General features: G+C 71.1%; 52 protein-coding genes. 17 read left to right on the top strand and 35 right to left on the bottom strand.

The genetic code is table 11. The annotated features are described in order from the left end of the window. Positions 1-39 precede the first annotated feature (39 nt). Entirely contained in the window at positions 40-1,467 is a 1,428-nt protein-coding gene (locus QC283_RS35080; protein WP_279565816.1) for a hypothetical protein, read from the bottom strand. A gap of 317 nt (positions 1,468-1,784) precedes the next feature. Between QC283_RS35080 and QC283_RS35075 the strand changes: the two genes are divergently transcribed. Continuing rightward, positions 1,785-3,611, top strand: a complete 1,827-nt coding sequence (locus QC283_RS35075; protein ID WP_279565815.1) for an endonuclease/exonuclease/phosphatase family protein — start codon at positions 1,785-1,787, stop codon at positions 3,609-3,611. A gap of 22 nt (positions 3,612-3,633) precedes the next feature. Here the strand turns inward: QC283_RS35075 and QC283_RS35070 are convergent, their stop codons facing one another. The 3 genes from QC283_RS35070 to QC283_RS35060 all read right to left on the bottom strand — a co-directional run bounded on the left by QC283_RS35070 (position 3,634) and on the right by QC283_RS35060 (position 5,458). Next, positions 3,634-4,353, bottom strand: a complete 720-nt coding sequence (locus QC283_RS35070) for an antibiotic biosynthesis monooxygenase family protein (protein WP_279565841.1) — start codon at positions 4,351-4,353, stop codon at positions 3,634-3,636. A gap of 185 nt (positions 4,354-4,538) precedes the next feature. After that, complete coding sequence (locus QC283_RS35065) at positions 4,539-5,042, bottom strand: DUF3618 domain-containing protein (protein WP_279565814.1); 504 nt, start codon at positions 5,040-5,042, stop codon at positions 4,539-4,541. Continuing rightward, complete coding sequence (locus QC283_RS35060) at positions 5,039-5,458, bottom strand: phage holin family protein (RefSeq protein WP_279565813.1); 420 nt, start codon at positions 5,456-5,458, stop codon at positions 5,039-5,041. The genes QC283_RS35065 and QC283_RS35060 overlap by 4 nt, the downstream gene beginning before the upstream one ends. Positions 5,459-5,624: 166 nt before the next feature. Between QC283_RS35060 and dapA the strand changes: the two genes are divergently transcribed. Then, entirely contained in the window at positions 5,625-6,560 is a 936-nt protein-coding gene (gene dapA / locus QC283_RS35055; RefSeq protein WP_279565812.1) for a 4-hydroxy-tetrahydrodipicolinate synthase, read from the top strand. Here the strand turns inward: dapA and QC283_RS35050 are convergent. From QC283_RS35050 to QC283_RS34995, 12 genes are all read right to left on the bottom strand, one after another. Further along, positions 6,545-6,775, bottom strand: coding sequence for a hypothetical protein (locus QC283_RS35050; protein WP_279565811.1), 231 nt, complete (start codon positions 6,773-6,775; stop codon positions 6,545-6,547). The genes dapA and QC283_RS35050 overlap by 16 nt on opposite strands. A 278-nt stretch (positions 6,776-7,053) precedes the next feature. Next, a complete protein-coding gene (dapD, locus tag QC283_RS35045) occupies positions 7,054-8,043 on the bottom strand; it encodes a 2,3,4,5-tetrahydropyridine-2,6-dicarboxylate N-succinyltransferase (protein WP_279565810.1) in 990 nt (329 codons plus the stop codon). Between the two features lie 133 nt (positions 8,044-8,176). Then, a complete protein-coding gene (locus tag QC283_RS35040) occupies positions 8,177-8,713 on the bottom strand; it encodes a TetR/AcrR family transcriptional regulator (RefSeq protein ID WP_279565809.1) in 537 nt (178 codons plus the stop codon). Then, entirely contained in the window at positions 8,713-9,033 is a 321-nt protein-coding gene (locus tag QC283_RS35035) for a DMT family transporter (protein ID WP_279565808.1), read from the bottom strand. Before QC283_RS35035 ends, QC283_RS35040 begins: the two co-directional genes overlap by 1 nt. A 103-nt stretch (positions 9,034-9,136) precedes the next feature. Beyond that, positions 9,137-9,469 (bottom strand): metal-sulfur cluster assembly factor, encoded by a 333-nt coding sequence (locus QC283_RS35030; RefSeq protein ID WP_055416328.1) that lies wholly within the window; start codon positions 9,467-9,469, stop codon positions 9,137-9,139. Continuing rightward, positions 9,466-9,936: a Fe-S cluster assembly sulfur transfer protein SufU gene (sufU, locus tag QC283_RS35025; protein WP_279565807.1), complete on the bottom strand. Its 471-nt coding sequence runs from the start codon at positions 9,934-9,936 to the stop codon at positions 9,466-9,468. The genes QC283_RS35030 and sufU overlap by 4 nt, the downstream gene beginning before the upstream one ends. Positions 9,937-9,953: 17 nt before the next feature. After that, positions 9,954-11,225, bottom strand: coding sequence for a cysteine desulfurase (locus QC283_RS35020; RefSeq protein WP_279565806.1), 1,272 nt, complete (start codon positions 11,223-11,225; stop codon positions 9,954-9,956). Next, complete coding sequence (gene sufC / locus QC283_RS35015; protein WP_279565805.1) at positions 11,222-11,986, bottom strand: Fe-S cluster assembly ATPase SufC; 765 nt, start codon at positions 11,984-11,986, stop codon at positions 11,222-11,224. The genes QC283_RS35020 and sufC overlap by 4 nt, the downstream gene beginning before the upstream one ends. 7 nt (positions 11,987-11,993) lie before the next feature. Continuing rightward, positions 11,994-12,311, bottom strand: coding sequence for a non-heme iron oxygenase ferredoxin subunit (locus QC283_RS35010; protein ID WP_279565804.1), 318 nt, complete (start codon positions 12,309-12,311; stop codon positions 11,994-11,996). Continuing rightward, complete coding sequence (gene sufD, locus QC283_RS35005; RefSeq protein WP_279565803.1) at positions 12,308-13,492, bottom strand: Fe-S cluster assembly protein SufD; 1,185 nt, start codon at positions 13,490-13,492, stop codon at positions 12,308-12,310. Before sufD ends, QC283_RS35010 begins: the two co-directional genes overlap by 4 nt. Before the next feature lie 59 nt (positions 13,493-13,551). Beyond that, positions 13,552-14,973, bottom strand: coding sequence for a Fe-S cluster assembly protein SufB (gene sufB / locus QC283_RS35000; protein ID WP_003976894.1), 1,422 nt, complete (start codon positions 14,971-14,973; stop codon positions 13,552-13,554). Beyond that, positions 14,970-15,728: a helix-turn-helix transcriptional regulator gene (locus QC283_RS34995; RefSeq protein WP_279565802.1), complete on the bottom strand. Its 759-nt coding sequence runs from the start codon at positions 15,726-15,728 to the stop codon at positions 14,970-14,972. Before QC283_RS34995 ends, sufB begins: the two co-directional genes overlap by 4 nt. A gap of 160 nt (positions 15,729-15,888) precedes the next feature. On the opposite strand from QC283_RS34995, the gene QC283_RS34990 reads away from it, so the two are divergent. The 4 genes from QC283_RS34990 to QC283_RS34975 all read left to right on the top strand — a co-directional run bounded on the left by QC283_RS34990 (position 15,889) and on the right by QC283_RS34975 (position 19,778). After that, the gene (locus tag QC283_RS34990) at positions 15,889-16,677 is read left to right on the top strand and encodes an aminoglycoside N(3)-acetyltransferase (protein WP_279565801.1); all 789 of its coding nucleotides are present in this window, start codon (positions 15,889-15,891) and stop codon (positions 16,675-16,677) included. A gap of 329 nt (positions 16,678-17,006) precedes the next feature. Then, a complete protein-coding gene (locus QC283_RS34985; protein ID WP_279565800.1) occupies positions 17,007-17,930 on the top strand; it encodes an ABC transporter ATP-binding protein in 924 nt (307 codons plus the stop codon). After that, positions 17,927-18,700, top strand: coding sequence for an ABC transporter permease (locus QC283_RS34980; protein WP_383531338.1), 774 nt, complete (start codon positions 17,927-17,929; stop codon positions 18,698-18,700). The genes QC283_RS34985 and QC283_RS34980 overlap by 4 nt, the downstream gene beginning before the upstream one ends. Positions 18,701-18,755: 55 nt before the next feature. Beyond that, complete coding sequence (locus QC283_RS34975; RefSeq protein WP_279565799.1) at positions 18,756-19,778, top strand: COX15/CtaA family protein; 1,023 nt, start codon at positions 18,756-18,758, stop codon at positions 19,776-19,778. Here the strand turns inward: QC283_RS34975 and QC283_RS34970 are convergent. The 4 genes from QC283_RS34970 to QC283_RS34955 all read right to left on the bottom strand — a co-directional run bounded on the left by QC283_RS34970 (position 19,733) and on the right by QC283_RS34955 (position 23,040). After that, positions 19,733-20,470, bottom strand: coding sequence for a nucleotidyltransferase (locus QC283_RS34970; RefSeq protein WP_279565798.1), 738 nt, complete (start codon positions 20,468-20,470; stop codon positions 19,733-19,735). The genes QC283_RS34975 and QC283_RS34970 overlap by 46 nt on opposite strands. 18 nt (positions 20,471-20,488) lie before the next feature. Beyond that, positions 20,489-21,595, bottom strand: a complete 1,107-nt coding sequence (locus QC283_RS34965; protein ID WP_279565797.1) for an amidohydrolase family protein — start codon at positions 21,593-21,595, stop codon at positions 20,489-20,491. Positions 21,596-21,661: 66 nt separating this feature from the next. Beyond that, positions 21,662-22,015 (bottom strand): hypothetical protein, encoded by a 354-nt coding sequence (locus QC283_RS34960; RefSeq protein WP_279565796.1) that lies wholly within the window; start codon positions 22,013-22,015, stop codon positions 21,662-21,664. A gap of 56 nt (positions 22,016-22,071) precedes the next feature. Beyond that, complete coding sequence (locus tag QC283_RS34955) at positions 22,072-23,040, bottom strand: heme o synthase (protein WP_383531849.1); 969 nt, start codon at positions 23,038-23,040, stop codon at positions 22,072-22,074. A 361-nt stretch (positions 23,041-23,401) separates the two neighbouring features. Between QC283_RS34955 and tkt the strand changes: the two genes are divergently transcribed. The 5 genes from tkt to pgl are packed head-to-tail and all read left to right on the top strand — an operon-like array spanning position 23,402 to position 30,013. Continuing rightward, the gene (tkt, locus tag QC283_RS34950; RefSeq protein ID WP_279565795.1) at positions 23,402-25,489 is read left to right on the top strand and encodes a transketolase; all 2,088 of its coding nucleotides are present in this window, start codon (positions 23,402-23,404) and stop codon (positions 25,487-25,489) included. A 34-nt stretch (positions 25,490-25,523) separates the two neighbouring features. After that, positions 25,524-26,642 (top strand): transaldolase, encoded by a 1,119-nt coding sequence (gene tal / locus QC283_RS34945; RefSeq protein ID WP_279565794.1) that lies wholly within the window; start codon positions 25,524-25,526, stop codon positions 26,640-26,642. 4 nt (positions 26,643-26,646) lie between these two features. Further along, positions 26,647-28,170: a glucose-6-phosphate dehydrogenase gene (zwf, locus tag QC283_RS34940; protein ID WP_279565793.1), complete on the top strand. Its 1,524-nt coding sequence runs from the start codon at positions 26,647-26,649 to the stop codon at positions 28,168-28,170. After that, positions 28,167-29,234 carry a glucose-6-phosphate dehydrogenase assembly protein OpcA gene (gene opcA / locus QC283_RS34935; RefSeq protein ID WP_279565792.1) on the top strand — a complete coding sequence of 356 codons (1,068 nt, stop codon included), beginning with the start codon at positions 28,167-28,169 and terminating at the stop codon, positions 29,232-29,234. The genes zwf and opcA overlap by 4 nt, the downstream gene beginning before the upstream one ends. Continuing rightward, on the top strand, positions 29,231-30,013 hold the full coding sequence (pgl, locus tag QC283_RS34930) for a 6-phosphogluconolactonase (RefSeq protein WP_279565791.1): 783 nt from the start codon (positions 29,231-29,233) through the stop codon (positions 30,011-30,013). Before opcA ends, pgl begins: the two co-directional genes overlap by 4 nt. Before the next feature lie 72 nt (positions 30,014-30,085). Here the strand turns inward: pgl and pgi are convergent, their stop codons facing one another. The 11 genes from pgi to uvrC all read right to left on the bottom strand — a co-directional run bounded on the left by pgi (position 30,086) and on the right by uvrC (position 44,547). Continuing rightward, positions 30,086-31,738 carry a glucose-6-phosphate isomerase gene (gene pgi, locus QC283_RS34925; protein ID WP_279565790.1) on the bottom strand — a complete coding sequence of 551 codons (1,653 nt, stop codon included), beginning with the start codon at positions 31,736-31,738 and terminating at the stop codon, positions 30,086-30,088. A 102-nt stretch (positions 31,739-31,840) separates the two neighbouring features. Continuing rightward, entirely contained in the window at positions 31,841-32,176 is a 336-nt protein-coding gene (locus QC283_RS34920) for an RNA polymerase-binding protein RbpA (RefSeq protein ID WP_279565789.1), read from the bottom strand. 199 nt (positions 32,177-32,375) lie between these two features. Then, positions 32,376-32,606 (bottom strand): preprotein translocase subunit SecG, encoded by a 231-nt coding sequence (secG, locus tag QC283_RS34915; RefSeq protein WP_055416354.1) that lies wholly within the window; start codon positions 32,604-32,606, stop codon positions 32,376-32,378. 132 nt (positions 32,607-32,738) lie between these two features. Beyond that, positions 32,739-33,515 carry a triose-phosphate isomerase gene (gene tpiA / locus QC283_RS34910; RefSeq protein ID WP_279565788.1) on the bottom strand — a complete coding sequence of 259 codons (777 nt, stop codon included), beginning with the start codon at positions 33,513-33,515 and terminating at the stop codon, positions 32,739-32,741. Positions 33,516-33,520: 5 nt separating this feature from the next. Further along, positions 33,521-34,732 carry a phosphoglycerate kinase gene (locus tag QC283_RS34905; RefSeq protein WP_279565787.1) on the bottom strand — a complete coding sequence of 404 codons (1,212 nt, stop codon included), beginning with the start codon at positions 34,730-34,732 and terminating at the stop codon, positions 33,521-33,523. A gap of 142 nt (positions 34,733-34,874) precedes the next feature. Continuing rightward, positions 34,875-35,882: a type I glyceraldehyde-3-phosphate dehydrogenase gene (gene gap, locus QC283_RS34900; protein ID WP_279565786.1), complete on the bottom strand. Its 1,008-nt coding sequence runs from the start codon at positions 35,880-35,882 to the stop codon at positions 34,875-34,877. A 227-nt stretch (positions 35,883-36,109) separates the two neighbouring features. Then, positions 36,110-39,064 carry a M14 family metallopeptidase gene (locus QC283_RS34895; RefSeq protein WP_279565785.1) on the bottom strand — a complete coding sequence of 985 codons (2,955 nt, stop codon included), beginning with the start codon at positions 39,062-39,064 and terminating at the stop codon, positions 36,110-36,112. Positions 39,065-39,345: 281 nt separating this feature from the next. Continuing rightward, positions 39,346-40,335 (bottom strand): DNA-binding protein WhiA, encoded by a 990-nt coding sequence (whiA, locus tag QC283_RS34890; protein WP_279565784.1) that lies wholly within the window; start codon positions 40,333-40,335, stop codon positions 39,346-39,348. Continuing rightward, complete coding sequence (locus tag QC283_RS34885) at positions 40,326-41,417, bottom strand: gluconeogenesis factor YvcK family protein (protein ID WP_279565783.1); 1,092 nt, start codon at positions 41,415-41,417, stop codon at positions 40,326-40,328. The genes whiA and QC283_RS34885 overlap by 10 nt, the downstream gene beginning before the upstream one ends. Further along, positions 41,414-42,457 carry an RNase adapter RapZ gene (gene rapZ / locus QC283_RS34880; protein WP_279565782.1) on the bottom strand — a complete coding sequence of 348 codons (1,044 nt, stop codon included), beginning with the start codon at positions 42,455-42,457 and terminating at the stop codon, positions 41,414-41,416. The genes QC283_RS34885 and rapZ overlap by 4 nt, the downstream gene beginning before the upstream one ends. Further along, a complete protein-coding gene (uvrC, locus tag QC283_RS34875; protein WP_279565781.1) occupies positions 42,454-44,547 on the bottom strand; it encodes an excinuclease ABC subunit UvrC in 2,094 nt (697 codons plus the stop codon). The genes rapZ and uvrC overlap by 4 nt, the downstream gene beginning before the upstream one ends. 443 nt (positions 44,548-44,990) lie before the next feature. On the opposite strand from uvrC, the gene QC283_RS34870 reads away from it, so the two are divergent. Beyond that, complete coding sequence (locus QC283_RS34870; RefSeq protein ID WP_279565780.1) at positions 44,991-45,941, top strand: hypothetical protein; 951 nt, start codon at positions 44,991-44,993, stop codon at positions 45,939-45,941. 93 nt (positions 45,942-46,034) lie between these two features. Here the strand turns inward: QC283_RS34870 and QC283_RS34865 are convergent, their stop codons facing one another. Then, positions 46,035-46,460 (bottom strand): Rieske (2Fe-2S) protein, encoded by a 426-nt coding sequence (locus tag QC283_RS34865; RefSeq protein WP_279565779.1) that lies wholly within the window; start codon positions 46,458-46,460, stop codon positions 46,035-46,037. Positions 46,461-46,686: 226 nt separating this feature from the next. Here QC283_RS34865 and QC283_RS34860 point away from each other — a divergent pair, with 226 nt between their 5' ends. Next, on the top strand, positions 46,687-47,751 hold the full coding sequence (locus QC283_RS34860) for a LacI family DNA-binding transcriptional regulator (protein ID WP_279565778.1): 1,065 nt from the start codon (positions 46,687-46,689) through the stop codon (positions 47,749-47,751). After that, entirely contained in the window at positions 47,748-48,656 is a 909-nt protein-coding gene (locus QC283_RS34855) for a carbohydrate kinase family protein (protein WP_279565777.1), read from the top strand. Before QC283_RS34860 ends, QC283_RS34855 begins: the two co-directional genes overlap by 4 nt. 131 nt (positions 48,657-48,787) lie before the next feature. Here QC283_RS34855 and uvrA read toward each other — a convergent pair whose 3' ends face one another. Further along, a complete protein-coding gene (gene uvrA / locus QC283_RS34850; RefSeq protein WP_279565776.1) occupies positions 48,788-51,817 on the bottom strand; it encodes an excinuclease ABC subunit UvrA in 3,030 nt (1,009 codons plus the stop codon). A 223-nt stretch (positions 51,818-52,040) separates the two neighbouring features. Here uvrA and QC283_RS34845 point away from each other — a divergent pair, with 223 nt between their 5' ends. Beyond that, a complete protein-coding gene (locus QC283_RS34845) occupies positions 52,041-52,727 on the top strand; it encodes a maleylpyruvate isomerase family mycothiol-dependent enzyme (protein ID WP_279565775.1) in 687 nt (228 codons plus the stop codon). Between the two features lie 48 nt (positions 52,728-52,775). Continuing rightward, a complete protein-coding gene (locus QC283_RS34840; RefSeq protein ID WP_279565774.1) occupies positions 52,776-53,432 on the top strand; it encodes an MBL fold metallo-hydrolase in 657 nt (218 codons plus the stop codon). Positions 53,433-53,550: 118 nt separating this feature from the next. Here the strand turns inward: QC283_RS34840 and aroQ are convergent, their stop codons facing one another. Next, positions 53,551-54,024, bottom strand: a complete 474-nt coding sequence (gene aroQ, locus QC283_RS34835) for a type II 3-dehydroquinate dehydratase (protein ID WP_279565773.1) — start codon at positions 54,022-54,024, stop codon at positions 53,551-53,553. Between the two features lie 104 nt (positions 54,025-54,128). Between aroQ and QC283_RS34830 the strand changes: the two genes are divergently transcribed. After that, entirely contained in the window at positions 54,129-55,175 is a 1,047-nt protein-coding gene (locus QC283_RS34830; protein WP_279565772.1) for a S66 family peptidase, read from the top strand. A gap of 14 nt (positions 55,176-55,189) precedes the next feature. Here QC283_RS34830 and QC283_RS34825 read toward each other — a convergent pair whose 3' ends face one another. Further along, positions 55,190-56,290 carry a calcium:proton antiporter gene (locus QC283_RS34825; RefSeq protein ID WP_279565771.1) on the bottom strand — a complete coding sequence of 367 codons (1,101 nt, stop codon included), beginning with the start codon at positions 56,288-56,290 and terminating at the stop codon, positions 55,190-55,192. Positions 56,291-56,370: the final 80 nt, after the last annotated feature.

Below are 56,370 nucleotides of genomic sequence, written 5' to 3'. Positions count from 1 at the left end.
CCGCCGGCGTCCGCGCCGTCGGTCCCGCCGCGCCCGGCGTCAGCCGCTCTGCTGCGACCGCGCCTTGAAGGCCGCCTTGCGCGCCTCCTTGGCGATCTTCTTGTCGGGGTGCAGCCGCCCCATCGCCTCCAGGACGTCCGGCGTGGCCGGGTGGTCGATCCGCCACACCGTGTCGAAGAACCCGCTGTGCTGCCGGGCCAGGCCTTCCACCAGGGCGCGCAGTTCCTCGGAGTTGCCCTCGGCCGCGAGTTGTGCGGCCACCGTGTCGATGGTCAGCCAGAAGACCATCTCCTGCGGCGGGGCCGGCACGTCCCGGGCGCCGTGCTCGGTCAGCCAGACCCGGGCCAGGCCGCCCAGCTCGCCGTCGTCGAGGACCTCCCGCAGCGCGGGCTCCGCCTCGGTGCCGACCAGGGACAGCGCCTGCTGGCAGCGCAGCCGGCGCAGGGGCGCGCCGGCGTCCGAGCCGCGCGCCGCCGCCAGCAGTTCGCGGGCCGCGGTGAGGGGGCCCCGGCCGGCCAGCCACAGCTCGGTCTCGGCGTGGGCGGCGGCCGGCGGGAAGGGGGCCGTGCCGTCGAGCAGGACGTCGGCGCCCTTGTCGGCGAGGTCGCCGACGGCGGGGGCCTCGAAACCGGCTTCCAGCAGCCGGGCGCGCAGTCCGTACAGGCCGAGCGGGGTGAGCCGCACCATGCCGTAGCGGGCGACGTCGGCCTCGTCGACGGGGGCCGCGGGCTCCTCGTCCGCGTCGGCCATCAGGGCCTCGTCGACCGGCTGGTACTCGACGAGGCCGATGGGTTCCAGCAGCCGGAACTGGTCGTCCAGCCGCATCATCGCGTCGGAGACCTGCTCCAGCACGTCGTTGGTGGGCTCGCCCATGTCGCTGGGCACGATCACGGACGCGGCCAGCGCGGGCAGCGGCACCGAGGCGTCGCCGGGGTGGTCCTCGCCGACGGTGAGCAGGTAGAGGTTGCCGAGCACGCCGTCGAGGAGTTCCGCCTCGGCCTCCGGGTCCCAGTCGAGGGACGACAGGTCGACCTCGCCGCCCTCGGCCATGGCGTCGACCAGGTCGTCGAGGTCGGGCACGCTCGCGTCGGCGAGCACCGCCTCCAGGGCGGTGAGCCACAGTCCGAGCACGTCCTGCGGGGAGCCGCCGGTGAGCGTGGCGAGGTCCTCGCCCGTCGCGACGGTGCCCGCCTCCTCGTCGGTGATCTCGACGAGCCCGGTGTCCACGGCGATCCGCCACGCCTCGCTCGCGTACGCCGCGGCGTCGTCCCCGCTCAGCCCGAGCTCCTCGGCCGCCGACGGCAACTGCTCCTCGACGAGCCCGCCCCCGGCGTCGACGCGGGTGTCCGGACCGGCCCAGCGGGCCAGCCGGGCGGCCCGGGAGAGCACCGGCGCCGACAGCGCGTCGCGGGCCAGTTCCGCTTCGGGGCGCAGTCGTGCGGGCGGCAGGGTGGAGCTGTCTGACATCGGCTGTTTCTCCTCGCGCGCCTTGACCGCCGTACGGCCATCCGGACGCCGTACGGCTCAACAGCTCAGCCTAGACGGGTTTCCACCCATGCCGCCCGGTTCATCTCCCCGACGGGTGGAGTACATGGCCGAAACCTTGACAACTGAGGTGACCAAGCAGGAGATTGACGCGCGTAGAAAGCGGGGGACAAGTGTTCACCCAGGTCCGCGTACGGCCTGCGGCCCCTCGCCTTCCACCCTCGTCCCGTCGCGCCCACCCTCGCCCCACCCGCATCACCCTCGTCCCGGCGCTCTGTCACGTCCCCGGAGGGATCACGTTGGCCAGCAAGTCCTCCGCGCGCCTCGCCGCGCTCACCGTCGCCGCCGTCTGCTCGGCGTCCACGGTCGTCCTCACCTCGCCCGCGCACGCCGACTCCGTGCGCGTCCACGACATCCAGGGCAGCACCCGGCTGTCGCCGTACGCCGGCAAGCAGGTCGCCGACGTGGCCGGAATCGTCACCGGCGTGCGCGGCTACGGCTCCTCCAGGGGCTTCTGGATCCAGGATCCGCGTCCGGACGCCGACCCGGCCACCAGCGAGGGCGTCTTCGTCTTCACCGGCTCCACCCCGAAGGGCGTCGCCGTCGGTGACGCGGTCACCGTCTCCGGCACGGTCTCGGAGTACGTCCCGGGCGGCACGTCCTCCGGGAACCAGTCGCTGACCGAGATCACCCGCCCGACCTTCACGGTCGTCTCCAGCGGCAACGAGGTCCCGGCCGCGACGACCGTCTCCGCCCGTTCGGTGCCGCGCGCGTACGCCCCCGAGGGTGACGAGGCCGCGAGCGGCTCGGTCGACGGCCTGACGCTGCGGCCCTCGAAGTACGCCCTGGACCACTACGAGTCCCTGGAGGGCATGAACGTCCGCGTCTCCGACGCCCGCGTCGTCGGCGCCACCGACCCGTACACCGAGCTGTGGGTCACGGTGAAGCCCTGGGAGAACGCCAACCGCCGCGGCGGCACGGTGTACGGCTCCTACGACTCCCAGAACACCGGCCGGCTGCAGATCCAGTCGCTGGGCAAGCCGGCCGACTTCCCCGACGCCCACGTGGGCGACACCCTCGCCGGGGCCACCGCGGGCCCCCTGGACTACAACCAGTACGGCGGCTACACGCTGGTGGCGAGCGAGATCGGCACCCTGGAGAGCGGGGTCCTGGAGCGTGAGACGACGCGCCGGCAGAGCAGCCGCGAGCTGGCGGTGGCGACGTACAACGTCGAGAACCTCGACCCGTCCGACGACACCTTCGCCGCGCACGCCGAAACGATTGTGCACAACCTCAACGCGCCCGACATCGTGTCCCTGGAGGAGATCCAGGACAACAACGGCGCCACGGACGACGGCACGGTGGCCGCCGACGCGACGGTCGGCAAGCTGATCGACGCGATCGTCGCGGCCGGCGGCCCGCGCTACGACTGGCGCGGCATCGACCCGGCCGACGGCGAGGACGGCGGCCAGCCCGGCGGCAACATCCGCCAGGCGTTCCTGTTCAACCCGGAGCGGGTCTCCTTCACCGACCGCGGGGCCGGTGACGCGACCACCGCGACCGGGGTGACGAAGGTGCGCGGCAAGGCGGCGCTCACCCACTCCCCCGGCCGCGTGGACCCGGCGAACCCCGCCTGGGAGGACAGCCGCAAGCCGCTGGCCGGCGAGTTCGTCTTCCGCGGCCGGACGGTCGTGGTCATCGCCAACCACTTCAACTCCAAGGGCGGCGACCAGGGGCTGACGGCGCGCTACCAGCCGCCGTCACGCGGTTCGGAGACGCAGCGCCACCTCCAGGCGCGGTCGGTGAACACCTTCGTCAAGGAGGTCCTCGCCACCCAGAAGAACGCCGACGTCATCGCTCTCGGCGATATCAACGACTTCGAGTTCTCGAAGACCACCCGCGTCCTGGAGGACGACGGCGCCCTGTGGTCGGCGGTCAAGTCGTTGCCGCGGAGCGAGCGTTATTCGTACGTCTACCAGGGCAACAGCCAGGTCCTCGACCAGATCCTGGTCAGCCCGTCGATCCGGTGGGGCGGGCGCCTGTCGTACGACAGCGTGCACGTCAACGCCGAGTTCCACGACCAGATCAGCGACCACGACCCGCAGGTGCTGCGGTTCCGTCCGTAACCGGCGCTCGGTGGGAGCGGGTTCAGCGGGGCACGAGGCCGAGGGCGTGGTCGTAGCGGCTGACCCCGCCGCCGCTGGTCATGCCCGGCCAGTTCTGCACCCGCTTCCACAGGTCCGATCCCGAACCGACGCCGTCGCCCGGTGCGGCGAGGGCGTCGATGTGGGCCTGGGCGCTCTCCCACTCGGCGTAGTTGAGGACGCGGGTGCCGTCGGTGCTGAGGTGGAAGTGGGCGGAGATGCCGCCGGGGTGCTGCTCCGGCTCGCTCGCCAGGGCCTCGAGGACGGCGTCGACCCAGGCGCGCTGCCGCTCGGGGTCGGGTCCCTCGAACTCGACGTCGACGATCACGACGCACCCCGGCACGCGCGCCGACCCGTCGTTGTCGCGGGTGGCGCTGCGGTAGCGCCGGTACCTGTCGAGCCGCACCCGCTCGATGCCGGGTACGGCGGTGTCGATCTCGTCGACGCGCTCCTGCCGGTGCGTCTTGACGAAGGACTCGTACGCCTGCTCGCTCGCCCACTGCGAGTGGTGCAGCAGGGTGCTGCCGTCGTGGCCGGTGTAGACGTGGTAGCCGAGCAGGTCGTCGGCGGGCCAGGGGCGGCGCTCCCAGGTACGGGCGATGGCGTCGACGGTCTGCCGTTGCCGCTCGGGGGTGCCCACCCGCCAGGTGCTGAAGAAGGGGGCCTGGACGTCCGGGCGGACGAGTTCGGGGTGTGCGTCGGTACGGCGGGTGCGGCGGGTCATGCCGGCCTCCAGTGGTCGGTGGTCGTCGGGTGCGCGCTGGGTGCGCCCCGGGTGCACGCACCACCCTCCGACCTCGACCAAGGTTGAGGTCAAGTGCCTACCGGAAGGTGTTCCGGTACCGGTACGACGTACGTGACGAGGGGTCCCGCCCGGGACCCCTCGTCACCCATGCCGCGTCCGCGGCTTCAGCAGTACCCGTGAGGGTGGCGGCGGCGCAGCACGCCCACCGCGACCACGGCGCCCGCCGCCGCTGTGGCGATCAGCACCGCACGCGGGTGCCCGCGCGCCGCCCGGACCGCGCCGCGCGCCCGTCCCGGCCCGCGCCGCTCCATGGCTGACCCGGCCCCGCCCGCCTCGTCGTGCCCGGCACGGCCGGTCCTGCCCGCCTTGTCCTGCACGGTGTGCCCGGCCCTGCTCGCCTTGTCCTGCACGGTGTGCCCGGCCTGTGCGGCGGAACTGCGCAACTGCACGGTCATGGCGCCGGCCTTGTCCCGGAGATCGGCGGCGCGGGCCTTGGCGCGGCCCTTCACATCCGCCTTCCCGGCCAGCTCCTCCACGGTGTCGCCGAGCTGGCCGCGGGTCTGTTCGATCTGCTGCCGCAGCTCGTCGGGCCCCTTGGCCCCGCCGGCCGGCTGTGCGGTGGAGCCGGTGCCGGTCCTCGCACCGTCCCCGCTCGTCACGTCGGTCATCGATGCGCCCTTTCCCTGATCTGGTCCACGTCGGCCCTGACGCTGCCGAGGGTCTCCTCGGGTTTCGGGGGCACGGCGCGGCGGAGCTGGGCGCGGCCCATCACGGCCAGTACGCCCGCGATCACGAAGAGCGCCGCCGTCACGATGAGCGCCGCGGCCCAGACGGGCAGCACCAGTGAAAGCGCGGCGGTGGCCGTGCCGGCCAGGGCGAACAGACCGACGTACGCGATGGCTCCGGCGGCGCCGAGCATCCCGGCGCCGCGCCCGGCGCGCTTGCCCTTCTCGGCCAGCTCCATCTTGGCGAGGGTCACTTCCTGGCGCACGAGCCGGGAGAGCTGTTCGGTGGCCTGACCGACCAGTTCACCCACGGAGTGCTGCTCGTCGCGCACCGGCCTGGTGTGCATGGTCCCGGTCACGTTCCGCCTCCTCTCGGTTCGGAGCGCTCCGGGTACCCCCGGCCGACCGGCGCTATCCCTGTCCTCGCCCGGCGCTCGTCCACCCACCCACCCGAAAGCAATCCTTACCGATACTTCGTAGCAGAATTAAGTGGAGCTACACGGTCTGTCTGCCGACACTACTTCCATGACGACAGACGACCACCGCCCCTCCCCTCCGCCCTTCGGCCGCGCCCTGTGCGCCATGGTCACGCCGTTCACCGAGGCCGGCGCGCTCGATCTCGACGGTGCGCAGCGGCTCGCCGACCGGCTGGTGTCGGGCGGCTGTGACGGTCTGGTGCTGTCCGGCACCACGGGCGAGTCGCCGACCACCACGGACGCCGAGAAGGCGGCGCTGGTCACGGCGGTGCGGGAGGCGGTCGGGGACCGGGCGTCACTCGTCGCCGGGGTGGGCACCGCCGACACCCGGCACACGGTGGAGCTGGCGCTGGCCGCGGAGAAGGCGGGCGCGGACGGGCTGCTGGTGGTCGCGCCGTACTACAGCAGGCCCCCGCAGGACGCCCTGGAGGCGCACTTCCTGGAGATCGCGGACGCCTGCGGGCTGCCACTGGCCCTCTACGACATCCCGGGCCGCACCGGCACCCGCATCGAACCCGACACACTCGTCCGCCTCGCCGGGCACCCGCGGATCGTCGCCGTCAAGGACTGCTCCTACGACCTCCTGGGCACCCAGAAGGTGCTGTCCCGCACCGGCCTCGCGTACTACGCGGGCTGCGACGAGCAGGTCCTCGCCCTGTACGCGATCGGCGCGGCGGGGTACGTCAGCACGGTCGCGAACGTCGTGCCGGACCTGTTCCGCGCGGTCCTCGACGCGTTCGACGCGGGCGACACCGGACGGGCCGCCCTGCTCCAGCGCGGCGCCGTCCCGCTCATTGAGCTGATGATGGCTGCGGGCCTGCCCGGCACGGTCACCGCGAAGGCCCTCCTGGGCGCGCTCGGCCTGCCCGCCGGGCCGGTCCGCGCGCCGCTGCGGGGCGCGGACCGGGAGACGACCGACGCGCTGCTGGCGGCGTACGGGCGACTGGTGCGACTGGTCGCCGACGCGGGTCAGTCCCAGGCGTAACCGTCGCCGAACAGCAGGGTGTGCTCCAGTACGTCCTCCGCCGGGTCGTCGATCTGCCCCACGTGGACGTTGAGGAGACCGACCCGGGGGCCGTTGTGCGAATCGGTGGTGGTCTCGTCGGCGTGCGCGGTCCCCGCCGGGGCCCAGCACACCAGCACCGCGGCGCCCGCCCCGGCCAGCCAACGCGCCACGGTCCTCGCCCGCTCGTTCGTCATACCAGGCCCCTCGTTTCGTCGGATCGGCGTCTGATCGGACTCTGCGTCCACCCGTTCATCCGCAAAGACCACCGGCAGGTCACGGGGAGTCATCCGTACGTGCGGGGGGCGCGCGAGGCATGCGCCTCTCTTGCTCTGACGCGACACACCCCTGCGCCCCGGGCCACCGCGATGAGCACCGGACGCGGTACCGGGCCCGGAAACGGTGAGCGCCCTCCGCGGGCGGCCGGTTTCGGCGGCGGCCGGGGCGAGGAGGGCGCTCAGCGGGGCCGCGACGGTCAGTTGTGGCTGTGCAGGACCTCGTTCAGGCCGCCCCACACCGCGTTGTTCGGGCGGGCCTCGACCGTGCCCGTGACCGAGTTGCGGCGGAAGAGGATGTTGGAGGCGCCGGAGAGTTCGCGGGCCTTGACGATCTGGCCGTCGGGCATCGTCACGCGGGTGCCGGCGGTGACGTAGAGGCCGGCCTCGACCACGCACTCGTCGCCGAGCGCGATGCCCACGCCCGCCTCGGCGCCGACCAGGCAGCGCTCGCCGATGGTGATGCGCACGTTGCCGCCGCCGGAGAGGGTGCCCATGGTGGAGGCGCCGCCGCCGATGTCGGAACCGTCGCCGACGACGACGCCCGCGGAGATGCGGCCCTCGACCATCGACGTGCCGAGCGTGCCCGCGTTGAAGTTGACGAAGCCCTCGTGCATGACGGTGGTGCCCTCGGCCAGGTGCGCGCCGAGGCGGACGCGGTCGGCGTCGGCGAGGCGGACACCCTTGGGGGCGACGTAGTCCGTCATGCGCGGGAACTTGTCGATCGAGGTCACCTGGAGGTGCAGGCCCTCGGCGCGGGCGGCCAGGCGGACCTTCTCGACGTCGTCGACGGCGACCGGGCCGAGCGAGGTCCAGGCGACGTTGGCGAGGTGGGCGAAGATACCGTCCAGGTTCTGGCCGTGCGGCTCGACCAGGCGGTGGGAGAGCAGGTGCAGGCGCAGGTAGACGTCGTGCGTGTCGACCGGCTTCTCGTCCAGCGAGGCGATGACCGTGCGGACCGCGACCACCTCGACACCGCGCCGGGCGTCCGGACCGACCGCCGCGGTCGCGCCGCCGCCGAGGAGTTCGGCGGCCTGTTCGGCGGTGAGGCGCTCGGTGCCGGACGGGCCCGGCTCCGCGACGAGTTCGGGGGCGGGGAACCAGGTGTCGAGAACGGTGCCGTCGGCGGCGATCGTGGCGAGCCCGGCGGCCACGGCGCCGGTGGTGCGGGGTGCAGTCGTGTCGGTCATGAGGGCAACCTAACCGGCCGGGGGCGTCGGGTGCGAACCGGTCGGCGGGGGATCTCACGTGCCGGTATCCCGGCGCGGCGCCACCCCGCGCCCGCGCCGGGGACCGGTCCGGAGCGGACCGGCAGAGCCTGCTTCAGGCGATCACCCGCGCCAGTACCTCCCGCGCGTACGCCTCGTCGTACGGCCTCCCCGTCAGCAGCACCTGGAGGCAGATCCCGTCCATCAGGGCGACCAGTGCCCGCGCCGTCACCGGGTCCGTGCGGGACGCCAGTGAGCCTGCCACGCCCTCGGCCCACTCCGCGGCGACCGGACGCAGGGCGGGGCGGCGCAGGGCGGCCAGGTACAGCTCGTACTCCAGCTCGACACCCGTGCGGTCGCCGCCCAGCCACTCGCCGAGGACGCGGGCGAGTTCGGCGGGCAGGTCGGCGTCCGGGTCCGACAGTGCCGGGTGGCCGGCGACCACCTTGGCGAAGCCCTCGTTCGCCTGGCGCAGGGCGGCGACCAGGAGTTCGTCCAGCGTCGCGAAGTGGTACGTCGTCGAGCCGAGGGGAACGTCCGCCTCGGCGGCGACGGTGCGGTGGCTGAGACCGGCGATGCCCTTGCGCCCGACGACCCGGATCGCCGCGTCGATGATGCGCCGGCGCCGCTCGGGGTCGTAGCGCCGGGACATCAGTGCGCGCCGCCCAGGTTCAGTACGACCACGCCGATGATGATCAGCGCGATACCGGCGGCCTTGGTCACGGTCATCCCCTCGCCCATGAACGCCACCCCGATCGCGGCGATGGCGGCGGTGCCCACGCCGGCCCAGATGGCGTACGCGGTGCCGACGGCGAGGGTTTTGAGGGTCTGGGCGAGCAGCGTGAAGGAGAGCACGTAGGCGAGTGCCGTCAGCAGCGAGGGGATCAGCCTGCTGAAGCCCTCGCTGTACTTCATGGCGGTGGTCCCGGCGACCTCGGCGGCGATGGCTCCGGCCAGGAGCAGATATCCCATGTGTACGAGCGTACACATAGGAGGCGGGCGGGCACACGGAAACGGCGACGCCCGGTGGGCGTCGCCGTTTCGTGAAGCGGTGCGGGTGCCTCTCAGAGGCCTCTCAGACGTTGAACCCGAGCGCGCGCAGCTGCTCGCGGCCGTCGTCCGTGATCTTGTCCGGGCCCCACGGCGGCATCCAGACCCAGTTGATGCGCAGCTCGTTGACGATGCCGTCCGTGGCGGACTTGGCCTGGTCCTCGATCACGTCCGTCAGCGGACAGGCCGCCGACGTCAGGGTCATGTCGATGGTCGCGATGTTCGCGTCGTCGATGTGGACGCCGTAGATCAGGCCCAGGTTGACGACGTCGATGCCCAGCTCGGGGTCGACGACGTCCAGCAGGGCCTCGCGGACCTCCTCCTCGGAGGCCGGCTTCATTTCCACGGTCTCACTCATGCCGTCGTCTCCTTCTCGGCGTCGGCGCCGTCCAGTGCCTGGGCCGTCGCGTCCTTCCAGGCCATCCAGCTCAGCAGGGCGCACTTGACCCGGGCCGGGTACTTCGAGACCCCGGCGAACGCGACCGCGTCCTCCAGGACCTCCTCCATCGCGTCGTCGGGCTCGATCCTGCCCTTGGACTGCATCAGCTCCAGGAAGGTCTCCTGGATCTGCCGCGCCCGGGCGAGGTCCTTGCCGACCAGCAGGTCGTTCAGCACGGAGGCGCTCGCCTGGCTGATGGAGCAGCCCTGGCCCTCGTAACTGACGTCGCTGATCGTCGTGCCGTCGTACTTCACGCGCAACGTGATCTCGTCGCCGCACGTCGGGTTGACGTGGTGCACCTCGGCGTCGCCGTCCCTCAGACCACGCCCGTGCGGGTTCTTGTAGTGGTCCAGGATGACTTCCTGGTACATGGAGTCCAGCTTCATGCTCTTCGCTCGTCCCGTCAGCCGAAGAAGTTCCGTACGTGCTCCAGGCCGTCGACCAGTGCGTCGATCTCGGCCGGCGTGGAGTACAGATAGAACGACGCTCGCGTGGTCGCAGGAATTCCGTAGCGGAGGCAGACGGGGCGGGCGCAGTGGTGGCCGACCCGGACCGCGATGCCCTGCTCGTCGAGGACCTGGCCCACGTCGTGCGGGTGGATGTCGCCGAGCGCGAAGCTGATCGCCGCGCCACGGTCCTCGGCCGTCGTCGGACCGATGATGCGCAGGTCCGGGACGTCCAGCAGCCGCTTCACCGCGTACTCGGTCAGCGCCTGCTCGTGGGCGTGGATCTTGTCCATGCCGATCGAGTTGAGGTAGTCGATCGCCGCGCCCAGGCCCACCGCCTGCGCGATCGGGGGCGTGCCCGCCTCGAACTTGTGGGGGGCCGGGGCGTACGTGGAGGAGTGCATCGAGACGGTCTCGATCATCTCGCCGCCGCCGAGGAAGGGCGGGAGGTCCTCCAGCAGTTCCTGGCGGCCCCACAGGACGCCGATGCCCGTCGGACCGCACATCTTGTGGCCGGTGAAGGCCACGAAGTCGGCCTGGAGGGCCTGTACGTCCATCGGCATGTGCGGCGCGGCCTGGGAGGCGTCGATGCACACGAGCGCGCCGACCTCCTGGGCACGGCGCACTATCGCCTCGACCGGGTTCTGGGTGCCCAGGATGTTGGAGACCAGCACGAAGGAGACGATCTTCGTCTTCTCCGTGATGACCTCGTCGATGTTGGACAGGTCCAGGCGGCCGTCGTCCGTGAGGCCGAACCAGCGGAGCTTCGCGCCGGTGCGCTGCGCCAGCAGCTGCCACGGCACGATGTTGGAGTGGTGCTCCATCTCCGTGATGACGATCTCGGTCTCGTGGTCCACACGGTAGGGCTCGTCGGCCCAGCCCAGCATGTTGGCCACGAGGTTGAGGGACTCCGAGGCGTTCTTGGTGAAGATCACCTCGTCGCGGGAGGGCGCGTTGATGAACTCCGCGACCTTGTCCCGCGCGCCCTCGTACAGTGCCGTGGCCTCCTCGGCGAGGACGTGCACGCCACGGTGGACGTTGGCGTTGTGCTGCTCGTAGTACTCCGTGAGCACGTCGATGACCTGGCGGGGGGTCTGCGAGGTCGCGGCGTTGTCGAGGTAGACGAGCTTCTGTCCGTCATGGACCTCACGGTCCAGGATGGGGAAGTCCTTGCGGATCGCCTCACCCAGAAGACTGGGCGCGGTGAGGAGGCCCGGCAGCTGTGTCACTCGGATGCGCCGCCCTTCGTGTATGCCTCGTAGCCCTCGGCCTCCAGCTTGTCGGCCAGCTCGGCGCCGCCCGACTCGGCGATGCGGCCGTTGGCGAAGACGTGGACGTGGTCGGGCTTGATGTAGCGCAGGATGCGCGTGTAGTGGGTGATCAGCAGGGTGCCGACCTCGCCCGACTCGTGGACGCGGTTGACGCCCTCGGAGACGACGCGCAGGGCGTCAACGTCGAGGCCGGAGTCGGTCTCGTCGAGGATCGCGATCTTCGGCTTGAGCAGCTCCAGCTGGAGGATCTCGTGGCGCTTCTTCTCACCGCCGGAGAAGCCCTCGTTGACGTTGCGCTCGGCGAAGGCGGGGTCCATGTTGAGGCGCTGCATGGCCTCCTTGACCTCCTTCACCCAGGTGCGCAGCTTGGGGGCCTCGCCGCGGACGGCGGTGGCGGAGGTGCGCAGGAAGTTGGAGACCGAGACGCCGGGGACCTCGACCGGGTACTGCATGGCCAGGAAGAGGCCGGCGCGGGCGCGCTCGTCGACGGACATCTCCAGGACGTCCTCGCCGTCGAGGGTGACGGTGCCGCCGGTGATCGTGTACTTGGGGTGACCCGCGAGGGAGTAGGCGAGGGTCGACTTGCCGGAGCCGTTCGGGCCCATGATGGCGTGTGTCTCGCCCTGCTTCACGGTGAGGTCGACGCCCTTGAGGATCTCCTTCGTGGCGTTGTCGGCCTCGACGGTGACGTGCAGGTCTCGGATTTCAAGCGTTGCCATGGGTGCCTCAGGACTCCTGGGTGAGGGAGACGAGTACGTCGTCCCCTTCGATCTTTACGGGATATACGGGGACGGGGCGCGTCGCCGGAAGACTGTCGGGCTTGCCCGAGCGGAGGTCGAAGCGCGAGCCGTGCAGCCAGCACTCGATGTGGCAGTCGTCGACCTCGCCCTCGGCGAGGGAGACGTTCGCGTGCGAGCAGATGTCGTGGATCGCGAACAGCTCGCCCTCGGTGCGCACGACGGAGATCGGCGTGCCGTCGAGTTCCACCCGCTTGGGGGTGTCCTCCTCCAGCTCGCCCGCTCCACAGACGCGTACGAAGGTCATGCGACCGACGCCTCCAGCTCCTCGTCGATCTTGGCGAGCAGGCGCTCCTCGATGTCCGGGACACCGATCTGCTGGACGAGTTCGGCGAAGAAGCCGCGGACCACCAGGCGGCGGGCGTCGATCTCGGGGATGCCGCGCGCCATCAGGTAGAAGAGCTGCTCGTCGTCGAAGCGGCCGGTGGCGGAGGCGTGGCCGGCGCCGACGATCTCGCCGGTCTCGATCTCCAGGTTCGGCACCGAGTCGACCCGGGCGCCGTCCGTGAGGACGAGGTTGCGGTTCATCTCGTAGGTGTCGGTGCCCTCGGCCGCGGCCTCGATGAGCACGTCGCCGATCCAGACCGCGTGCGCGTCCTCGCCCTGCAGCGCGCCCTTGTAGACGACGTTGGACTTGCAGTGCGGGACGTTGTGGTCGACCAGGAGGCGGTGCTCCTGGTGCTGGCCGGCGTCGGTGAAGTACAGGCCGAACAGCTCGGCCTCGCCGCCGGGACCGGCGTAGGCGACGCGCGGGTGCAGCCGGACCAGGTCGCCGCCGAAGGTGACCACGAACGACTTGAAGGTGGCGTCGCGGCCGATCAGCGCGTTGTGCTGGCCGACGTGCACCGCCTTGTCGTCCCAGTCCTGGACGGAGACGACGGTCAGCTTGGCACCGTCCCCCAGGACGTAGTCGACGCCTGCGGCGAGCACCGCGTCACCGGTGTGGTCGATGACGACCACGGCCTCGGCGAAGGCGCCCAGCTCGACGACCTGGTGGGCGTAGGCGGTGCCGCCCTCGCCGTGCACGGCGATGCGGATCGGCTCGGTGAGGACCGTCTCCTTGGGGACGGTGATCACGCCGGCCTTCTCGAACGACGAGTAGGCCTGGGCCGCGATCCGGTCCACCGGGGTGCCCGCCCTGCCGATGCGCGCGTCGTCGCGGCCGACGGTCTCGACGACGACGCCCTCGGGGGCGTCGATGTCGACCTTGACGCCGTCGCCGGTGGCGGCCGCGGTGCCGTCGTGCAGCCCGCGCAGCCGCTCCAGCGGCGTGAACCGCCACTCCTCCTCACGGCCGTGGGGGACCGGGAAGTCCGCCACGTCGAAGGAGGCGGGCGCGCTCATGCGCGTGGCGACGGTCGACTCGGCGGCCACCGCGATCTGGCCCGCGGTGGTGGACCCCACGGGGATGTTCTGAGCCTCAGCCATGGCTGTCGGTCTGCTCTCTTCCTACGTCAGAAATCTGGCGACTGCTTCGGGGGCGGGTCTTAACCGACCGCGCCCTCCATCTGCAGCTCGATCAGCCGGTTGAGCTCGAGGGCGTACTCCATCGGCAGCTCCTTGGCGATCGGCTCGACGAAGCCGCGCACGATCATCGCCATCGCCTCGAACTCGCTCAGACCGCGGCTCATCAGGTAGAAGAGCTGGTCCTCGGAGACCTTGGAGACGGTCGCCTCGTGGCCCATGGACACGTCGTCCTCGCGGACGTCCACGTAGGGGTACGTGTCGGAGCGGGAGATGGTGTCGACGAGCAGCGCGTCGCACAGCACGTTCGACTTGGAGCCGTGGGCGCCCTCGCCGATCTCGACGAGACCGCGGTAGGAGGTGCGGCCGCCGCCGCGCGCCACGGACTTCGAGACGATGTTGGAGGACGTGTTCGGCGCCATGTGGACCATCTTGGAGCCGGCGTCCTGGTGCTGGCCCTCGCCCGCGAAGGCGATGGACAGGGTCTCGCCCTTGGCGTGCTCGCCCATCAGGTAGACGGCCGGGTACTTCATCGTCACCTTGGAGCCGATGTTGCCGTCGATCCACTCCATGGTCGCGCCCTCGTACGCCACGGCGCGCTTGGTGACCAGGTTGTAGACGTTGTTCGACCAGTTCTGGATGGTCGTGTAGCGGCAGCGGGCGTTCTTCTTGACGATGATCTCGACCACGGCGGAGTGCAGCGAGTCCGACTTGTAGATCGGGGCGGTGCAGCCCTCGACGTAGTGCACGTAGGCACCCTCGTCGACGATGATCAGGGTCCGCTCGAACTGGCCCATGTTCTCCGTGTTGATACGGAAGTAGGCCTGGAGCGGGATCTCGACGTGCACGCCCTTCGGCACGTAGATGAAGGAGCCGCCGGACCACACCGCGCTGTTCAGCGAGGCGAACTTGTTGTCGCCGACGGGGATGACGGTCCCGAAGTACTCCTTGAAGAGCTCCGGGTGCTCCTTCAGGGCCGTGTCGGTGTCCAGGAAGATGACGCCCTGCTCCTCCAGGTCCTCGCGGATCTGGTGGTAGACGACCTCGGACTCGTACTGGGCGGCGACACCGGCGACGAGGCGCTGCTTCTCCGCCTCGGGGATGCCGAGCTTGTCGTACGTGTTCTTGATGTCCTCGGGCAGGTCCTCCCAGGACTCCGCCTGCTTCTCCGTGGAGCGCACGAAGTACTTGATGTTGTCGAAGTCGATGCCCGACAGGTCCGAGCCCCAGTTCGGCATGGGCTTCTTCTCGAAGAGGCGCAGGCCCTTGAGACGGAGCTTGGTCATCCACTCCGGCTCGTTCTTCTTCGCGGAGATGTCGCGGACGACGTCCTCGTTGATGCCGCGCTTGGCAGAGGCGCCGGCCGTGTCGGAGTCGGCCCAGCCGTACTCGTACTTGCCCAGGCCCTCGAGCTCGGGGTGAGCAGTCTCCGTGGGGAGAGTCATGCGGGGTTCCTCCCGGCCGTGCTTGCAGATGCGTTAGCGGTGTTCTTGGTCGCTCGCGCCGTGGGCGGCGCGTGCGAAGTCTTCGGAATGAACGTGGTGCAGACCCCGTCGCCGTGCGCGATGGTCGCGAGCCGCTGTACATGAGTACCGAGCAGCTCGGCGAAAAATTCCGTCTCCGCCTCGCACAGCTGCGGAAACTGCTCCGCGACGTGGGCGACCGGGCAGTGGTGCTGGCACAGCTGCTCGCCCTGCTGGGGGTGGGGTGCGCTCCGCGCGGTAGCAGCGTACCCGTCCGCGCTCAGGGCCTTGGCCAGGGCTTCCGTGCGCTTCTCGGGCGGGACGGACTCGACCGCCTTGCGGTACGCGCCCGCCTGAGCGGCGATCCGGGCACGGGCGAAGGCGGCGATCGCCTGCTCCCCGCCCTCCTGGCGGCCGATCCAGCCCAGGGCGTCCGCGGCCAGCTTGTCGTACGACTGGTCGAAGGCGTCCCGGCCGCAGTCGGTGAGCGCGAAGACCTTGGCGGGCCGTCCGCGCGTGCGCGTGCCGTAGACCCGCTGCTCACGGGCTTCGACCACGTCGTCGGCGACCAGTGCGTCGAGATGGCGCCGGACGGCGGCCTGGGTGAGGCCCAGGCGTCCGGCGAGCTCGGCGACGGTCGACGGCCCGTGGTCCAGGATGGAGCGCGCGACACGGTTGCGGGTGGACCGCTCACCGGTCGCGAGTTCCTCCTGCGGAGCCTCGCCAACGTTTTTCACAACGCCATTGTTGCGTAATTCATCCGGGGTCGGCAAGCCGCGTCCGGATCTTCGTGCGGTGCCCTGCGTCACTTAGGCATACCTAATCTGACCTGCGGAAACGATCTTTGATCGATCAATGCGGTGGCATCGCGGACGGGCCTGCGGGACACTCCCGGTCATGCCCACACCCCCTCCCACCGGCCCACTCGTCACCCGCGGCACCATCGCCGCGGGACTGCGCGAGCTGGGTGTGCGGACCGACGACACCCTCCTCGTGCACTCCTCGCTCAGCAGCCTCGGCTGGGTCTGCGGAGGTCCCGTCGCGGTCGTCCAGGGGCTGCTCGACGCACTCGGCCCGGACGGCACCCTGGTGGTCCCCACCCAGACCGGCGACCTCTCGGACCCGGCCCTGTGGCAGAGCCCGCCGGTGCCCGAGGAGTGGTGGCACACCGTCCGCACCGCGATGCCGGCCTACGACCCGCTGATCACGCCCTCGCGCGGGGTCGGGGTACTCCCCGAGACGGTGCGCACCTGGCCGGGCGCCCTGCGCAGCGCGCACCCGCAGACGTCCTTCGCGGCCCTCGGCCCCCGCGCCGCCGAGGTGGTCGCCGGCCACGCGACCGACTGCCGCCTGGGCGAGCGCAGCCCGCTGGCGACCCTGGAGCGGCTGCACGCCCGGGTACTGCTGCTCGGCACGGGCTTCGAGGCCTGCACGGCCTTCCACCTCGCCGAGTACCGGATTCCGTCCCCGCTGGTGGAGGTGGGGCGGCCGGGACCGGTCGGCTGGGAGCGCGTCACCGAGGTGTCGATCACCTCGGACCGGTTCGACGAGCTGGGGCACGACTTCGAGAGGGACCGGCCCGTCGTGCGGGGGCGGGTCGGCGCGGCCGTCTCGCGGCTCTTCCCGCTGGCGGACGCGGTCGCCTACGCGCAACGCTGGCTGCCGCTGCACCGTCCCCGCGAGTAGCGGGACGGGCGGCCGGGGCGACGTGCCCGGCCGCGTGACCGCCCGCACCGCTCACCGGCGCGGGCGGGCGGCGGCCCCCCGCCTGGGCCCCGAGCCCCCCGCGAGCGGCGGCTCACGGGGCCCTGAGCGCCGTACGTCGGCCCCGCACGGGCCCCCTAAGCGCCGTACGCGGCCGTACGCCTGCCCCCGCACGGGCCCCCTGGGCGCCGTACGCCGACCCGATGCGGGGCATCCGCCGGCTCCCACGAGCGCCCCGTGCTCCACCCCTGCGGAGGAGATCCCGCACCCGCGCGCTTGAGCCGCCGTCCGCGTACCTAGACTCGTGACCCATGCGAAGCGAGCCCGTGGTCCAGGTCCAGGCCCTGGTGAAGCGGTACGGCACGAAGACCGCGGTGGACGGCCTCGACCTGGTGGCCCGGGCGGGTGTCACCGCCGTACTCGGCCCCAACGGGGCGGGCAAGACGACCACGGTCGAGACCTGCGAGGGCTACCGGAAGCCGGACTCCGGCACAGTGCGCGTGCTGGGCCTCGACCCGGTGGGGCAGGGCTCCGAGCTGCGGCCCCGGATCGGCGTGATGCTCCAGTCCGGCGGCGTCTACTCCGGCGCCCGCGCGGACGAGATGCTGCGCCACGTCGCGAAGCTGCACGCCCACCCGCTCGACGTCGACGCGCTGATCGAACGGCTCGGGCTCGGCTCGTGCGGCCGGACGACGTACCGCAGGCTCTCCGGCGGGCAGCAGCAGCGGCTCGCCCTCGCGATGGCCGTGGTCGGCCGCCCGGAGCTGGTGTTCCTGGACGAGCCGACCGCCGGCCTCGACCCGCAGGCCCGCCGCGCCACCTGGGACCTCGTACGGGACCTGCGCGGTGACGGCGTCTCGGTGATCCTCACCACCCACCACATGGACGAGGCCGAGCAGCTGGCCGACGACGTCGCCGTCATCGACGCCGGCCGGGTCATCGCGCAGGGCTCGCCCGAGGAGCTGTGCCGCGGCGGCGCCGAGAACACCCTGCGGTTCTCCGGCCGGCCCGGACTGGACGTCGTGTCCCTGCTCAAGGCGCTTCCCGCGGACTCGTCGGCCGCCGAGCTGACGCCGGGCAGCTACCGCGTCAACGGCAAGATCGACCCGCAGCTGCTGGCCACGGTGACCTCCTGGTGCGCCCAGCACGGGGTGATGCCGGACCGCATCTCGGTGGAGCGGCACACCCTGGAGGACGTCTTCCTGGAGCTGACCGGCAAGGAGCTGCGCTCGTGACCACCACCACCGGCACCTACACGCCGAAGCCCGGTGCCGCGCCGCTCGGCCGCATGATCGCGGCCCAGGCCGTGCTCGAGACGAAGATGCTGCTGCGCAACGGCGAGCAGCTGCTGCTGACGGTGATCATCCCGACGCTGCTGCTGGTCCTGTTCGGTTCCGTGGACATCATCGACACCGGTGCCGAGGAGGCCGTGGACTTCCTCGCGCCCGGCATCCTGGCGCTCGCCGTGATGTCGACGGCGTTCACCGGGCAGGCCATCGGCACCGGCTTCGAGCGCCGGTACGGGGTGCTCAAGCGGCTGGCCGCCTCGCCGCTGCCGCGCTGGGCCCTGATGACCGCGAAGACGGTGTCCGTCCTGGTCACCGAGGTACTCCAGATCATCCTGCTGACGGTGATCGCCTTCGCGCTGGGCTGGTCGCCGCACGGCAGCCCGTTCGCCGTGCTGCTGCTCCTGGTCCTCGGTACGGCCGCCTTCTCCGGGCTCGGACTGCTCATGGCGGGCACGCTGAAGGCGGAGGCCACGCTGGCCGCCGCCAACCTGGTCTTCCTGCTGCTCCTCGTGGGCGGCGGGGTGATCGTGCCGCTGGACAAGTTCCCGGACGCGGCGCAGAGCGTGCTGGGGCTGCTGCCGATCTCCGCCCTGTCGGACGGGCTGCGGGACGTCCTCCAGCACGGGGCCCAGATGCCCTGGGGCGACCTGGGGATCCTCGCCGTCTGGGCCGTCGTGGGACTGGCGGCGGCCGGGAAGTTCTTCCGCTGGGAGTAGGAGCACGCACCACTGACCGGACCCTCGTGAAAGCGTGCACAAGCGGGCGCCTACGATGGACGGCGTGCCAAACGTGACCCGCGCCGACGCCGCAGCCGCCGTGCGCAATCCGCTCGCCTTCATCGCCGCGCGCTGGACCCCGGATCCCCGGACGGTCCGGCGGGCGGCCCTCGCCGCGCTCGTCATGGCGGTGGCCATCGTCGTCACCGGCGGTGCCGTGCGCCTGACCGGATCGGGCCTCGGCTGTCCGACCTGGCCCAAGTGCACCGACGACTCGCTGACCAACACCAGCGAGATGGGCATCCACGGCGTCATCGAGTTCGGCAACCGTCTGCTGACCTACGTGCTGTGCGCCGCGGTCGGCTGGGCGATCATCGCCGCACGGTCGCAGAAGCCGTACCGGCGTGGCCTGACGCGGCTGGGCTGGCTGCAGTTCTGGATCGTGATGGGCAACGCCGTCCTCGGCGGCATCGTGGTCCTGGTCGGCCTCAACCCGTACACCGTCGCGGCCCACTTCCTGCTGTCGACCGCGCTGATCGCGGTCGCTACCGTGATGTGGCAGCGCACCCGGGAGGGCGACGCGGCACCGCGCCCCCTGGTCGGCAAGGCGGTCCAGCAGCTGGTGTGGGCGATGATCGGCGTCTCCGTGCTGCTGATCGCGGTCGGCACGGTGGTCACCGGGGCCGGACCGCACGCGGGTGACTCCAGCGACGTGCCGCGGATGCCGCTCGACTGGGAGACGGTGAGCAAGGTGCACGCCGTCCTGGCGTGGGTCGTGGTGACGCTGACGTTCGCCCTGTGGTTCGTCCTGAAGGCGGTCGACGCGCCCAAGGGCCCGCTGGCCCGCACCCGCGACCTGTTCCTGGTGCTGCTCGCCCAGGGCGCCATCGGCTACGTGCAGTACTTCACCGACCTGCCCGAGGTCCTGGTCGGCCTGCACATGTTCGGCTCGTGCGTGATGTGGATCGCGGCGCTGAGGGTGCTGCTGGCGCTGCGTGAGCGGCCCGAGGAGACGGTGCCCGAGGTGCCGGTTCAGGAGTACGAGGCGACCAGCGCGTCGATGGCCGGCCCCAGGTAGCTCCGGGTCAGCTCGCCGCGGCGGACGGTCCAGTCGGCGGCGGGCGGCACGGGGTTCCCGTAGCGGCGTCGCTCGATGTCCCCGACGACCTCGCCGGGCGCTCCCAGGCCGCGGAGTTCCGCGAGTGCCTGCCGCTTGGAGATCAGGTCGCCGTCCCGCAGCGTGACGGTGGCGCGGGCGAAGGTGAGCAGGCCCAGGTCGACCCAGACGTCCTGCCGCCACAGCTCGCCCCGCCGCACGGCCGGCCGCCAGAAGTCCCGCTGGTCCCGGACGACGAACCCGGCCAGTTCGGTGTCGGACACGCGCGGCAGCACCGGCCCCGGTGACTCCCCGTGCAGGACACGCCCGAAGGTGTGCAGCTCGCGCCGGGTGACCGGGGTGACCGGTCGTTTGAACAGCTGCCCGTGCGCCCAGGTCAGATGGCGCCGTGCGGGGTCCGCGACGGAGTCGGGCGACAGATAGGTGCAGTGCAGCTGTCCCGCGAGCGGCTCGGCGCGCAGTCGGGCGTGGAGCAGTCCCAGCCGCCAGGCCGTGCGGGCGGTGACCGGGCGGCCTGGCACCGCGATCAGGTCGAGGTCGCTCCGGCCTTCCTGGTAGTCGCCGCCGGCCAGTGAGCCGTGGGCCCAGACGGCGACGGGGGCGAGGGGTCCGAGTCCCTGGAGGAAGCGATCGAGCAGCGTGTCGGTCGGCATCCGGTCAGTGTCCGCGATTCAGTCCAGGCCGTACACCCTCACCGCGTTTCCCGACGCGATCATCCCCGCCACCCGCCGCGCGTCCGCCGGTGCCCACGCCTCCTCGGCCACCCAGGTGCCCAGCACCCGTCCCAGGGCCTCGCGGAAGAGGCGGGCGGCGACCACGTGCAGTTCGGGCAGGCCCTGGGCGCCGCTGGAGAACAGGACCTTGCCGAAGGGCGCCAGCTCCAGGATCTCCGCGAGGACCGTCGCGGCCCGGGCGCCGGTGCGTACCAGGGCGGCGCCCGAGTCGGCGTAGACGTGCGGGAAGACTCCGGCGAGGTGGGCGGCGTGGCGGTGGTACGGGTAGCCGTGCAGCAGGACCAGGTCGGTGCCGAGGCCGGCGGTGGCCCGTACGAAGTCCGTCAGCAGGACCGGGTCGGTGCGGTCGATGCGCAGGCCCGGCTCGCCGAGGCCCGCGTGCAGCTGGAGCGGCCGGCCCGAGGCGACGGCGCTCCACAGCAGGTGCCGCAGCAGGACCGGGTCGCTCAGCTCGCCGCCGACCTCGCGCCCGGTCAGCCAGCGGGCGGCGGCGCCCCGCACCTCGCCGGGGCCGGGCGGTTCGGGAGCGAGCGCCAGACCGTGCCGTACGCCGGCCACCGAGGTGAAGGCGACCGCGTTCGCGGCGGCGCCGTGCACCGCCTCGGCGAGGTTGGCGAGGAAGGAGTCGACGGTGCCGGAGGTGTCGGCGACCTGCTCGGCCAGTAGTTCCAGGCGGACGATCTCGTGGGCGTCGGCGTCCGCGGCGGTGGCCATCTCCGCGGGTCCGGTGAGGTCGCCGGGCAGGCCGGCGTCGACCAGGTAGGTGGTGATGCCGCTGCCGCGCAGCAGCCTGCGGTCGGCCTCCAGGACGCCGAGTTCGCGGCGCCGGGCCAGGTAGCGGGCGGGCGTGCAGTGCGGTTCCAGGCCGAGCAGGGGCGGGCACCAGCGGCGTACCGCGAAGCCGGTCTGGGTGTCGAAGAGGGTAGTGCCCGCCGCGGGCGGCCCCTCGGTGCGGGCCAGCCGGGCCTCGAAGGTGCCGAGGCCCAGCTCCGTTCTCAGGACGCCGTGGCAGTACTGGTCCACCAGGGACGGCGTTTCGATCATCCGGGCTCCCCCTGCTGGGACCGTGCGCCTTGCGGCTTCCTACGGTCCTAACGGGTGAACCCGGTCTCAGGTGTTGCTCGGCCCGCCGACCTGGATGCCCGCCATGCGCGACCACTCGTAGGGGCCGGTCTCCACCTTGGCCGCGAACTCGCCGTCGAAGTCGTCGTGGACGGTGATCCCGGACTTCTCCACGGCCTTCCGGGCGGCCTCGGGGGAGCGCGCGACCAGGTCGCCCCAGGCGCCGTCCTCACCGACGAGCACGATCCGGGCGCCGCGTTCACCGAGGTAGGCCACCTGGGCCTCGGCGCCGCCGTGCGCCTTGGAGAAGGCGTCGATCCGCCCGGCCATCCGGGTCAGCCGGTACTCGGCCCACCGCTCGGCCCACCCGGCCTTCGTGTCAACCTGCTGCGTGTCTGCCATGACCAGGATGCTACCGACGGGTAGATCGGACGGCGACGGGCGGGAACCGCGAGTACTCAGCGCAGGAAGGGGTCCACCGCGATCGCCAGGAACAGCACCGACACATAGGTGATCGACCAGTGGAAGAGCCGCATCTCCTTGAGCTTGCCGCCCGTCACCTCGGCCTTGGCGCGGTTCTGCAGCCCGTGCGCCTCCCACAGCCACATGCCGCCGGCCGCCAGGGCGACCGCCGTGTAGAACCAGCCGGTGTAGCCCAGCGGCTGCAGCAGCAGCGACACGGCGACCATGACCCAGCTGTAGATGACGATCTGGCGGGCGACGACCTTGTTGGAGGCGATGACCGGGAGCATCGGCACGCCGACGCGCGCGTAGTCCTCCTTGACCTTCATGGACAGCGGCCAGTAGTGCGGCGGCGTCCAGAAGAACATCACCCCGAACAGGATGACCGGCGCCCAGGACATCGAGTTGGTCACGGCCGACCAGCCGATGAGCACCGGCAGACAGCCGGCGATTCCGCCCCAGACGATGTTCTGCGAGGTACGGCGCTTGAGGATCATCGTGTAGACGACGACATAGAAGAGGAGAGCGCCGAGCGAGAGCCAGGCCGACAGCCAGTTGACGGTGAGGCCGAACAGCAGCGTCGAGACGACGGCCAGGGTGATGCCGAAGACCAGGCATTCGGCCGGACTGACCATTCCGGTCACCAGCGGGCGCTGCGAGGTCCGGTCCATCAGCGCGTCGATGTCGCGGTCGATGTACATGTTCAGCGCGTTGGCGCCGCCGGCGGACAGGTAACCGCCGACGCAGGTCAGCAGCACCAGCCTCAGATCCGGAACACCTTGCTCGGCGAGGAACATCACCGGAACGGTGGTGATCAGCAGAAGCTCGATGATCCGCGGCTTGGTCAACGCCACGAACGCCTTGACACGGGCCCCGAACGGCCGGTGACTCGGGCTCTGGTTCGTCCCGATAACCCCCGCAGGACGGGATTCAACGGCCGTCACGCACACCCCTGACAGAGACATCCCAGCAAGCCCGACCGCGTGAAGTGGCGGTAAAGGCTCGCGCGTACCACGCCACTTTAGACGTTGCCCGTACTTCGGCCTTCGTGGGGGTGGGGTCGTGTTGAGAGGGGTGCTCCGACGTGCGTTCGGGGAGTCGATTGAGCGGTCAGATGAGCGGCTCCGTATTCACTTGCCGAATGCGGTTTCGCCCAGTCGAGAGGCGGATCCACGAGAGTCCCGGCAGTCTTGTTTCCAGCGGAAAAACGCACGTACTTACGGGGGTAGGCTCGGCCATGGCCGGCCGACTCACGGACGCGCCGGCAGCCGGTGGGCGCAGCACGCGCACCGGCATCCGACATGTGGAGAGGAGCCCTGACTCAGGGTGAGCACCAAGCCGACCACCACAGACCTCGAGTGGACCGAACTGGACCAGCGGGCCGTGGACACCGCCCGCGTCCTGGCCGCCGATGCCGTACAGAAGGTTGGCAACGGCCATCCGGGTACGGCGATGAGCCTGGCGCCCGCCGCCTACACCCTCTTCCAGAAGGTGATGCGGCACGACCCCGCCGACGCGAACTGGGTCGGACGCGACCGTTTCGTGCTGTCCGCCGGCCATTCGTCGCTGACCCTCTACACCCAGCTCTACCTGGCCGGCTTCGGCCTGGAGCTGGCGGACCTCGAGTCCTTCCGCACGTGGGGCTCCAAGACCCCCGGCCACCCGGAGTACGGCCACACCACGGGTGTGGAGACGACGACCGGCCCGCTCGGCCAGGGTGTCGCCAACGCGGTGGGCATGGCGATGGCCGCCCGCTACGAGCGCGGCCTGTTCGACCCGGAGGCCGCCGAGGGCACCTCCCCGTTCGACCACTTCGTCTACTGCGTCGCCGGTGACGGCTGCCTTCAGGAGGGCATCTCCGCCGAGGCCTCCTCCCTCGCGGGCCACCAGAAGCTCGGCAACCTGGTCCTGCTGTGGGACGACAACCACATCTCGATCGAGGGCGACACCGAGACCGCCGTCTCCGAGGACACCTGCAAGCGGTACGAGGCGTACGGCTGGCACGTCCAGCGCGTCGCCCCGAAGCCGGACGGCGACCTGGACCCGAACGCGCTCTACGACGCGATCGAGGCGGCGAAGAAGGTCACCGACCGGCCGTCCTTCATCGCCATGCGCTCGATCATCGCCTGGCCCGCCCCGAACGCCCAGAACACCGAGGCCGCGCACGGCTCGGCGCTCGGCGACGACGAGGTCGCGGCGACCAAGCGGGTCCTGGGCTTCGACCCGGAGAAGACCTTCGAGGTCTCCGACGAGGTCATCGGCCACACCCGCAAGGCGCTGGAGAAGGGCCGGGCGGCCCGCGCCGTGTGGGAGAAGACCTTCCAGCAGTGGCGGGACAACCACCCCGACCGCGCCGCCGAGTACGAGCGGGTCGCCAAGGGCGAGCTCCCCAAGGGCTGGGAGGAGAAGATCCCGGTCTTCGAGACGGGCAAGGGTGTCGCCACCCGTGCCGCGTCCGGCAAGGTCCTCCAGGCGCTCGGCGCGGTCGTTCCCGAGCTGTGGGGCGGCTCGGCCGACCTGGCCGGCTCGAACAACACGACGATCGACAAGACGTCGTCCTTCCTCCCGGCGGACAACCCGCTGCCCGAGGCGGACCCGTACGGCCGCACGATTCACTTCGGCATCCGCGAGCACGCGATGGCCGCCGAGATGAACGGCATCGCGCTGCACGGCAACACCCGCATCTACGGCGGAACGTTCCTGGTCTTCTCGGACTACATGCGCAACGCCGTCCGTCTGTCGGCGCTCATGCACCTGCCGGTGACGTACGTGTGGACGCACGACTCCATCGGTCTGGGCGAGGACGGCCCGACCCACCAGCCCGTCGAGCACCTCGCCTCGCTGCGCGCCATCCCGGGCCTGAACGTGGTCCGCCCGGCCGACGCCAACGAGACCGCGATCGCCTGGCGCGAGATCCTCAAGCGCTGGACGAAGGAGTTCGGCAAGGGCCAGCCGCACGGTCTGGCGCTCACCCGTCAGGGTGTGCCGACGTACGAGGCCAACGAGGACGCGGCCAAGGGCGGCTACGTCCTGTTCGACGCCGAGGGCGGCGACGCCGAGGTCGTCCTGATCGCCACCGGCTCCGAGGTGCACGTCGCCGTCGAGGCGCGCGAGCGGCTCCAGGCCGACGGCGTGCCGACGCGCGTGGTGTCCATGCCGTGCGTCGAGTGGTTCGAGCAGCAGGACCAGGGGTACCGGGACAGCGTCCTGCCCCCGTCCGTGAGGGCCCGTGTCGCGGTGGAGGCCGGGATCGGTCTCACCTGGCACAAGTACGTCGGGGACGCCGGCCGCATCGTTTCCCTGGAGCACTTCGGTGCTTCGGCGGACGGCAAGGTGCTCTTCCGCGAGTTCGGCTTCACCGCCGAGAACGTGACCGCCGCTGCCCGGGAATCGCTGACCGCAGCTCAGCGCTGACGCTCGTATACGACACGTAGGAGATGCATTTTCCATGACAGACGCACTCAAGCGCCTCTCCGATGAAGGCGTCGCGATCTGGCTGGACGACCTGTCGCGCAAGCGCATCACGTCCGGCAACCTCGCCGAGCTGATCGACCAGCAGCACGTCGTGGGCGTCACCACCAACCCGTCGATCTTCCAGAAGGCGATCTCCCAGGGCGACGGCTACGACCAGCAGCTCTCCGACCTCGCCTTCCGCAAGGTCACGGTCGAAGAGGCCATCCGCATGATCACCACGGCGGACGTCCGCGACGCCGCCGACATCCTGCGCCCCGTCTTCGACGCCACCGGCGGCAAGGACGGCCGGGTCTCCATCGAGGTCGACCCGCGCCTCGCGCACAACACCAAGGCGACGGTCGCCGAGGCCAAGCAGCTGGCCTGGCTGGTGGACCGGCCCAACACGCTGATCAAGATCCCGGCGACCGAGGCCGGTATCCCGGCGATCGCCGAGACCATCGGCCTGGGCATCAGCGTCAACGTCACGCTGATCTTCTCGCTGGAGCGCTACCGCCTGGTCATGGACGCCTTCCTCACCGGCCTGGAGAAGGCCAAGGAGCGCGGCCTGGACCTCTCGCAGATCCACTCGGTGGCGTCCTTCTTCGTGTCCCGCGTGGACACCGAGATCGACAAGCGGATCGACGCGCTCGGCACCGACGAGGCCAAGGCGCTGCGCGGCAAGGCCGCCGTCGCCAACGCCCGGCTCGCCTACCAGGCGTACGAGGAGATCTTCTCCTCCGACCGCTGGAACGCCCTGGAGAGGGCCGGCGCCAACAAGCAGCGTCCGCTGTGGGCGTCCACCGGTGTGAAGGACAAGGCGTACAGCGACACGATGTACGTCACCGACCTGGTCGCGCCGAACACGGTCAACACCATGCCGGAGGCGACGCTGTTCGCCACCGAGGACCACGGCGAGATCACCGGCGACACGGTCGCCGGCACCTACGAGCAGGCCCGCGCCGACCTCGACGCGGTCGAGAAGCTCGGGATCGGCTACGACGAGGTGGTCCGGCTGCTGGAGAAGGAGGGCGTCGACAAGTTCGAGGACTCCTGGACCGACCTGCTGAAGTCGACCGAGGCGGAGCTGAAGCGCCTCGCCCCCTCGGAGGGCTAAAACATTGTCAAGCAGCAACCCGCTGCGTGACCCCGCAGACCGACGGCTCCCGCGTATCGCGGGGCCGTCGGGTCTGGTCATTTTCGGCGTCACCGGTGACCTCTCCCGCAAGAAGCTCATGCCCGCCGTGTACGACCTCGCCAACCGGGGTCTGCTGCCGCCGGGCTTCTCTCTTGTCGGCTTCGCCCGCCGCGACTGGGAGCACGAGGACTTCGCCCAGGTCGTGCACGACGCCGTCAAGGAACACTCCCGTACGCCGTTCCGCGAGGAGGTCTGGCAGCAGCTCATCCAGGGGATGCGCTTCGTCCAGGGCACCTTCGACGACGACGACGCCTTCGAGCGGCTGCGCGGCACCATCGAGGAGCTGGACAAGGCGCAGGGCACGGGCGGCAACTTCGCCTTCTACCTCTCGGTGCCGCCGAAGTCCTTCCCCGTGGTCATCCAGCAGCTGAAGAAGCACGGCCTCGCCGACCAGTCGAGCGGCTCCTGGCGCCGTGCGGTGATCGAGAAGCCGTTCGGCCACGACCTGAGGTCGGCCGAGGAACTGAACGCGATCGTCCACGAGGTCTTCGCCCCGGACCAGGTCTTCCGCATCGACCACTACCTGGGCAAGGAGACCGTCCAGAACATCCTGGCGCTGCGCTTCGCCAACACGATGTTCGAGCCGATCTGGAACCGGTCCTACGTGGACCACATACAGGTGACGATGGCCGAGGACATCGGCATCGGCGGCCGGGCCGGCTACTACGACGGCATCGGCGCCGCCCGTGACGTCATCCAGAACCACCTGCTCCAGCTGCTCGCGCTGACCGCCATGGAGGAGCCCGCCTCCTTCGACGCCGACGCGCTGGCCGCCGAGAAGACCAAGGTGCTCGGCGCGGTCCGCCTTCCCAAGGACCTGGGCCGGGACACCGTGCGCGGCCAGTACGCGGCTGGGTGGCAGGGCGGCGCGAAGGCCGTCGGCTACCTCGAAGAGGACGGCATCGACCCGAAGTCGAAGACCGACACCTACGCCGCGATCAAGGTGGGCATCGACAACCGCCGCTGGGCGGGTGTCCCCTTCTACCTGCGCACCGGCAAGCGCCTCGGCCGCCGGGTCACCGAGATCGCGGTCGTCTTCCAGCGGGCCCCGCACTCCCCCTTCGACTCCACGGCCACCGAGGAACTCGGTTCGAACGCGATCGTCATCCGCGTCCAGCCCGACGAGGGCGTCACCGTCCGCTTCGGCTCCAAGGTGCCGGGGACGTCGATGGAGATCCGGGACGTGTCCATGGACTTCGCGTACGGCGAGTCCTTCACGGAGTCGAGCCCCGAGGCGTACGAGCGCCTCATCCTGGACGTGCTGCTCGGCGACGCCAACCTCTTCCCGCGCACCGAGGAGGTCGAGCTGTCCTGGAAGATCCTCGACCCGATCGAGCAGTACTGGGACGAGCACGGCACGCCGGCCCAGTACCCGGCCGGCACCTGGGGACCCGTCGAGGCGGACCACATGCTCGAGCGAGACGGACGGAGCTGGCGCCGGCCATGAAGACAGACCTCACGGACACCACGGCCAGCAAGATCAACAAGGCGCTGGTGCTGGGGCGCCGGGCCATCGGCACCCCGGCCATCGGCATGGTGCTCACCCTGGTCATCGTCACCGACGAGGAGAACGCCTACGACGCGCTGAAGGCCGCGAGCGACGCCGCGCACGAGCACCCCTCGCGCACGCTCGTCGTCATCAAGCGCGTCTCGCGCTCGCCCCGGGACCGTACGAAGTCCCGGCTGGACGCCGAGGTGCGCCTCGGGGCCGACGCGGGCACCGGCGAGACGATCGTGCTGCGGCTGTACGGCGACGTCGTCGACCACGCCCAGTCGGTGGTCCTGCCGCTGCTGCTGCCGGACGCTCCGGTGGTGGTGTGGTGGCCGGTGAACGCGCCGCTGGACCCCGCCGGGGACCCGCTGGGCGCGCTGGCCCAGCGCAGGGTCACCGACACCTACGCCTGCGAGGAGCCGGTACGGGAGCTGGCCGCCCGCGCCGACGCCTACACGCCGGGCGACACCGACCTGTCCTGGACCCGCATCACGCCGTGGCGCTCGATGCTGGCCGCGGCCCTGGACCAGGTGGATTGCGAAGTGCAGGCCGTCGAGGTCGAGGGCGAGGAGTACAACCCGAGCTGCGAGCTGCTCGCGATGTGGCTCGCGGACCGGCTGGGCGTCCCGGTGCAGCGCACGGCGTCGAGCGGTCCGGGTCTGACGGCGGTCCGGATGGAGACCGACTGCGGTCCGGTCGTCCTGGACCGGGCCGACGGCTCGCTGGCGAACCTGTCCATCCAGGGCCAGCCGGCCCGCGCGGTGGCGCTCAAGCGCCGCGAGACGGCCGAACTGATCGCGGAGGAGCTGCGGCGCCTCGACCCGGACGACACGTACGCCTCGGCGCTGCGGTACGGGGTGAACCGGCTGAACGCGCCGGACGCCCCGAACGCCCCGGTCAAAGGGGGCTCCGGTGGCGAGGCCGTCGCGGTCCCGGCTCCCGTCGAAACGGCTGCGAAGGCTCCCGCGAAGGACGCGGCGCGGGAGAAGACACCGGTGAAGAAGGCGGCGGCGAAGTGAGCACTCCCCAGCTGGTCGTGCACCGCGACAAGGAGCTGATGGCCGAGGCCGCGGCGGCCCGGCTGATCACGAAGATCGTGGACGCGCAGGCCTCCCGGGGCAGCGCGTCCGTGGTCCTGACCGGTGGCCGCAACGGCAACGGCCTGCTCGCGGCGCTCGCCGGGTCCCCGGCCCGGGACGCGATCGACTGGGCCCGTCTGGACCTGTGGTGGGGCGACGAGCGCTTCCTGCCCGAGGGCGACCCGGAGCGCAACGTCACCCAGGCGCGCGAGGCGCTGCTCGACTCGGTGCCGCTGGCCCCGAAGCGGGTGCACGCGATGCCGGCGTCGGACGGTCCTGACGGCTCGGACGTGGAGGCGGCGGCCGCCGCGTACGCGCGGGAGCTGGCCGAGGCGTCCGTTCCCGAGAATCACGCCGCGGTGCCGTCCTTCGACGTCCTGCTGCTGGGCGTCGGCCCGGACACGCACGTGGCGTCGCTCTTCCCGGAGCTGCCCGCGGTCCGCGAGACGGACCGTACGGTGGTCGGCGTCCGCGGGGCGCCCAAGCCGCCGCCGACCCGGGTGACGCTCACCCTCCCGGCGATCCGCGCCGCCCGCGAGGTGTGGCTCCTGGCGGCCGGCGAGGACAAGGCGGAGGCGGCGGCCATCGCGCTGTCGGGCGCGGGCGAGATCCAGGCCCCGGCGGCGGGGGCCCAGGGCCGCGCCCGGACCCTGTGGCTGCTGGACTCGGCGGCGGCCTCGCAGCTGCCGCGCTCGCTGTATCCGTCGGCGTCGGCCTGATCGGTCCGTGAGACGGGAGAGGGGCGGGGTGGTGGGGGCTTGTCGCCCCTGCCGCCCCGCCCCTCTCGTCGCTCACTCCCGCCCGCGCAGCTCCCGGTAGGCGGCGACGAGCGCACGCGTGGAGGCGTCCAGGCCGGGGACCTCGGCGCCGTCGGTGAGGGCGGGTTCGACGCGCTTGGCGAGGACCTTGCCGAGTTCGACACCCCACTGGTCGAAGGAGTCGATGTTCCACACCGCGCCCTGGACGAACACCTTGTGCTCGTAGAGGGCGACGAGCTGCCCGAGCACCGACGGCGTCAGCTCGCGGGCCAGGATCGTGGTCGTCGGGTGGTTGCCCTTGAACGTCTTGTGCGGGACCAGCTCCTCCGGGACTCCCTCGGCGCGCACCTCGTCCGGCGTCTTGCCGAAGGCCAGCGCCTGGGTCTGCGCGAAGAAGTTGGCCATCAGCAGGTCGTGCTGGGCCTTCAGCTCGTCGCTCAGCTCGGCCACCGGCTGGGCGAAGCCGATGAAGTCCGCCGGGACGAGCTTGGTGCCCTGGTGGATCAGCTGGTAATACGCGTGCTGCCCGTTGGTGCCGGGCGTGCCCCACACCACGGGGCCGGTCTGCCAGTCGACCTCGCGCCCGTCCCGGTCGACGTACTTGCCGTTGGACTCCATGTCGAGCTGCTGGAGGTACGCGGTGAACCTCGACAGGTAGTGCGAGTACGGCAGCACCGCGTGCGACTGGGCGCCCAGGAAGTTGCCGTACCAGATGCCCAACAGGCCCATCAGCAGCGGGACGTTGGACTCGGCGGGGGCGGTGCGGAAGTGTTCGTCGACAAGGTGGAAGCCGTCCAGCATCTCCCGGAAGCGGTCCGGGCCGATGGCGATCATCAGGGACAGGCCGATCGCCGAGTCGTACGAGTAGCGACCGCCGACCCAGTCCCAGAACTCGAACATGTTGGCGGTGTCGATGCCGAAGGCGGCGACCTTCTCGGCGTTCGTCGACAGGGCGACGAAGTGTTTGGCGACGGCCTTCTCGTCACCGAGTGCGTCCAGCAGCCAGGTCCGGGCGGAGGTGGCGTTGGTGACCGTCTCGATGGTGGTGAAGGTCTTGGAGGCGATGACGAACAGCGTCTCGGCCGGGTCCAGGTCGCGGGTGGCCTCGTGCAGGTCGGCGCCGTCGACGTTGGAGACGAAACGGACCGTCAGCTCGCGGTCGGTGAAGGCGCGCAGCGCCTCGTAGGCCATGGCGGGGCCCAGGTCGGAGCCGCCGATGCCGATGTTGACGACGTTCCTGATGCGCTTGCCCGTGTGGCCCTGCCACTGTCCGGAGCGGACGCGCTCGGCGAAGCCGGCCATCTTGTCGAGCACCGCGTGCACCTTGGGCACGACGTTCTCGCCATCGACCTCGATCACCGCGTCCCGCGGGGCGCGCAGCGCGGTGTGCAGCACCGCCCGGTCCTCGGTGGTGTTGATCTTCTCGCCGCGGAACATGGCGTCGCGCAGTCCGAAGACGTCGGTGGCGGCGGCCAGTTCACGCAGCAGGCGCAGGGTTTCGTCGGTGACGAGGTGCTTGGAGTGGTCGACGTACAGGTCTCCCACCCGGAGCGTGCAGCCGGTGCCGCGACCGGGGTCGGCGGCGAACAGCTCACGCAGCCGCACCTCGCCCAGCTCCTCGCGGTGCTTGGCCAGCGCGGCCCATTCGGGCATCTGGTTGAGCCTCGTACGGCCGTCTTCGTTCATGTCGGACTTCAGCCTTCTTCCTTAGGTGTCCCAGCTGTCCCGGCTGTTCCAACCTAATTGATCAGCGCTGAAGAAGACCGAAGCGGCCTGGAGGAGGCCGAACTAGATCTCGCCCCGCAGTTTGGCGAGCGCCTCGGCGAGGATCGCCTCGCCGTCCGCGTCGCTGCGACGCTCGCGCACGTACGCGAGGTGGGTCTTGTAGGGCTCGGTGCGCGGCGGGTCCGGTGGATTGTCCCGGTCCTGCCCGGCGGGAAAGCCGCAGCGCGTGCAGTCCCAGGTGTCCGGGACCTGTGCGTCGCTCGCGAAGCTCGGCTGCGTCTCGTGTCCGTTGGAGCACCAGAAGGAGATGCGCAGACGCGGCGCGGACTCGCCACGCTCGGCCTCGCCCATCGGCCCCGCCCCGACCCGGCTTCCCCGGATCGCGTTGCCACTTGCCACGGTCGTAACTCCCTGCGTGATGGTGCCGCAAAGCGAGTCGGCGTTCGCTTCGCTGCGAGCGCCTCAGTCTACGTAAGGCCCAACGCGCGTCCAGTGGTTGGAGTTACAAGCTCCACTGCTCAGACGCAAGCCCCATGATAGGCGGCGCCGTGGGGCGCGTACCGAACATGGGGCTTTACGTGCTGAAGTGCGGGGTGTGTCAGTTGTTCGCCTTCATCAGAAGGCCGAGCACCATGATGCACGCGAACCAGAGCAGACCGACCACGACCGTGATCCGGTCGAGGTTGCGCTCGGCGACCGAGGAGCCGCCGACGGACGACTGCATGCCGCCACCGAACATGTCGGAGAGGCCGCCGCCCTTCCCCTTGTGCATCAGCACCAGCAGCATCAGCAACAGGCTGAAGACGATCAGGGCGATCGAGAACCCCATAACCACGGCTGGACCAACTTCCTCGGCTTCGGATGAACGACGGGGGCACGGTGACAGCAGGCCACCATGCCCCCGCAAGGGTACGACGTATCGCCGCTACCGCATACTCACCGGTCGATGTGACCGGCGGTTCTACTGGTCGCGGAAGCGGACGATCTTGACGAACTCGTCCGAGTCCAGCGAGGCACCGCCGACCAGCGCGCCGTCGATGTCGGCCTGCGACATGATCTCGGCGACGTTGCCGGACTTGACCGAGCCGCCGTACTGGATGCGGACCTTGTCGGCCAGCTCCTGCGAGTACAGGTCGGCGAGCTTGCCGCGGATCGCCGCGCAGACCTCCTGGGCGTCCTCGGCGCCGCAGACCTTGCCGGTGCCGATGGCCCACACGGGCTCGTAGGCGATCACGACGGTCTCGGCCTGCTCGGCGGGGACGTCCTTCAGGCCGCCCTCGACCTGGGCGAGGGTGTGGGCGACGTGGTTGCCCGCCTCACGGACGTCCAGCTCCTCGCCGACGCACAGGATCGGGGTCAGGCCGTGCTTGTAGGCGGCCTTGACCTTGGCGTTCACCAGCTCGTCGGTCTCGGCGTGGTACTGCCGGCGCTCGGAGTGGCCGACCGCGACGTAGGCGCAGCGCAGCTTGGCCAGCATCGGGCCGGAGATCTCGCCGGTGTAGGCACCGCCGTCGTGGGCGGAGATGTCCTGGGAGCCGTACTTGATCTTGAGCTTGTCGTGCTCGACCAGGGTCTGCACCGAGCGCAGGTCGGTGAAGGGGACGAGGACGGCGACCTCGACGGCGTCGTAGTCCTTGTCCGCCAGGGCGAAGGCGAGCTTCTGGACTTGGGCGATGGCCTCGAGGTGGTTGAGGTTCATCTTCCAGTTGCCCGCCATCAGCGGCGTGCGGGTGGTCATTGAGGTCAGTCCTCCAGTGCGGCGAGGCCGGGGAGCGTCTTGCCCTCGAGGTATTCGAGGGAGGCGCCGCCGCCGGTCGAGATGTGGCCGAATGCGTTCTCGTCGAAGCCGAGGGTGCGGACGGCCGCGGCGGAGTCGCCACCACCGACCACGGTGAAGCCGTCGGTGTCGACGAGGGCCTGGGCGACCGCCTTGGTGCCCTCGGCGTAGTCGGGGTGCTCGAAGACGCCCATGGGGCCGTTCCAGAAGACGGTGGCGGCGTCGGCGAGCTTCGATGCGTACAGCTTGCGGGTCTCGGGACCGATGTCCAGACCCTCCTGGTCGGCCGGGATGGCGTCCGCGGCGACGGTGGCGGGGTTGGCCGGGGCCTTGGTCTTCAGGTCCGGGAACTCGGACGCGACCAGGACGTCGACGGGAAGGACCAGCTCGACGCCGTTCTTCTCCGCGCGCTCCATGTACTCCTTGACGGTCGGGACCTGGTCCTCCTGGAGGAGGGAGATGCCGACCTCGTGGCCCTGGGCCTTGAGGAAGGTGTACGCCATGCCGCCGCCGATGAGGAGCCGGTCGGCCTTGCCGAGCAGCTGGTCGATGACGGCGAGCTTGTCGGAGACCTTGGCGCCGCCGAGGGCGACGACGTAGGGGCGCTTGACGTCGTCGGTGAGCTTCCTCAGGACGCCGACCTCGGTGGCGATGAGGTAGCCGGCGTAGTGCGGAAGCCTCTTCGGCAGGTCGAAGACCGAGGCGTGCTTGCGATGCACGGCGCCGAAGCCGTCGCCGACGTAGACGTCCGCGAGGCCGGCCAGCTTGTCGGCGAAGGCGGCGCGCTCGGTGTCGTCCTTGCTGGTCTCACCCGCGTTGAAGCGCAGGTTCTCGATGACCGCGACCCGGCCGTCGGCGAGGCCGGCGACCGTGGACTCGGCGGCGGTGCCGACCGTGTCCTCGGCGAAGGCGACGTCGGCGCCGAGCAGTTCACCGAGCCGGGCGGCGGCCGGGGCGAGGGAGAAGACCGGGTCCGGGGCGCCCTTGGGGCGGCCCAGGTGCGAGGCGACGATCACGCGCGCGCCCGCGTCGGCCAGGGCCTTGACGGTGGGCACCACGGCGCGGATGCGGCCGTCGTCGGTGATGGTGGTGCCGTCCAGCGGCACGTTCAGGTCGGCGCGGACGAAGACGCGCTTGCCCGCGACGCCTTCGGAGAGCAGTTCGTCGATCGTCTTCATACGGAGAGCTCCTGGGTTCTCGTGATCGCTCGTGATCCTACGAGGGCTGGTCGCCGCGGACGCGACGCAGGGCTCGGGCAGCGCGGCCTTGCGCTGCCCGAGCCCTGCCACCGCATCGCGGTGCCTGCTGAGTCCGAGTCGATCAGAGCTGGTTGCCGATGAAGACCGTGAGGTCGACGAGGCGGTTGGAGTAGCCCCACTCGTTGTCGTACCAGCCGATGACCTTCACGCTCTTGCCGTCCTGGACCATGGTCAGGGACGAGTCGAAGGTGCAGGACGCCGGGGCGTTGACGATGTCCGAGGAGACGATCGCGTCCTCGGTGTACTCCAGGATGCCCTTGAGCTCGCCCTCGGCGGCCTTCTGGAAGGCGGCGTTGACCTCTTCCTTGGTGACCTCGCGGCTGAGCTCCAGGACGAGGTCGGTGACCGAGCCGGTCGGGACCGGGACACGCATGGCCATGCCGTCCAGCTTGCCCTTGAGCTGCGGGAGGACCAGCGCGGTGGCCTTGGCGGCACCCGTGGTGGTCGGGATGATGTTCTCCGCGGCGGCACGGGCGCGGCGCAGGTCCTTGTGCGGGAAGTCCAGGATGCGCTGGTCGTTCGTGTACGCGTGCACCGTCGTCATCAGGCCCTTGACGATGCCGAAGTTCTCGTCGAGGACCTTGGCCATCGGCGCCACGCAGTTGGTGGTGCAGGAGGCGTTGGAGATGACGTGGTGGTTCGCCGGGTCGTACGAGTCCTGGTTGACGCCCATCACGATGGTGACGTCCTCGTCCTTGGCCGGAGCCGAGATGAGGACCTTCTTCGCGCCACCGGCGATGTGCTTCTCGGCGTCGGCCTTCTTCGTGAAGATGCCGGTCGACTCGATGACGATGTCGACACCCAGCTCGCCCCACGGGATGTCCGCGGGGTTGCGCTCGGCGAGGACCTTGACGGTCTTGTCACCGACGGTGATGGTGTCCTCGGTGTGCGAGACCTCCTGCTTGAGGCGGCCGAGGATGGTGTCGTACTTCAGCAGATGTGCGGTGGTCGCGGTGTCACCCAGGTCGTTGACAGCCACGATCTCGATGTCTGCACCCTGCTCCAGCAGCGCGCGGAAGTAGTTACGACCGATGCGGCCAAAGCCGTTGATGCCTACGCGGATCGTCACGAACCGATCTCCTCGTTGGTACGCCGGCCCGATGTGCCGGCGAGCTGTATTTGGGATGTCCCCGACCACCTCCGACCCTACCTCTCCGAGGCGTCGGGGGTGACATCGAGACGCCCCATACCCGGCAGGGCGGTCCGTACCCGCCAGTAGGGGTACGGACCGCCCTGGGCCACGGGGACCGGTCACCCGATTTCGCTACACCGTGTCAGTCCCCGGCAGGCCCGGATTCACTCGTCCAGGGCACGCAGCGCCTGCCGGAGCAGAGCCGCCCGGGCGGCCGGTTCGGTCAGGTGCTCCAGGCCGAAGCCCAGCAGGACCGTGTCGTCCGTGGTGACGGCGCCGTACGTCTGGAAGAGGGTCCCGGTGCGGGTCCAGTCCTTCAGCACGGCGGGGCTGCCCGCGGGCGGCCCGGAGACCTGCCAGGCGCCGAGCGCGGTCTCGAAGCCCTCGGTCCCGGTCGCCGTACCGCCGACGACGAGTGACGCCTCGTCGGCGAGGACGCCGCGTCCGCCGCTGCCGGGGTCGGTGACGTAGGCGATCGAGACCTCGACGGACTTCCCGGCGTAGGCGCTCAGGTCGAACTCGGCCTGCCGCCAGCCCCCGGAGGAGCCGGTGAGGCTGTTCCACCGCCCGGTCGTGCCGGTCGCGGCGCAGCCGTCGTCGGACAGGGTCAGGTAGTGCTCCAGCCAGGGGTGCTCGCCCAGGTAGAACCCGGCCGCGCACTCCGCCGGTACGGCCGTGCCGGTGGCGCCGCCCGTCTCGGGGAGCGTGGTCCAGTCGTCGGCGCCGGTGGTGTGCGCCTCGACCAGGGCGTGGTCGTAGCCGCTCTCGGTGTCCCACAGCAGCTGGGTGCGGAGCGTGGGCCGGTCGGCGGCGCTGACGCCGGTGAGGTCGATGGTGCGGGTGAGCCGCTTGTACGCGTCGTCGGTGTGGACGGCGGCGGCCATCCACTCCCCCGCGTACGGACCGTACGGGTTGACCGCCCCCGGGAACTTCCCGGCGCCCTCGCTCGCGAACTGCGGGTAGGTCTCGGCGGGCAGCTCGTCCGAGGTCACGCTGTAGGTGCCGGCGGCGTCCAGCGGGTTGCCGGGGGCGTCGCCGAGCGTGCCGGCGGTCCCGGCGAGCTTGCCGGAGCCGGTGAATCCGGTGGCCCCGGGGGTCGACGTACGGGTGTAGGCGCCCAGGTAGTACTGGCTGAAGTCGTCGGACATGTTGCCGCCGCCGAGGTCGACGCTGCCGCCGGCCCGCTCGCCCGCCTCGATCAGCCTGCCGCCCTCGTTGAGGAAGGCGCGCAGCTGGAGCTGGGTGGCGTTGCCGGGCACCGCGGCGCCGGTGTGGTGGACGACCGTGTGGAAGTGGCCGAGGACGCCGAGCGCGTCGGGCGCGCCCTGCGTGGCGACGTCCCAGACGGCCGCCCGGTGGCCGTTGGCCTTGAGGGCGTCCACGTACGTCTGTGCCTGCGTGGCCTCGGCGCCCTCCTCGGCGACGACGAGGACGTCCGCGCGGGGCCGCTCGGCGATCGTGTAGGTGAAGTGCTCGCTCTCGGTCCGCCTGCCCTGCTTCGTCTCGCCGCTGAACCAGACCTCGACCCGGTCACCGCGGTCGCCGTCCTTGACCTTGGCGCGGTACTCGTCGAAGTAGAGGTTGTCCTCGCCGCCGTACGTCTCACCGCCGCGCCAGGGCCGCAGCTTCATGTCGTGGACGCGTCCGCCGTTGACGCGGTACTTCAGCTCCTTGTCGCGCACGGACTTGCGTACGACTACGGAGACCTCCTGGTCGGCGCCGCGCGAGTAGGAGGTGGTGAAGGGGGCCGGGGTGAAGTCGGCGGCCTCCAGGCCGACCGCGGAGGACGGCCGGTCGGGGTGGGCGGCGCTCTCGGCGACGGAGAGCGCGAAGGGGATGTTCTTGGCGAACTCCCGCTGGATCAGTTTCTCGTCGTCGGGGAAGTTGAAGCCCGACTGGCAGTCGCCCGCGTTCCACTCGTCGCCGGGATCCTGCTCGGAGATGGTCTGGCAGGTCGACATCTCCGGGGTGAACATCGCCATGCCGTTGACGTTGGCCGCGTGGCCGTCCGCCTCGCCGTTGGTGGTGTACAGCTCCGAGGAGACCTGCGGGTGGTAGCCGGGGATCGCGGAATTCTCGGGCGTGCCGGCGAGCGCCTCGTAGAGGACGTCGTCCGGGGTGTCCGTGGCCACCTGCCAGCCGACCCCGTAGAGGAGCAGTTCGGCGGCGGAGTGGTAGTTGATGCCGTACGTGAAGCCGATCCGCTTCTGGAAGGCGTCCAGGGCCTTGGTCTCGGGCTCGGAGTTCGGGCCGTCACCGCGGTAGGTCTGGCTGGTGGGGTTGGGGGACGAGCCCTCGTCGTCGTAACCCCACTTGTACGCGAAGTTGCGGTTGAGGTCGACGCCGTCGCCGGTGCTGATGGTGCCGTCGCCGTTGACGTCGCGCAGGTTCTTGCGCCACAGGCGGTTGTCGGTGTCCTCGAACGTGTAGTCGTAGCCGTCGGGGTTGGCCGACAGGAGGAACCACAGTTCGGTGGAGTCGACCAGCTTCTTGATCCGCCGGTCCTCGTCGTACTTGTCCAGGTAGTGGTGCATCAGCCGCCGGGTCATCTCCGGGGTGATCCACTCGCGCGCGTGCTGGTTGGACATGTAGAGGACGGAGGGCTTGGAGCCGTCCTTCGACTTCTTCGCGTTCTTGGTGAGCTTGAGCGCGAGGATGTCCTGGCCGTTCACCGTCTTGCCGATGGAGACGACCTTGGTGAGGCGGGGGTTCTCCTGCGCGGTGCGGAGGATCTCCTCCCTGAGGCCGCCGCTGCCGCTGTACGGGCGGAAGACGCCGTCGGCGGCGTTCTTCACGCGTTTCTCGGCCCGGGTGGAGAGGGTGTGCTCGGTGAGGTCGAGTCCCTGTTTCTCCAGTTTCCCGGCCTGCTGGTCGGTGAGGTAGACCTCGACGGTGGCCGTGCCCTTGTCGGGGACCTGCTCACCGAGTTCGTGGCCGTCCTGGCCGGCGGCCAGCAGCAGGGGTACCTGCTCCTGGGTCACGTCGGTGCGGAAGACCTTCACCTCGTCGGCGTCCGCGGTCGCGGAGCCGACGGGCTGTGCCTGGGCGATGGGTGCGAAGCTCGCTCCGCCGATCAGGAGCGCGCCGACGGCGAGGATCGATCTCGCTCTTCGTCTCATGAACCCCCCTAGGAGAGGCCTGTCCGACAGGCCTGGGTTCGCCACAGCAGCGAACAGATGCCAGGCTCATGACAGCTCATGATCGAGTCAAGAGCGCCGCAAGGACACGCGAAAGCCGGTGCCGGTCACCCAAGTGGGCGCCCGCACCGGCTTGTTACGGCCCGTGTGCGACGGGGCGGCGCGCGTTCGGCCGGCCGACTGGGCGGGGCGAGGAGGTGGGCCGACCGGGCCGGGCGAGGATGTGGGCCGACCGGGCCGGGCAACGGAGTCAGCCGACGGGGTCAGCCGACGAGGTTGTCCTCCAGCTCCTCGCTGAGATTGGCGTCCGTACCGGGGATGCCGAGGTCCGAGGCCCGCTTGTCGGCCATGGCCAGCAGACGGCGGATGCGGCCCGCGACGGCGTCCTTGGTCAGCGGGGGGTCGGCGAGGGCGCCCAGCTCCTCCAGGGACGCCTGCTTGTGCTCCATGCGGAGCCGGCCCGCGGCGGCGAGGTGCTCGGGCACGTCGTCGGCGAGGATCTCCAGGGCACGCTGGACCCGGGCACCGGCGGCGACGGCCGCGCGGGCCGAGCGGCGCAGGTTGGCGTCGTCGAAGTTGGCGAGACGGTTGGCGGTGGCACGGACCTCCCGCCGCAGCCGCCGCTCTTCCCAGGCCAGCACCGCGTCGTGGGCGCCGAGCCGGGTGAGCAGGGCGCCGATCGCGTCGCCGTCACGGACGACGACCCGGTCCACACCGCGCACCTCGCGCGCCTTGGCGGGGATCGACAGCCGGCGGGCGGCGCCGACCAGGGCGAGTGCCGCCTCGGGGCCCGGGCAGGTCACCTCCAGGGAGGAGGAGCGGCCCGGCTCGGTGAGGGAGCCGTGCGCCAGGAAGGCCCCGCGCCAGGCTGCCTCGGCGTCGCAGGTGGCCCCCGAGACCACCTGCGGCGGCAGGCCGCGGATCGGGCGGCCCCGGCCGTCCACCAGGCCGGTCTGGCGGGCGAGCTGGTCACCGCCCGCGACCACCCGGACGACGAAACGCGAGCCGCGGCGCAGCCCGCCCGGCGCCATCACGATCAGTTCGGAACTGTGTCCGAAGATCTCCAGAATGTCCTGCTTGAGCCGCCGGGCCGCCCTCGCGACGTCCAGCTCCGCCTCGATCACAATGCGCCCGCTCACCAGGTGGAGGCCGCCGGCGAACCGCAGAAGGGCGGAGACCTCCGCCTTTCTGCAGCAGGTCCGGGTGACGGGGAGCCGGGAGATCTCATCCTTCACCGCTGCCGTCATCGCCATGGGCCGATCCTTCCATGCATCCGAAAAATACGGTCGTACGCGGCGGCCAGCAGCTCCGGGTCGTGCCTCGGGGTCCCGTCGGTCCGGGCGACCGGAGCCAGTTCGACCGCGGCGCCGAACCGTTTCGCGGCGTCGGCGAGCGAGTCACGGTCGGGCACGGCGGCCTCGTCGGCCAGCACCACGTCCAGGGCGAGTTTAGGGGCGTGTCGTCCCAAAACCTCCAAATGACGCTGCGGGGAGAAGCCCTCGGTTTCTCCGGGTTGCGGAGCGAGGTTCAGGGAGAGCACCCGGCGGGCCTTCGTCTCGACGAGCGCGTCCAGCAGATCGGGCACGAGCAGGTGCGGGATGACCGAGGAGAACCAGGAGCCGGGACCGAGCACCACCCAGTCCGCGTCCAGGACGGCGTCGACCGCCTCGGGGACGGCGGGCGGGTCGTTCGGCACCAGGTGCACGGACTGCACCTCGCCGGGCGTGAGCGCCACGGTCGCCTGCCCGCGCACGGTGTCCACCTCGTCGGGCCGGTCCACGTCGTGCCCCCTGACCAGGGCCTGGAGCTCCAGCGGCACGGCGGACATGGGCAGCACGCGCCCATGCGCGCCGAGCAGCTTGCCCACCAGGTCGAGGGCCTGGACGTGGTCCCCGAGCTGCTCCCACAGGGCGACGATCAGCAGATTGCCGACCGCGTGTTCGTGCAGTTCGCCCTGGGACTGGAAGCGGTGCTGGATGACGCGGGCCCAGGTCTGGCCCCAGTCGTCGTCGCCGCACAGCGCGGCCAGCGCCTTGCGCAGGTCGCCGGGCGGCAGGACGCCCAGCTCGTCGCGCAGGCGCCCGCTGGAACCGCCGTCGTCGGCCACGGTGACGACGGCGGTGAGGTCGCCGGTGATCCGGCGCAGTGCGGCGAGCGAGGCGGACAGGCCCATGCCGCCGCCGAGGGCGACGACCTTGGGCTGGGTGCCCCGGCGGCGCGGCTTGCCGCCGCGCGCCTGTTCGGGCCGGGCGGCACGGGCCTCGGCGGGTCTGCCGCCGCGCCCCTCGGGCACCACCCGGCGCAGCCTGCTCAGCCGCGGAGTACGTCCTGTCATTCCCGTCCCATGTCCCGGTGGACGACCACCGTCTCCACGCCCTCGGCGACGAGCCGGGCGGCGAGCCTCTCCGACATGGCCACGGACCGGTGCTTGCCGCCGGTGCAGCCGACGGCGACGGTCACATAGCGCTTGCCCTCCCGACGGTAGCCCGCGGCGATCATCTGGAGCAGCTCGGTGTAGCGGTCGAGGAACTCCTTGGCCCCGGGCTGGTTGAGGACGTACGAGGACACCTCCTCGTTCAGGCCGGTGAAGGGGCGCAGCTCCGGGACCCAGTGCGGGTTGGGCAGGAAGCGCATGTCCACGACCAGGTCGGCGTCGACCGGGAGGCCGTACTTGAAGCCGAAGGACATGACGGTGGCCCGCAGTGCGGGCTCCTCCTCGCCGGCGAACTGGGCGTCCATCTTGGCGCGCAGCTCGTGCACGTTGAGGCTGGACGTGTCGATCACCAGGTCGGCGTCGCCGCGCAGCTCACGCAGCAGTTCCCGCTCAGCCGCTATGCCGTCGACGATGCGGCCGTCGCCCTGCAGGGGGTGCGGGCGGCGCACCGACTCGAAGCGCCGTACCAGCGCGTCGTCGGAGGACTCCAGGAAGACGATCCGCCGGGTGACACCGCGGGCGTCGAGGTCCGCGAGGGATTCGCGCAGGTTGTCGAAGAAGCGCCGGCCGCGGACGTCGACGACGACCGCGATCCGCGCCACGTTGCCCTGCGAGCGGGCGCCGAGCTCCACCATGGTGGGGATCAGCGCGGGCGGGAGGTTGTCGACGACGAACCAGCCCAGGTCCTCCAGACACTTGGCGGCCGTCGAGCGGCCGGCCCCGGACATGCCGGAGATGATCACCAGCTCGGGGATGGCCGCCTCGTGCGCCCCGGCTGTTTCCTTGCCCGTACTCACCTGTGCTCCGTTGTCCTGGCGTCGTTCGGAAGCGGCCGTCCGCCGGCCCGCCTCCTCCTCGCCGGTCGTGCCGTGGGCCCGTTCTCGCCCCGCTGTGGGCTGTGCCGCGTGCTCCGTCGTGGGTTGTGCCTCGTGGTCGGTCATCTCTCCTGCCCCCGTCGTTCATCCGGGGTGCCCGCGGACACGGGCTCCCCCGGGGCATCCGCCGTCGTCTCGGGTGCCCCGTCCTCGTCATCCATGATCTCTCCGGTCGCCGTGTTCACGGCGGGCGCGGCCGGGGTGGCTTGGGCGAGCGCCACGGCCACGGTCTCGGCCGTCTTGCGGCCTATCCCGGGCACCTCGCAGATCTGGTCGATCGTCGCGGACCGCAGCCTCTTCACCGAGCCGAAGTGCTTGATCAGCGCCTGCTTGCGGGTCTCCCCCAGGCCGGGCACGTCGTCCAGCGGACTGGAACGGAAGCGCTTGGCGCGCTTGGCGCGCTGGTAGGTGATAGCGAAGCGGTGCGCCTCGTCGCGGACCCGCTGCAGCAGGTACAGACCCTCGCTGGTGCGGGGCAGGACGACCGGGTCGTCCTCACGGGGCAGCCAGACCTCCTCCAGGCGCTTGGCGAGTCCGCAGACGGCGATGTCGTCGATGCCGAGCTCGTCCAGGGCCCGCTGGGCCGCCGCGACCTGCGGCTGTCCGCCGTCGACGACGACGAGCTGGGGCGGGTAGGCGAAGCGCTTGGGACGGCCGTCGTCGTCCTTCAGCGCCGGGCCGTCCATGAGCTGCCCGTCGCCGCCCGCTTCCGTCCCGTCCGCCCCGTCCTCCCCGTCGGCCCACTCGCCGGTCTTCTCCTTCTCGGCGAGGTAGCGGCGGAAGCGGCGGGTGATGACCTCGTGCATGGAACGGACGTCGTCCTGTCCGGCGAAGCCCTTGATCTGGAAGCGCCGGTATTCGCTCTTCCGGGCCAGTCCGTCCTCGAAGACCACCATGGAGGCCACGACGTCGTCGCCCTGGAGGTGCGAGATGTCGTAGCACTCGATCCTGAGCGGAGCACTGTCGAGGCCGAGGGCGTCGGCGATCTCCTCCAGCGCGCGCGAGCGCGTCGTCAGGTCTGAGGCGCGCTTGGTCTTGTGCAGGACGAGCGCCTGCTGGGCGTTGCGCTGGACGGTCTCCATCAGCGCCTTCTTGTCGCCGCGCTGCGGGATGCGCAGCGACACGCCCGACCCGCGGCGCTCCGTCAGCCACTGCTGGACCGGCTCCACCGGGTCGGGCAGGGCGGGGACCAGGACCTCCTTGGGGACGGCGTCGCCGGTCTCCTCGCCGTACAGCTGCTGGAGGGCGTGCTCGACGAGTGCGCCGGTGGTGATCTCCTCCACCTTGTCCGTGACCCAGCCGCGCTGGCCGCGCACGCGTCCGCCGCGCACGTGGAAGATCTGGACGGCCGCCTCCAGCTCGTCCTCGGCGACCGCGATCAGGTCGGCGTCGGTCGCGTCGGCGAGCACGACCGCGCTCTTCTCCATGGCCTTCCTGAGGGCCCCGATGTCGTCGCGCAGGCGCGCGGCCCGCTCGTACTCCATCTCCTCGGCCGCCTCGGCCATCTGCCGCTCCAGGCGGCGCAGATAGGTGCCGGTGCGCCCGGCCATGAAGTCACAGAACTCGTCGGCCAGGTCCCAGTGGTCGTCCGGGGAGATGCGCTCGACGCAGGGCGCCGAGCACTTGCCGATGTAGCCGAGCAGGCAGGGGCGGCCGGTACGGGCGGCGTTCTTGAAGACGCCGGCGGAGCAGGTGCGCACCGGGAAGACGCGCAGCAGGAGGTCGACCGTGTCGCGGATCGCCCAGGCGTGTCCGTACGGCCCGAAGTACCGCACGCCCTTCTTCTTGTGGCCGCGCATCACCTGTACGCGCGGGAACTCCTCGTTCATCGTCACCGCGAGGTAGGGGTAGCTCTTGTCGTCGCGGTACTTCACGTTGAACCGGGGGTCGTACTCCTTGATCCAGGAGTACTCCAGCTGCAGTGCCTCGACCTCCGTGGACACCACGGTCCACTCCACGGACGCGGCCGTGGTGACCATGGTGCGGGTGCGGGGGTGGAGGTTCGCCAGATCCTGGAAGTAGTTCGCCAGGCGCTGGCGCAGGCTCTTCGCCTTTCCGACGTAGATCACCCGGCGGTGCTCGTCACGGAACCTGTACACCCCCGGGGAGTCCGGGATCTCTCCCGGCCTGGGGCGGTAGCTGGAGGGGTCGGCCATGACTCACACCCTACTGGCGAGGACCGACACTCCGGCGGGCTGTGGACGACGGGCCGGCGACCCTGTGGACAACCCGTCGCGGGGCCCGGTGGACGACCGGCCGCAGGGGCTGGTGGACGACCGGCCGCGGGGGCCGGTGGACGCCGCTTGGCGGGGCCGGTGGACGCCGCTTGGCAGGGCCGGGGAGAGACGGTCCGGGGCCGGTCGGTCACGCGGGGTGCCCTCGGGGCGGTGGGCCAGTGCGTTCTCGGCCAGGAGCGCGTCACGGTCGGGCTTCAGGTGTTGTCGGGACTTGGTCAACACGCTTCAATGCGGGGGGACTCGGGGCCATGAAGCGCGGCGTTCGGATGTGAAGACCCCTGCGCCGCGACCGGGGGCGGCCCCGGTCGATCCGCGTCGAACGGTCTGACCAGCCGTCGTGAACTTCACAGGAAGGCCCCCGTATGCCGCACGCCACACAGCCCCTGGACGTCGCCACCGCCGAACTCGACTCAGTCCTGCGCGGTGGCCCCTTCCACGTGGCCCTGCGCGCCGCGATCGCGGCGCGCGGACTGCCACTGCAGCGCGTGCAGCACCATCTGTCACGCCACGGCGTGAAGGTGGGCGTCACGAGCCTGAGCTACTGGCAGCAGGGCGCCCGGCGCCCTCAGCGCCCGGAGTCGCTGCGGGCCGTGCGGGCACTGGAGGAGATACTCCAGCTGCCCGAGGAGTCGCTGATACGCCTGCTCGCGGAGGCCGACGAGGACACCACGGACCGGCCACCCGCGGCCCGCTCCTATCGCGCCCACGTGGCTGCCTGCGGCGTCCTGGACCGGCTGCTGACCGAGCTGGGCCATCCATCGTCGGACGGCGGGGTGCACACCCTCGCTCACCACGAGCGGATCCTGATCGGGTCGCGCCGCGAGCTCGCGGGCCGCGAGTCGCACCACATCGTCCGCGCCCACCGCGACGGCGTCGACCGCTTCGTCGCCGTCCACCGAGGTGACGCGGGATGCGCTCCCGCGCGGATGGCCGTCCACGCGCTGGAGAACTGCCGCACGGGGCGCGTCCGCACCCACGACGACACCGGCGTGCTCGTGACCGAGCTGCTCTTCGACACGCGTCTGCGGGCCGGGGACACCTTCCTCTTCCGCTACGGCGTCGAGGACGGCACCGCGGGGGTGTCGCACGAGTACGTCCGGGGGTTCGGTTCGGCGAGCGGGCAGTACGCGCTCCAGGTGCGGTTCGACTCCGCGGCCCTGCCGGCGCGCTGCCACCGGTTCACGCAGCACTCGCCGGCGGCACCGCGCGGCGGCCGGCAGGAGCTCACCCTCAGCGGGCGGCACCACTCGGTGCACCTCGTGGAGCCGCGGGTGCGGTCGGGGATGCTGGGGATCGGGTGGGACTGGGAGTGAGCGGGTACGCCTGACGGGTGCCGCAGGCGGATCGCCCGGGGCTGCGGGCGGATTCCCGACGTGACGGGCGCGACTCCCGACGTGACGGGCGGATCAGATGTCGGGGCTCGCGATGATCCTGCCCTGCTTCACCTCGACCGCCAGTTCGATGAGCGGCACGCTCGCCGGGGCGTGCAGCACCTCGCCGGTCCGGGCGTCGAACTCGCTGCCGTGGCAGGGGCAGACCAGCTTCGCCCCCTCCAGCTTGTTGATGGGGCACCGCGCGTGCGTACAGACCGTGCTGAACGCCTTCAGGGAGCCGTCCTCGGCCCGGCTGACCACCACGTTCTGGTCCCGGTAGAGCTTGGCCGCGCCCTTGGCGACCTCGCCGTCCGCCCCGAGGTCGACGGGCCCGGTCGGCCTGGCGGGCGCGGCACCGTCGTCGCCCGGTGAGCAGGCGGCCAGACCCAGTCCGGCGACGGGCGTGAGGGCCGCCGAGCGCAGAACGGTACGGCGGCTCGGAACGGGACGGCCGGGCATGGGGTCTCCACTGGTCAGGGAATGTGCAGGGCGACGATATCCGGCGCCCGCGGGCGTCCCGCGGGGTGGGTCGCGGGTCTGGCGCCGAGGGGGAGGACGCGACAGGGATGGACGTAAGCGTTTGCGCAAGCGTTTACGTCCCTCTCTCGATGGGATACGGTCCCCGCCAGTGCGCGCACATCAACGCGCGGCAGTGCGCGGCAGCAGGCGGAAGGGGGCACCACCGATGGCGACCATGGCCGATGTCGCCCGGAGCGCAGGGGTCTCCGTGGCGACCGTCTCGCACGTGCTCAACGACACCCGTCCGGTACTGCCGCGCACCCGCCAGGCGGTGCTGGACGCCGTCGAGGAGCTCGGCTACACCCCGAACACCCTCGCCCGCTCCCTGGTGACCTCCCGTACCCGCTCCATCGGGCTCGCGGTGTCGGCGATCAGCAACCCGTACTTCACGGAGATCCTCCAGGGCGTCGAGGCCGCCGCCCTCGAGCACGGCTACGGCCTGCTCATCGCCGACCCGCACGACGATCCCGGACACGAGCACAAGGTCGTCCGGCTGCTGCACGAGCGGCGCGTGGACGGCATGATCGTCGCGCCCTCGGCCGACCCGCGCGACCTCGTCGCCTATCTGGGACGCCACCGCGTGCCGGCCGTCTTCCTCGACCGGGTCGTCGACGTGCCGAAGGACGACGGGGGCCCGCGCTTCGACCAGGTGTGCGCCGAGAGCGCCGAGCCGACGGCCCTGCTGGTCTCCCATCTCGCCGGGCTCGGCCACCGCCGGATCGGCCTGGTCGCGGGTCGGCCGGGGCTCAGCACGACGCGCGAGCGGATCACCGGGTACCGGCACGGCCTCGCCGCCGCCGGGCTGCCCTACGACGAACGGCTCCTGGTCCACGGCGACTCCGAGGCCGGCGGCGGCGAGCGGGCCGCGGCGGCCCTGCTGTCCCTGGCGGTGCCGCCCACCGCGCTGGTCACCGCCAACAACGCGATGACCATCGGTGCGCTGCGCGCCCTGCGGGACCGGAATGTGTCCGTACCCGGTGACCTCGCGCTGTGCTGCTTCGACGACTTCACCTGGGCGGACCTCTTCTCCCCCGGACTCACCACCGTCGCGCAGCCCAGCAGGGAGCTCGGTGACCGGGCCGTCCGGCTGCTGCTGGAACGCCTCGCCGCGCCGGACCGGCCCGAGCGGACCGTGCGGCTGCCCTGCGCCTTCGTTCACCGCACCTCCTGCGGCTGCCCCGAGCAGCCCCGGCAAGCCCCCGCACAGGCCTTCGAAAGGACCCTCCCGTGATCGTCGTCGCCGGTGAGGCACTGATCGACCTGGTACCGCAGGGCACGGGTGCCCTGGCCGCGCTGCGGCCGGCGCTCGGCGGCGGTCCGTACAACACGGCCGTCGCCCTGGGCCGCCTCGGCTCCCCCACCGCCTTCTGCTCCCGGGTGTCGCACGACGCCTTCGGCGAGGCGCTGCTCGACCGGCTGGGTGAGACCGGCGTGGACGTCTCGCCGGTGCAGCGCGGGGCCGAGCCGACGACACTCGCCGTGGCCTCGGTGGACGCGGACGGCTCGGCCGCGTACTCCTTCTACGTGGACGGGACCGCGGACCGGCTGTTCTCGTTGCCCGCCGCGTTGCCGTCCGGCACCCGGGCGGTCTCCTTCGGGACCTGCTCCATGGTGCTGGAGCCGGGTGCGAGCGCGTACGAGGAGCTGCTGCGCGAGACGGCGGCGCGGGGTGTGTTCACGGCGCTCGACCCCAACATCCGGGCCGGGCTGATCCCGGACCCGGACGCCTACCGGGCGCGGTTCAGGAGCTGGCTGCCGTCGGTGTCGCTGCTGAAGCTGTCCGCCGAGGACGCCGAGTGGCTCGGTGGCACGCCCCGGGAGTGGCTGGCGGCGGGCCCGGCGGCGGTCGTGGTCACCCGGGGCGGTGCGGGGCTGACGGCGTACACCCGTGAGGGGGGCGAGTACGCGGTGCCGGGCGAGGCCGTGGACGTGGTGGACACGATCGGCGCGGGTGACACGGTGAACGCGGCGCTGTTGCACGGCCTCGCGGTACGGGACGCCCTCGGTGACGAGGCGGTGGCCGGTCTGGGGGCGGAGGGCTGGGCGGAGCTGCTGGGCTTCGCCGCCCGGGCCGCGGCGGTCACCTGCTCGCGGGCGGGCGCGGAGCCGCCGTTCGCCCACGAAGTCGCCTTTTGAACACCAAGGGCTGAAAGCCGACGACTGAACGCCGACGGCACCGGCTCCGGTCCGGGTGGTCGGCCTGCGGGCCGGACGAACGCCGCGCCGGGCTCCACGGATGATCCCGTGGGGCCCGGCGCGGCTGACGTTCAGGCCTTGCTCGTCCGCGTCGTCTTCTTCGCGGCGGGCTTGGTGGCCTTCTTGGCCGTCTTCGTGGCGGTCTTCTTCACGGCCGTGCCGGTGACCGCCTTGGTGGCGGTCTTCTTGGCGGTGGCCTTGGCGGCCACCGTCTTCGCCGCCTTGCGCGGGGTCTTCACCGTGGCCGCGTCGCTGATCCGGTCGGCGCCGAGGACGTCCTGGAGGAACTTGCCGGTGTGGCTGGCGGGAACGCCGGCCACCTGCTCGGGCGTGCCCTCCGCGACCACCAGGCCACCGCCGGCACCACCCTCGGGGCCCATGTCGACGACCCAGTCGGCGGTCTTGATCACGTCGAGGTTGTGCTCGATGACGATGACCGTGTTGCCCTTGTCGACCAGGCCCGACAGGACGGTGAGCAGCTTGCTGATGTCCTCGAAGTGCAGGCCGGTGGTCGGCTCGTCCAGGACGTAGACCGTGCGTCCGGTGGAGCGGCGCTGCAGCTCGCTGGCGAGCTTGACGCGCTGTGCCTCACCGCCGGACAGGGTGGTCGCGGACTGGCCGAGCCGGACGTAGCCGAGGCCGACGTCCTTCAGCGTCTTCATGTGCCGGGAGATCGCGGGGACCGCCTCGAAGAAGTCGGTCGCCTCCTCGATCGGCATGTTCAGGACGTCGGCGATGGACTTGCCCTTGTAGTGGACCTCCAGGGTCTCCCGGTTGTACCGGGCGCCGTGGCAGACCTCGCACGGGACGTAGACGTCCGGGAGGAAGTTCATCTCGATCTTGATCGTGCCGTCGCCCGCGCAGTTCTCGCAGCGGCCGCCCTTGACGTTGAAGGAGAACCGGCCCGGCATGTAGCCGCGGACCTTCGCCTCGGTCGTCTCGGCGAACAGCTTGCGGACGTGGTCGAAGACGCCCGTGTACGTCGCCGGGTTGGACCGCGGGGTGCGGCCGATGGGCGACTGGTCGACGTGGACGACCTTGTCGACGAGGTCGTCGCCGTCCACGCGCGTGTGCCGGCCGGGGACGCTCCGTGCGCCGTTCAGCTCCCGTGCCAGGTGCGTGTACAGGATGTCGTTGACCAGGGTCGACTTGCCGGATCCGGAGACGCCGGTGACGGCCGTGAAGACGCCCAGCGGGAAGGAGACGTCGATGTCCTGGAGGTTGTTCTCGCGGGCCCCGTGCACGGTGAGCTGCCGGGAGGGGTCGCGCGGGCGCCGGATGTCGGGCAGCGGGATGGCCTTCTTGCCGGACAGGTACAGGCCGGTCTGCGACTCGGCGTTGTCGAGCAGCTCCTTGAGGGAGCCGCTGTGCACCACCTTGCCGCCGTGCTCGCCGGCGCCGGGGCCGATGTCGACGATCCAGTCGGCGACCTTGATGGTGTCCTCGTCGTGCTCGACGACGATGAGGGTGTTGCCCATGTCGCGGAGCCGGACGAGGGTCTCGATCAGCCGGTGGTTGTCGCGCTGGTGCAGGCCGATGGACGGCTCGTCGAGCACGTACAGCACGCCGACGAGTCCGGAGCCGATCTGGGTGGCCAGGCGGATGCGCTGGGCCTCGCCGCCGGAGAGGGTGCCGGCCGCGCGGTTCAGCGAGAGGTAGTCCAGGCCGACGTCGACCAGGAAGCGCAGCCGCTCGTTGACCTCCTTCAGCACGCGCTCCGCGATCTTCTTGTCGCGGGCGCTGAGCTTCAGCTCGCCCAGGAAGTCCGCGCAGTCGCTGATGGACATCGCCGAGACCTCGGCGATCGACTTGTCCATGACCGTGACCGCGAGGACGAGCGGCTTCAGCCGCGTGCCCTCACAGGTGGGGCAGGGCACCTCGCGCATGTAGCCCTCGAAGCGCTCGCGGCTGGCGTCGCTCTCGGCCTCGCTGTGCCGGCGCTTGACGAAGGGGATCGCGCCCTCGAAGGCCGTGGTGTACCGGCGCTCGCGCCCGTACCGGTTGCGGTAGCGGACCTCTACCTGGGTCTTGTGGCCGTACAGCAGGGCCTTGCGGGCGCGCAGCGGCAGGCCGGCGAAGGGGATGTCCGTCCGGAAGCCGAGGGCGTCCGCGAGGGCACCGATGAGACGGCCGAAGTAGTCCTTGGTGTGTCCGTGCGACCAGGGGTGGATGGCGCCCTCGTCGAGGGACTTGTCCTCGTCGGGGACGATCAGCTCCGGGTCGACCTCCATGCGCGTGCCGATGCCGGAGCAGTCGGGGCAGGCGCCGAAGGGCGAGTTGAAGGAGAAGGAGCGGGGCTCCAGCTCCTCGAAGGACAGGTCGTCGTACGGGCAGTACAGGTGCTCGGAGTACATGCGCTCGCGCTCGGGGTCGTCCTCGGGGAGGTCGACGAAGTCGAGCACGACCATCCCGCCGGAGAGGCCGAGGGCGGTCTCCACGGAGTCGGTGAGGCGGCGCTTGGCGGAGTCCTTCACCGTGAGGCGGTCGACGACCACCTCGATGGTGTGCTTCTCCTGCTTCTTCAGCGTGGGCGGGGTGGACAGCTGGATGGTCTCGCCGTCCACCCGCGCGCGGGAGTAGCCCTTGGTCTGGAGGTCGGCGAAGAGGTCGACGAACTCGCCCTTGCGCTCGCGCACCAGCGGCGACAGCACCTGGAAGCGGCTGCCCTCCGGCAGCTCCAGCACCTTGTCGACGATGGCCTGCGGCGACTGGCGCGTGATCGGCCGGGCGCACTGGGGGCAGTGCGGCTTGCCGATGCGGGCGAAGAGCAGGCGCAGGTAGTCGTAGACCTCGGTGATGGTGCCGACCGTGGAGCGCGGGTTGCGCGAGGTCGACTTCTGGTCGATCGAGACCGCCGGGGAGAGGCCCTCGATGAAGTCGACGTCCGGTTTGTCCATCTGGCCGAGGAACTGCCGGGCGTAGGAGGAGAGCGACTCCACGTAGCGCCGCTGCCCCTCGGCGAAGATGGTGTCGAAGGCCAGGGAGGACTTGCCCGACCCGGACAGGCCCGTGAAGACGATGAGCGAGTCACGAGGCAGGTCGAGCGAGACGTTCTTCAGGTTGTGCTCGCGCGCGCCACGGACGATGAGACGGTCGGCCACGCCGGTCCGCACCTTTCTTGAGAGAAGTGACAGGGGCGAGGCCCCCGTCTTTCTCAGACTAGGGGGAGCCACTGACAACGCCGGTCGGATTCACCGGTTGTCAACAAACCCCGACTCCCCAGCATGCCCGACGCCGCGTCCGACCATATAGCACGCGCATTCGATTTACGGGCGTCGTCCGCCGCCTTCACCCGAAGGTGTGACACGGTCTAGGGTCGGCATCATGATTGATCACGCGCGTGACCTGGCGTCTGTACGTGACGCGACCGAGCGGCTGCTCACCGCGGTCGGGAAACTGGACAACGCGTCCGTGACGGAGTCGTCACGGCTTCCCGGCTGGACCCGCGGCCACGTCCTCGCCCATCTCGCCCGCAACGCGGACGCCCTCGTGAACGTCTTCGAGGGACGCCCCATGTACCTCTCCGGCGAGGCCCGGGACGCCGACATCGAGCGGGACGCCCCGCGCCCCCTCGACGTCCAGGTCACCGACGTGCGGGAGAGCGCGGCCCGGTTCCAGGACGTCTCGGCCGTGCCCGCGGACTGGTCGCGCACGGTGGAGCTGCGGAACGGGATCACCGACACCGCCTCCCGGGTGCCGTTCCGGCGGTGGGTCGAGGTGGAGCTGCACCACGTGGACCTGGGCATCGGGTACGAGCTCGAGGATCTTCCGGCGGAGTTCACCGAACGGGAGACCGACTTCCTGGCCGCCCGCTTCGCCGGGCACCCCGACGTGCCCCCCACCCGGCTCACGGACGGCACGCGCGCGTGGAGCACGGGCCGGGAGGCGAGCGCCCCGGAGGTGACCGTCACCGGTCGCCCGGCCGACCTGCTCGGTTGGCTCGCCGGACGACGCGAGGGGACCGCACTGTCGGCGGAGGGCGGCCCGCTGCCGTCGCTGCCGCCCCTGTAGCCCGGGGACGGCGGTCTGCGGGCCCCGCCACCCCCTAGGCTGGCGGTCATGACCTACAGCGGAGAGGTGCGGGTCGGCGGCCCCGCCGACGTGCACGAGCTCAAGGACCTGATGATCACCAAGGTCGCGGTCGGCCCGATGGACAACAACGCCTATCTGCTGCGCTGCCGGGCCACCGACGAGCAGCTGCTGATCGACGCCGCGAACGAGGCGCACTCGCTGCTCGGCACGATCGGCGACAGCGGCATCGCGTCCGTCGTCACCACCCACCGGCACGGCGACCACTGGCAGGCGCTCGCCGACGTCGTCGCGGCCACCGGCGCCCGCACCTACGCGGGCCGGTACGACGCCGAGGGCATCCCCGTGCCGGCCGACGTCCTCGTCGACGACGGCGACACGATCCGGGTGGGGCAGGTGGAGCTCACCGCGCGCCACCTGGTCGGGCACACGCCGGGCTCCATCGTCCTCGTGTACGACGACCCGCACGGGCACCCCCATGTGTTCACCGGGGACTGTCTCTTCCCGGGCGGTGTGGGTAACACACACGACGACCCGAAGGCGTTCGCAAGCCTGCTCCACGACGTGGAGACCAAGGTCTTCGACGTGCTTCCGGACGAGACGTGGGTCTACCCGGGCCACGGCAGCGACACCACGCTCGGCGCGGAACGGCCGCACCTGCCGGAGTGGCGCGCACGCGGCTGGTGAACACCGGGCGCACGCCCGGACCCGGGCGCACGCTGCCCGGGTCCGGGCGCGCGGCCCCGTGTGACGGGTTCGCACGCACCGGTGGGCGGTGCGTGCTCCCGCCCGTGGCCCCGGCGCCTCAGGCCTGGGCTCGTCCCACCCCGGCCAGCGCCGCGATTCGTTCCACGCCGAACACGTACCCCTGCACTCCGCAGCCGGCGATGACTCCGTCGGCGCGCTGCGACACGTAGGAGTGGTGCCGGAACGCCTCACGCTGGTGGATGTTGGAGATGTGGACCTCCACCACCGGCAGGCCGTCGCAGGTGTTGAGCGCATCCAGAATCGCGACGGAGGTGTGCGAGTAGGCGGCGGGATTGATCACGATCCCGCAGTGCTTCAGCCGGGCCTCGTGGATCCAGTCGACCAGTTCGCCCTCGTGGTTGGACTGCCGGAAGTCCACCGTGCCGCCGTGCGCCGCCGCCGCCTTCACGCAGAGGGCCTCGACGTCGGCGAGCGTGTCGGAGCCGTAGATCTCCGGCTGACGCTGACCCAGCAGGTTCAGGTTGGGGCCGTTGAGGATCATGATCGGGGCGTTGGCCAGGTTGCGGGGCACGGTTCCTCCGGTCCGTTCGGGGTGCGGCGGCCGTTGCGCGAGCGCCGCTCGGTCCCCGGTTTATCACGGTGCGCCGACGACCCGGCCGACCGTACCCTCCGCCCATGACGATGATCGTGTACCCGCCCAAGCCCTCGCCGGGCGACCGTGTCGCAGTGATCTCCCCCGCCTCGGGGCTGCCGGGACTCTTCCCGCTCCCCTACGAGTTGGGCCTGGAGCGGCTGCGCGAGGAGTACGGGCTGGAGCCGGTCGAGTATCCGGCCACCCGGAAGATGGGCTCCACGCCCGGTGAGCGTGCCGCCGACATCCACGCGGCCTTCGCCGACCCCGGGATCAAGGCCGTGATCGCGTCGATCGGCGGCGACGACCAGATCACCGTGCTGCCGTTGCTGGACCGGGAGCTGATACGGGCCAACCCGAAGCCGTTCTTCGGCATGAGCGACAACACGAACCTGCTCGCCTACCTGCGCAACACGGGCATCGTCGGCTACCACGGCACGAGCGTCATGGTCGAGCTGGGGCGTCCCGGCGCCATGCACCCGCAGACCGCCGACTCCGTGCGCGCGGCGCTGTTCACCTCGGGCCCGTACGAGCTGCGGCCGGCCGAGCGCTGGAACGACGTCGACCGCGACTGGGCCGACCCGGCGACCTTCGACGAGGAGCCCGGGATCCGGCCCGGGTCGGGCTGGGCCTGGGTGAACGCCGACCGGGTGACCGAGGGGCGCACGTGGGGCGGCTGCCTGGAGATCCTCGGCGGGCTGCTGATGGCCGACCGCGAGATCGCGCGGGACCCGGCGGAGTACGACGGGGGCGTGCTGATCCTGGAGACCTCGGAGGAGATGCCGAGCGCCACGGAGGTCTTCCGCACCCTGCGCAACATGGGCGAGCGCGGCCTGCTCCGGCACTTCTCCGCGCTGCTGATGGCCCGCCCGAAGACCTGGACCTTCGAGCGCCCCAACAGCCCGGATGAGGGCGCCCGGTACGCCGCGGAGCAGCGTGAGGCGGTACTGCGGGTGATGCGGACCTACGCCCCCGAGGCGACGATCGTCTTCGACGTGGACTTCGGACACACCGATCCGCAGGTCGTCATCCCGTACGGGGGCACCGTGCGGGTCGACGGACCGGCCCGGCGCATCACCGTCACGTACTGACGTCCCGCCCCCGGCTACGGATTGACGGCGAGTTCCAGGTAGGCCGCGAACAGCACCAGGTGGACACCTCCCTGCAGAGGCGTGGCGCGGCCGGGCACCACCGTCAGCGAGGCCACCACCACGGTCAGGGCGAGCAGCACCATGTGGGTGGAGCCGAGGCCCAGGACCAGCGGTCCGGAGAGCCATACGGAGGCCAGGGCGACCGCCGGGATGGTCAGGCCGATGCTGGCCATCGCCGAGCCGAGCGCGAGGTTCAGGCTGGTCTGCACCCGGTCGCGGCGCGCGGTGCGCAGGGCGGCGATGGTCTCGGGGAGCAGGACCAGCAGGGCGATGATGACGCCGACGACGGCGTGCGGCAGCCCGGCGCGCGCCACTCCGTCCTCGATGGTGGGCGACACCCCCTTCGCCAGCCCGACCACGCCGATCAGGGCCAGGGCGAGCAGTCCCAGGCTCATCAGGGCGGTGCGGGCCGACGGCGCGTGGGCGTGGTCCTCCGCGGTGATCACTTCGCCCTGGCGGGTGATCGGGAGGAAGTAGTCGCGGTGCCGCACCGTGAGGGTCGCGATGAACAGGCCGTAGAGGACCAGCGAGGAGAGCGCGGCGAACGTCAGCTGGACGGTGGAGAACTCGGGTCCGGGCGCGCTGGTGGTGAACGTCGGCAGCACCAGGCTGAGCGTGGCCAGCGTCGCGACCGTCGCGAGGGCCGCGCCGGTGCCCTCCGGGTTGAACACCGCGGTGCCGTGCCGCAGGGAGGCGACCAGCAGGCTGAGGCCGACCACGCCGTTGCAGGTGATCATCACGGCCGCGAAGACGGTGTCCCTGGCCAGCGTCGCGCTCTTGTCGCCGCCGTCCGCCATGAGGGTCACGATGAGCGCGACCTCGATGACCGTGACGGCGACGGCGAGGACCAGGGAGCCGAAGGGTTCCCCGACCCGGTGGGCGACCACCTCGGCGTGGTGCACGGCGGCCAGTACGGCCATCGCGAGGACGATCGTCAGCAGCGCGACGACCGCGCCGGGCAGATCGCGGCCCCAGGTGAAGGCCAGCAGCACGACCGCGGCCACGGGCGTGAGGGTCGTCCACTGTGTGATGAGCGCCCTGGGACGAGTGACCATGCGGAGATCGTCGCAGAGGGCGATGGGCCCCGCATTCTCTGTCACACGGACCGGAGAACGCGTTCACTTCCGCCTTGGGG

It is taken from the genome of Streptomyces sp. DH41 (genome assembly GCF_029813785.1).
Taxonomy (GTDB): Bacteria; Actinomycetota; Actinomycetes; order Streptomycetales; family Streptomycetaceae; genus Streptomyces.
Note: the sequence above shows the minus strand (reverse complement) of the source record. Positions and strands in the feature narration are given on the sequence as shown.

What these genes read in the sequence shown, in the direction of transcription:
- pgi (WP_279565790.1), bottom strand. Translation starts at nt 31,738, where the DNA reads ATGAACGAAGACGGCCGTACGAGGCTCAACCAGATGCCCGAATGGGCC.
- QC283_RS34865 (WP_279565779.1), bottom strand. Translation starts at nt 46,460, where the DNA reads ATGCCCGGCCGTCCCGTTCCGAGCCGCCGTACCGTTCTGCGCTCGGCG.
- QC283_RS34830 (WP_279565772.1), top strand. Translation starts at nt 54,129, where the DNA reads ATGACGATGATCGTGTACCCGCCCAAGCCCTCGCCGGGCGACCGTGTC.
- QC283_RS34825 (WP_279565771.1), bottom strand. Translation starts at nt 56,290, where the DNA reads ATGGTCACTCGTCCCAGGGCGCTCATCACACAGTGGACGACCCTCACG.
- secG (WP_055416354.1), bottom strand. Translation starts at nt 32,606, where the DNA reads ATGGGGTTCTCGATCGCCCTGATCGTCTTCAGCCTGTTGCTGATGCTG.
- QC283_RS35010 (WP_279565804.1), bottom strand. Translation starts at nt 12,311, where the DNA reads ATGACCTTCGTACGCGTCTGTGGAGCGGGCGAGCTGGAGGAGGACACC.
- QC283_RS34905 (WP_279565787.1), bottom strand. Translation starts at nt 34,732, where the DNA reads ATGAAGACGATCGACGAACTGCTCTCCGAAGGCGTCGCGGGCAAGCGC.
- sufD (WP_279565803.1), bottom strand. Translation starts at nt 13,492, where the DNA reads ATGGCTGAGGCTCAGAACATCCCCGTGGGGTCCACCACCGCGGGCCAG.
- QC283_RS35035 (WP_279565808.1), bottom strand. Translation starts at nt 9,033, where the DNA reads ATGGGATATCTGCTCCTGGCCGGAGCCATCGCCGCCGAGGTCGCCGGG.
- QC283_RS35080 (WP_279565816.1), bottom strand. Translation starts at nt 1,467, where the DNA reads ATGTCAGACAGCTCCACCCTGCCGCCCGCACGACTGCGCCCCGAAGCG.
- opcA (WP_279565792.1), top strand. Translation starts at nt 28,167, where the DNA reads ATGAAGACAGACCTCACGGACACCACGGCCAGCAAGATCAACAAGGCG.
- QC283_RS35030 (WP_055416328.1), bottom strand. Translation starts at nt 9,469, where the DNA reads ATGAGTGAGACCGTGGAAATGAAGCCGGCCTCCGAGGAGGAGGTCCGC.
- QC283_RS34955 (WP_383531849.1), bottom strand. Translation starts at nt 23,040, where the DNA reads ATGTCTCTGTCAGGGGTGTGCGTGACGGCCGTTGAATCCCGTCCTGCG.
- QC283_RS35050 (WP_279565811.1), bottom strand. Translation starts at nt 6,775, where the DNA reads ATGACGAACGAGCGGGCGAGGACCGTGGCGCGTTGGCTGGCCGGGGCG.
- sufU (WP_279565807.1), bottom strand. Translation starts at nt 9,936, where the DNA reads ATGAAGCTGGACTCCATGTACCAGGAAGTCATCCTGGACCACTACAAG.
- QC283_RS34985 (WP_279565800.1), top strand. Translation starts at nt 17,007, where the DNA reads ATGCGAAGCGAGCCCGTGGTCCAGGTCCAGGCCCTGGTGAAGCGGTAC.
- QC283_RS34870 (WP_279565780.1), top strand. Translation starts at nt 44,991, where the DNA reads ATGCCGCACGCCACACAGCCCCTGGACGTCGCCACCGCCGAACTCGAC.
- QC283_RS35065 (WP_279565814.1), bottom strand. Translation starts at nt 5,042, where the DNA reads ATGACCGACGTGACGAGCGGGGACGGTGCGAGGACCGGCACCGGCTCC.
- sufB (WP_003976894.1), bottom strand. Translation starts at nt 14,973, where the DNA reads ATGACTCTCCCCACGGAGACTGCTCACCCCGAGCTCGAGGGCCTGGGC.
- QC283_RS34860 (WP_279565778.1), top strand. Translation starts at nt 46,687, where the DNA reads ATGGCGACCATGGCCGATGTCGCCCGGAGCGCAGGGGTCTCCGTGGCG.
- tpiA (WP_279565788.1), bottom strand. Translation starts at nt 33,515, where the DNA reads ATGACCACCCGCACGCCGCTGATGGCGGGCAACTGGAAGATGAACCTC.
- QC283_RS35070 (WP_279565841.1), bottom strand. Translation starts at nt 4,353, where the DNA reads ATGACCCGCCGCACCCGCCGTACCGACGCACACCCCGAACTCGTCCGC.
- sufC (WP_279565805.1), bottom strand. Translation starts at nt 11,986, where the DNA reads ATGGCAACGCTTGAAATCCGAGACCTGCACGTCACCGTCGAGGCCGAC.
- whiA (WP_279565784.1), bottom strand. Translation starts at nt 40,335, where the DNA reads ATGGCGATGACGGCAGCGGTGAAGGATGAGATCTCCCGGCTCCCCGTC.
- QC283_RS34965 (WP_279565797.1), bottom strand. Translation starts at nt 21,595, where the DNA reads ATGATCGAAACGCCGTCCCTGGTGGACCAGTACTGCCACGGCGTCCTG.
- tal (WP_279565794.1), top strand. Translation starts at nt 25,524, where the DNA reads ATGACAGACGCACTCAAGCGCCTCTCCGATGAAGGCGTCGCGATCTGG.
- QC283_RS34960 (WP_279565796.1), bottom strand. Translation starts at nt 22,015, where the DNA reads ATGGCAGACACGCAGCAGGTTGACACGAAGGCCGGGTGGGCCGAGCGG.
- dapD (WP_279565810.1), bottom strand. Translation starts at nt 8,043, where the DNA reads ATGACCGACACGACTGCACCCCGCACCACCGGCGCCGTGGCCGCCGGG.
- QC283_RS35040 (WP_279565809.1), bottom strand. Translation starts at nt 8,713, where the DNA reads ATGTCCCGGCGCTACGACCCCGAGCGGCGCCGGCGCATCATCGACGCG.
- QC283_RS34895 (WP_279565785.1), bottom strand. Translation starts at nt 39,064, where the DNA reads ATGAGACGAAGAGCGAGATCGATCCTCGCCGTCGGCGCGCTCCTGATC.
- rapZ (WP_279565782.1), bottom strand. Translation starts at nt 42,457, where the DNA reads ATGACCGACCACGAGGCACAACCCACGACGGAGCACGCGGCACAGCCC.
- QC283_RS34840 (WP_279565774.1), top strand. Translation starts at nt 52,776, where the DNA reads ATGACCTACAGCGGAGAGGTGCGGGTCGGCGGCCCCGCCGACGTGCAC.
- uvrC (WP_279565781.1), bottom strand. Translation starts at nt 44,547, where the DNA reads ATGGCCGACCCCTCCAGCTACCGCCCCAGGCCGGGAGAGATCCCGGAC.
- QC283_RS34885 (WP_279565783.1), bottom strand. Translation starts at nt 41,417, where the DNA reads ATGACAGGACGTACTCCGCGGCTGAGCAGGCTGCGCCGGGTGGTGCCC.
- dapA (WP_279565812.1), top strand. Translation starts at nt 5,625, where the DNA reads ATGACGACAGACGACCACCGCCCCTCCCCTCCGCCCTTCGGCCGCGCC.
- QC283_RS34990 (WP_279565801.1), top strand. Translation starts at nt 15,889, where the DNA reads ATGCCCACACCCCCTCCCACCGGCCCACTCGTCACCCGCGGCACCATC.
- QC283_RS34845 (WP_279565775.1), top strand. Translation starts at nt 52,041, where the DNA reads ATGATTGATCACGCGCGTGACCTGGCGTCTGTACGTGACGCGACCGAG.
- QC283_RS34975 (WP_279565799.1), top strand. Translation starts at nt 18,756, where the DNA reads ATGGACGGCGTGCCAAACGTGACCCGCGCCGACGCCGCAGCCGCCGTG.
- QC283_RS34970 (WP_279565798.1), bottom strand. Translation starts at nt 20,470, where the DNA reads ATGCCGACCGACACGCTGCTCGATCGCTTCCTCCAGGGACTCGGACCC.